Annotated in this window: 40 protein-coding genes, 1 tRNA gene and 1 pseudogene (1 of these 42 cut by a window edge); 20 read left to right on the top strand and 22 right to left on the bottom strand. The window is 50.7% G+C overall.

Annotation, left to right across the window (positions count from 1 at the left end; genetic code table 11):
* Both C2M36_RS12085 and C2M36_RS12080 read right to left on the bottom strand, forming a co-directional pair.
* Nucleotides 1–25 carry the 5' end (the start) of a hypothetical protein gene (locus C2M36_RS12085; protein ID WP_158678935.1) on the bottom strand. It extends 509 nt beyond the left edge of the window, so only the first 25 of its 534 coding nucleotides appear in the window; it begins with the start codon at nucleotides 23–25; its stop codon lies off the left edge, out of view.
* A 14-nt stretch (nucleotides 26–39) separates the two neighbouring features.
* On the bottom strand, nucleotides 40–834 hold the full coding sequence (locus tag C2M36_RS12080; RefSeq protein WP_105255101.1) for a M48 family metallopeptidase: 795 nt from the start codon (nucleotides 832–834) through the stop codon (nucleotides 40–42).
* Between the two features lie 214 nt (nucleotides 835–1,048).
* Between C2M36_RS12080 and C2M36_RS12075 the strand changes: the two genes are divergently transcribed.
* Nucleotides 1,049–2,242 carry a multidrug effflux MFS transporter gene (locus C2M36_RS12075; protein WP_105255100.1) on the top strand — a complete coding sequence of 398 codons (1,194 nt, stop codon included), beginning with the start codon at nucleotides 1,049–1,051 and terminating at the stop codon, nucleotides 2,240–2,242.
* Between the two features lie 30 nt (nucleotides 2,243–2,272).
* Here C2M36_RS12075 and grpE read toward each other — a convergent pair whose 3' ends face one another.
* Together grpE and C2M36_RS12065 are read right to left on the bottom strand one after the other, a co-directional pair.
* A complete protein-coding gene (grpE, locus tag C2M36_RS12070) occupies nucleotides 2,273–2,848 on the bottom strand; it encodes a nucleotide exchange factor GrpE (protein WP_105255099.1) in 576 nt (191 codons plus the stop codon).
* A 59-nt stretch (nucleotides 2,849–2,907) separates the two neighbouring features.
* Entirely contained in the window at nucleotides 2,908–3,852 is a 945-nt protein-coding gene (locus C2M36_RS12065; RefSeq protein ID WP_199883042.1) for an HrcA family transcriptional regulator, read from the bottom strand.
* 88 nt (nucleotides 3,853–3,940) lie between these two features.
* Between C2M36_RS12065 and nadK the strand changes: the two genes are divergently transcribed.
* The 3 genes from nadK to recN all read left to right on the top strand — a co-directional run bounded on the left by nadK (nucleotide 3,941) and on the right by recN (nucleotide 7,228).
* Entirely contained in the window at nucleotides 3,941–4,825 is an 885-nt protein-coding gene (gene nadK, locus C2M36_RS12060; RefSeq protein WP_105255097.1) for an NAD(+) kinase, read from the top strand.
* Between the two features lie 95 nt (nucleotides 4,826–4,920).
* Nucleotides 4,921–5,475 carry a hypothetical protein gene (locus tag C2M36_RS12055; RefSeq protein WP_105255096.1) on the top strand — a complete coding sequence of 185 codons (555 nt, stop codon included), beginning with the start codon at nucleotides 4,921–4,923 and terminating at the stop codon, nucleotides 5,473–5,475.
* Between the two features lie 79 nt (nucleotides 5,476–5,554).
* The gene (gene recN / locus C2M36_RS12050; RefSeq protein WP_105255095.1) at nucleotides 5,555–7,228 is read left to right on the top strand and encodes a DNA repair protein RecN; all 1,674 of its coding nucleotides are present in this window, start codon (nucleotides 5,555–5,557) and stop codon (nucleotides 7,226–7,228) included.
* Between the two features lie 47 nt (nucleotides 7,229–7,275).
* Here the strand turns inward: recN and C2M36_RS12045 are convergent, their stop codons facing one another.
* The 4 genes from C2M36_RS12045 to C2M36_RS12030 form a co-directional block, all read right to left on the bottom strand.
* A complete protein-coding gene (locus C2M36_RS12045) occupies nucleotides 7,276–8,691 on the bottom strand; it encodes an FAD-dependent oxidoreductase (protein ID WP_105255094.1) in 1,416 nt (471 codons plus the stop codon).
* An 8-nt stretch (nucleotides 8,692–8,699) separates the two neighbouring features.
* Nucleotides 8,700–13,157, bottom strand: coding sequence for a glutamate synthase large subunit (gene gltB, locus C2M36_RS12040; protein WP_105255093.1), 4,458 nt, complete (start codon nucleotides 13,155–13,157; stop codon nucleotides 8,700–8,702).
* 334 nt (nucleotides 13,158–13,491) lie between these two features.
* Nucleotides 13,492–14,427: a substrate-binding periplasmic protein gene (locus C2M36_RS12035; protein WP_105255092.1), complete on the bottom strand. Its 936-nt coding sequence runs from the start codon at nucleotides 14,425–14,427 to the stop codon at nucleotides 13,492–13,494.
* 180 nt (nucleotides 14,428–14,607) lie between these two features.
* On the bottom strand, nucleotides 14,608–14,949 hold the full coding sequence (locus C2M36_RS12030) for a Grx4 family monothiol glutaredoxin (RefSeq protein ID WP_105190364.1): 342 nt from the start codon (nucleotides 14,947–14,949) through the stop codon (nucleotides 14,608–14,610).
* Between the two features lie 338 nt (nucleotides 14,950–15,287).
* Here C2M36_RS12030 and C2M36_RS12025 point away from each other — a divergent pair, with 338 nt between their 5' ends.
* The 4 genes from C2M36_RS12025 to C2M36_RS12010 all read left to right on the top strand — a co-directional run bounded on the left by C2M36_RS12025 (nucleotide 15,288) and on the right by C2M36_RS12010 (nucleotide 20,861).
* On the top strand, nucleotides 15,288–15,872 hold the full coding sequence (locus C2M36_RS12025; RefSeq protein WP_105255091.1) for a superoxide dismutase: 585 nt from the start codon (nucleotides 15,288–15,290) through the stop codon (nucleotides 15,870–15,872).
* A 227-nt stretch (nucleotides 15,873–16,099) separates the two neighbouring features.
* On the top strand, nucleotides 16,100–18,022 hold the full coding sequence (locus tag C2M36_RS12020; RefSeq protein ID WP_105190366.1) for a PrkA family serine protein kinase: 1,923 nt from the start codon (nucleotides 16,100–16,102) through the stop codon (nucleotides 18,020–18,022).
* 29 nt (nucleotides 18,023–18,051) lie between these two features.
* Nucleotides 18,052–19,338 carry a YeaH/YhbH family protein gene (locus C2M36_RS12015; protein ID WP_105255090.1) on the top strand — a complete coding sequence of 429 codons (1,287 nt, stop codon included), beginning with the start codon at nucleotides 18,052–18,054 and terminating at the stop codon, nucleotides 19,336–19,338.
* Nucleotides 19,339–19,352: 14 nt separating this feature from the next.
* Nucleotides 19,353–20,861 (top strand): SpoVR family protein, encoded by a 1,509-nt coding sequence (locus C2M36_RS12010; RefSeq protein WP_105255089.1) that lies wholly within the window; start codon nucleotides 19,353–19,355, stop codon nucleotides 20,859–20,861.
* Between the two features lie 21 nt (nucleotides 20,862–20,882).
* Here C2M36_RS12010 and C2M36_RS12005 read toward each other — a convergent pair whose 3' ends face one another.
* Nucleotides 20,883–21,842, bottom strand: a complete 960-nt coding sequence (locus C2M36_RS12005) for a sensor domain-containing diguanylate cyclase (RefSeq protein WP_105255088.1) — start codon at nucleotides 21,840–21,842, stop codon at nucleotides 20,883–20,885.
* 2 nt (nucleotides 21,843–21,844) lie between these two features.
* Nucleotides 21,845–22,849, bottom strand: a complete 1,005-nt coding sequence (locus tag C2M36_RS12000) for a response regulator (RefSeq protein WP_105255087.1) — start codon at nucleotides 22,847–22,849, stop codon at nucleotides 21,845–21,847.
* Between the two features lie 179 nt (nucleotides 22,850–23,028).
* Between C2M36_RS12000 and tpx the strand changes: the two genes are divergently transcribed.
* Nucleotides 23,029–23,625: a thiol peroxidase gene (gene tpx / locus C2M36_RS11995; RefSeq protein WP_105255086.1), complete on the top strand. Its 597-nt coding sequence runs from the start codon at nucleotides 23,029–23,031 to the stop codon at nucleotides 23,623–23,625.
* A gap of 53 nt (nucleotides 23,626–23,678) precedes the next feature.
* Here the strand turns inward: tpx and hemH are convergent, their stop codons facing one another.
* From hemH to C2M36_RS11980, 3 genes are all read right to left on the bottom strand, one after another.
* Nucleotides 23,679–24,683, bottom strand: a complete 1,005-nt coding sequence (hemH, locus tag C2M36_RS11990; RefSeq protein ID WP_105255085.1) for a ferrochelatase — start codon at nucleotides 24,681–24,683, stop codon at nucleotides 23,679–23,681.
* 99 nt (nucleotides 24,684–24,782) lie between these two features.
* Entirely contained in the window at nucleotides 24,783–25,427 is a 645-nt protein-coding gene (gene adk, locus C2M36_RS11985; RefSeq protein WP_105255084.1) for an adenylate kinase, read from the bottom strand.
* 192 nt (nucleotides 25,428–25,619) lie between these two features.
* Entirely contained in the window at nucleotides 25,620–26,327 is a 708-nt protein-coding gene (locus tag C2M36_RS11980) for a SapC family protein (RefSeq protein WP_105255083.1), read from the bottom strand.
* A 480-nt stretch (nucleotides 26,328–26,807) separates the two neighbouring features.
* On the opposite strand from C2M36_RS11980, the gene C2M36_RS11975 reads away from it, so the two are divergent.
* Nucleotides 26,808–28,349: a tryptophan halogenase family protein gene (locus tag C2M36_RS11975; protein WP_105255082.1), complete on the top strand. Its 1,542-nt coding sequence runs from the start codon at nucleotides 26,808–26,810 to the stop codon at nucleotides 28,347–28,349.
* 72 nt (nucleotides 28,350–28,421) lie between these two features.
* On the opposite strand, the gene C2M36_RS11970 is transcribed toward C2M36_RS11975, so the two are convergent.
* From C2M36_RS11970 to pgi, 4 genes are all read right to left on the bottom strand, one after another.
* Nucleotides 28,422–31,022, bottom strand: coding sequence for a TonB-dependent receptor (locus C2M36_RS11970; RefSeq protein WP_105255081.1), 2,601 nt, complete (start codon nucleotides 31,020–31,022; stop codon nucleotides 28,422–28,424).
* A 437-nt stretch (nucleotides 31,023–31,459) separates the two neighbouring features.
* Nucleotides 31,460–32,170 carry a 6-phosphogluconolactonase gene (gene pgl / locus C2M36_RS11965; RefSeq protein WP_105255080.1) on the bottom strand — a complete coding sequence of 237 codons (711 nt, stop codon included), beginning with the start codon at nucleotides 32,168–32,170 and terminating at the stop codon, nucleotides 31,460–31,462.
* Entirely contained in the window at nucleotides 32,170–33,642 is a 1,473-nt protein-coding gene (gene zwf / locus C2M36_RS11960) for a glucose-6-phosphate dehydrogenase (protein WP_105255079.1), read from the bottom strand. Before zwf ends, pgl begins: the two co-directional genes overlap by 1 nt.
* Before the next feature lie 374 nt (nucleotides 33,643–34,016).
* Nucleotides 34,017–35,660 carry a glucose-6-phosphate isomerase gene (gene pgi, locus C2M36_RS11955; RefSeq protein WP_105255078.1) on the bottom strand — a complete coding sequence of 548 codons (1,644 nt, stop codon included), beginning with the start codon at nucleotides 35,658–35,660 and terminating at the stop codon, nucleotides 34,017–34,019.
* A gap of 528 nt (nucleotides 35,661–36,188) precedes the next feature.
* On the opposite strand from pgi, the gene C2M36_RS11950 reads away from it, so the two are divergent.
* The 8 genes and pseudogenes from C2M36_RS11950 to nth all read left to right on the top strand — a co-directional run bounded on the left by C2M36_RS11950 (nucleotide 36,189) and on the right by nth (nucleotide 43,945).
* Entirely contained in the window at nucleotides 36,189–37,220 is a 1,032-nt protein-coding gene (locus C2M36_RS11950; RefSeq protein WP_105255077.1) for a LacI family DNA-binding transcriptional regulator, read from the top strand.
* 116 nt (nucleotides 37,221–37,336) lie between these two features.
* Nucleotides 37,337–37,918 (top strand): electron transport complex subunit RsxA, encoded by a 582-nt coding sequence (rsxA, locus tag C2M36_RS11945; RefSeq protein WP_105190380.1) that lies wholly within the window; start codon nucleotides 37,337–37,339, stop codon nucleotides 37,916–37,918.
* Between the two features lie 2 nt (nucleotides 37,919–37,920).
* Nucleotides 37,921–38,475 carry an electron transport complex subunit RsxB gene (rsxB, locus tag C2M36_RS11940; protein WP_105190674.1) on the top strand — a complete coding sequence of 185 codons (555 nt, stop codon included), beginning with the start codon at nucleotides 37,921–37,923 and terminating at the stop codon, nucleotides 38,473–38,475.
* An 11-nt stretch (nucleotides 38,476–38,486) separates the two neighbouring features.
* A pseudogene (rsxC, locus tag C2M36_RS11935) lies at nucleotides 38,487–40,882 on the top strand (electron transport complex subunit RsxC).
* Entirely contained in the window at nucleotides 40,879–41,937 is a 1,059-nt protein-coding gene (gene rsxD, locus C2M36_RS11930) for an electron transport complex subunit RsxD (protein WP_105255076.1), read from the top strand. Before rsxC ends, rsxD begins: the two are co-directional and overlap by 4 nt.
* Nucleotides 41,934–42,575 carry an electron transport complex subunit RsxG gene (gene rsxG / locus C2M36_RS11925; protein WP_105255075.1) on the top strand — a complete coding sequence of 214 codons (642 nt, stop codon included), beginning with the start codon at nucleotides 41,934–41,936 and terminating at the stop codon, nucleotides 42,573–42,575. The genes rsxD and rsxG overlap by 4 nt, the downstream gene beginning before the upstream one ends.
* Nucleotides 42,572–43,273, top strand: a complete 702-nt coding sequence (locus C2M36_RS11920) for an electron transport complex subunit E (RefSeq protein WP_105255074.1) — start codon at nucleotides 42,572–42,574, stop codon at nucleotides 43,271–43,273. Before rsxG ends, C2M36_RS11920 begins: the two co-directional genes overlap by 4 nt.
* Before the next feature lie 39 nt (nucleotides 43,274–43,312).
* Nucleotides 43,313–43,945: an endonuclease III gene (nth, locus tag C2M36_RS11915; protein WP_105200619.1), complete on the top strand. Its 633-nt coding sequence runs from the start codon at nucleotides 43,313–43,315 to the stop codon at nucleotides 43,943–43,945.
* Nucleotides 43,946–43,988: 43 nt separating this feature from the next.
* On the opposite strand, the gene C2M36_RS11910 is transcribed toward nth, so the two are convergent.
* Together C2M36_RS11910 and C2M36_RS11905 are read right to left on the bottom strand one after the other, a co-directional pair.
* Nucleotides 43,989–44,636, bottom strand: coding sequence for a response regulator (locus C2M36_RS11910; protein ID WP_105255073.1), 648 nt, complete (start codon nucleotides 44,634–44,636; stop codon nucleotides 43,989–43,991).
* Nucleotides 44,633–47,710, bottom strand: a complete 3,078-nt coding sequence (locus C2M36_RS11905; RefSeq protein ID WP_158678934.1) for a sensor histidine kinase — start codon at nucleotides 47,708–47,710, stop codon at nucleotides 44,633–44,635. Before C2M36_RS11905 ends, C2M36_RS11910 begins: the two co-directional genes overlap by 4 nt.
* A gap of 193 nt (nucleotides 47,711–47,903) precedes the next feature.
* Between C2M36_RS11905 and C2M36_RS17140 the strand changes: the two genes are divergently transcribed.
* Both C2M36_RS17140 and gloA read left to right on the top strand, forming a co-directional pair.
* Nucleotides 47,904–53,231, top strand: a complete 5,328-nt coding sequence (locus C2M36_RS17140) for a S8 family serine peptidase (protein ID WP_105255071.1) — start codon at nucleotides 47,904–47,906, stop codon at nucleotides 53,229–53,231.
* A 215-nt stretch (nucleotides 53,232–53,446) separates the two neighbouring features.
* Nucleotides 53,447–53,845, top strand: a complete 399-nt coding sequence (gloA, locus tag C2M36_RS11895; RefSeq protein WP_105255070.1) for a lactoylglutathione lyase — start codon at nucleotides 53,447–53,449, stop codon at nucleotides 53,843–53,845.
* 18 nt (nucleotides 53,846–53,863) lie between these two features.
* On the opposite strand, the gene C2M36_RS11890 is transcribed toward gloA, so the two are convergent.
* The 3 genes from C2M36_RS11890 to C2M36_RS11880 form a co-directional block, all read right to left on the bottom strand.
* Nucleotides 53,864–56,080, bottom strand: coding sequence for an ATP-binding protein (locus C2M36_RS11890; RefSeq protein ID WP_105255069.1), 2,217 nt, complete (start codon nucleotides 56,078–56,080; stop codon nucleotides 53,864–53,866).
* Nucleotides 56,081–57,247 carry a sugar ABC transporter substrate-binding protein gene (locus C2M36_RS11885; RefSeq protein WP_105255068.1) on the bottom strand — a complete coding sequence of 389 codons (1,167 nt, stop codon included), beginning with the start codon at nucleotides 57,245–57,247 and terminating at the stop codon, nucleotides 56,081–56,083.
* A gap of 259 nt (nucleotides 57,248–57,506) precedes the next feature.
* A tRNA-Glu gene (locus tag C2M36_RS11880) sits at nucleotides 57,507–57,582 on the bottom strand.
* Nucleotides 57,583–57,671 lie beyond the last annotated feature (89 nt).

Below are 57,671 nucleotides of genomic sequence, written 5' to 3'. Positions count from 1 at the left end.
CTAATACCATAGGTGGTTTCGACACGTTTTAACCCGGGGTTAGCGACACTGTGGACGCTTACCTTGACTTCGGGCCTGCTGATACAAGGCATTGGCACCTTGCATACGCTTTTGCAAGTCGTTGATGCGACTGGTTGGCGCCGGGTGCGTCGATAGAAACTCAGGCGGTGTGGCGCCACCGCTTTGCGCCATGTTCTGCCACAGCGCAACCGATTGTTGTGGTTCGAAACCGGCCTTCGCCATCAGCTCCAGACCCACCTCATCGGCTTCGCTCTCGTGAGTGCGGCTAAATGGCAAGACCACACCATATTGCGCACCTAAACCAAGCGCGGCCATAATTTCGTTGCGATAACCTATCTCACCCATGTCCAGGGCCACGGCACCGAGTTGCATGCCGGTTTGCAGCATCTGGCTTTGTGAAGCACGCTCATTGGAGTGCTCGGCAATGACATGACCCACTTCATGGCCTATAACGGTAGCCAGTTGCTCCTGATTTTGCGCCACCTTAAGTAAGCCGGTATGGACACCGATATAACCGCCTGGCAGGGCAAAGGCGTTGGCCGAGTCTTCTTCAAATACCACCACTTCCCACTGTTGCCGCGCGTATTTCGACGGTAACACCTGGATCACCGCATCGGCCACACATTGCACATAGGCATTGGTGCGCGCATCCTGGTTGACCTTTTGTTCTTTTTTCATCTGCTCAAAGCTGGCGCCGCCCAATTGACTCATTTGCGCATCGGAATACAAGGTCACCTGAGTGCGTCCGGTCGGTGAGGTTTTACAACCGGCAATCACTGCCGCCACACTAAGGGCCAAAATTAGTTTTTTCATTATTAATGTTTCCCAATTATCTCCTGCGCCAAGCATAGCAAACCACAAACGCAACGCCTAGCATCGAATAAAGTGCCTAATTAACATACTGTTAATAACGTTTCCCTATTATGGGCCTAGCCTTGGTGCTATAGTGAACAAACTAGGCACTGTGCTCTGCCTGCGCACTTTCCCCTAGCGTCTCCTCATTACCAACTTAGAAGAAACTATATCTATGTCCTTAGACGACAGAAGAACGCCTAGTCGGCGTTTATTACTGCCTTTGTTGGCCAGTATCGTTGCTATTACACCGCTGGCCGTTGATATGTATTTGCCGGCCATGGTGCAAATTGCCAGCGATCTGGGTGCCACCATGCCACAGGTGCAGATTTCCCTGAGCGTGTATCTTGCGGGCTACGCACTGGGCATGCTGTTTTTTGGCCCCATCGCCGATCAGATGGGTCGTCGCCGTTTAGCCCGTATCGGCCTTGCCTTGTTTGGACTCAGCTCGGTGGCCCTGGCCTTTTGTGAGGATATCTATTTATTTTGGTTGCTGCGCAGTGTACAGGCCTTTACCGGTGCCGCTGCAACCGTGGTGGTGCCCGGCATTATTCGTCATATATACCAACAAAATACCGCCAAAGGCATGAGCTATGTGTCGATGATCATGATGGTTGCGCCGCTGGCCGCGCCTAGCGTTGGCTCGGCGATTCTGACCCTGACGCAGTGGCAGGTCATTTTCCTGGTACTGGGCGGCTACGCCTTCATGTGTCTGGCCTGGGTGCAGATGCACCTGATCGATATTCCCATTTACCGCAGTGAGCATCGCGGTCTGAAGCTGTTCTTTGCCAGCTATGGCGTGGTCCTGGGCGAGCCAAAGGCTAGAGCCGATATTCTCAGTTCCATGCTGGCCTCCTTTGCCTTTTTCTGCTTTTTAACCTCGGTGCCCTTTATCTACCTGGATTATTTTGCGGTTTCGGAGCAGCTCTTCGGCGTGCTGTTTGCGTTTAATGTGATTGCCCTGATGCTGGGTAACTTTATTAATACCCGGGTGGTGCCCAAGGTGGGCTCGAGAAAGATGCTGTATTTCGGTCTGGCTCTGGCGCTAGTCAGCGGCAGCGCCTTGTTGAGCTTTAGCCTGATGCAGCAATCGCTGTATTACATAGTATGGAGCATAGCGCCGCTGATGATGAGTTTAGGCATTATCGCCTCCAATGCCGATGCCCTTATTCTGATGGAGTTCGAGCGTAACTCGGGTACCGCCACGGCGGTCATAGGTACGCTACGCTTTGGCAGCGGTGCGCTAGTTGGGCCTTTCTTAGCCCTGATCCACCCGGTTAATGCGGTGCCCTTTTCCACCATGATGTTTGTGGCCATTATCCTCATTGCCATAACCCAGATTTGGCAGCGCAAAAAAAATGCCCACTAAAAAGTGGGCATTTTTCTATCATTCAAAAACTTAAGGCGCTTTCGATACCATTACCATGGCCGGACGTAACAAACGACCGTTCAGGGTGTAACCCTTTTGCATTACCGCCAATACGGTGTTAGGCGCCACATCGGCACTTGGCTGTATGCTCATCGCCTGGTGTAGCTCCGGGTTAAAGGCCTCGCCTTGCGGGTTCACCACTTCCACGTTGAATTTGGCCACCGCGTCGACAAAGCTTTTCGCCGTCATTTCGATGCCTTCGAGCACAGGAACCAGGGCTTCATTTTCCTTGTCGGCGAACTCAATAGCACGCTCAAGGTTATCGATCACCGGAAGCAATTCGTTTGCAAACTTCTCTAAGGCGAACTTATGTGCCTTTTCAACGTCTTGGGCTGCACGACGACGAATATTTTCGACTTCGGCAGCGGCGCGAATAACGCTGTCCTTTTGCTCTTCAACGGTTTGTTTTGCAGCTTCTAATTCCGCGTATAGAGCCGCTAACTCAGCTTCAATGCTTTGCTCTTGTGAACCCTGCTCTTGTTCTTGCTCTTCTTGAGCCTCGACGTTTTCCTGTTCGTGTTCGTTAGCCTGTGGTTGCTCAGACATGTGTATATTCTCCAAAAACTGCGTAACTGCGATTCATTATGGGGATAGATTCAGCGGATTCAAGAGTCAACATGCTCGATTTGCGCAAATTCTTGAATGATCGCCTCAATCGGTGCCGACTTGGGCAAGATCACGCAAAATCGACTTTGATATTCGTGATTCGCAAAGTAAGCCAGGCTAAAGACTAAAAAGGGTTCAAAGCCAGGCAATGATAACTGCTCGCCAAACAACACGGACACGCCATTGCGAAACGCCAATTTATCTTCGATGCTATGCAAAAAGCGCGCACCTATATTAAATTCCTGGTCGCTATTAGTGTAAGCGTAGAGGTTATTCTCTCCGACGACTATGCTGTTGTCACTGCCCAGCTTATTGGCCAATTCACGAGTCCACTGCGCTAAAGAGCCATGGCAATAATGGGGCGCGGTGCGGCTCATGGCCTTCATGCGGTGCAGGCCTTCAAGCAGGTTTTGCTGCGCAAAAACCGAATTCAGCCAGGTCGCGAATTGATAGCGAATATCATCATTGGCTTCCAGCGGTTTAGTGATCAGTATATTGTGGCCCTGACCTTGTCGATCCAGCAAGAGCACCAGCCAGTGGGTGCGATCAAAGTCCAACACTTCCACACGAAACACCACCTGAGTGGTGACCTGCGGCAGGCCGACACAACAACACACCTTGTAGCGCCGTGCCAGATGATGGGCAAATTCCACCAGTTTATCCTGCGGCGGCTGCCAATATTGACCAAGCTGCTCAAGATGAAAATAGGAGTCAAACCAAAAATCAAAGCCCTGTTGGGTAGGAATGCGCCCCGCCGACGTATGGGGGGAATATAGTAGTCCCAGCTTTTCTAGGCGCGCCATGGCATTGCGCACCGTGGCGCTACATACCGCCATGCCTTTTTGTTTAGCAATACGAGAAGAGGCGACTGGCAGGCCCTGACCGTCGCAGTATAAACTCATTACCGCAGAGAATATCTGCTCATCACGTGGAGATAATTTCATATTGTTATAATTTAGGCTCATTGCCTCAGTTTCAACCCCACCACTTTTGCGTTACTCTATAAAGAGTTACTTCATTTATGGCACAGATATGGGCGCTTCTTTTAAAACTATTGGCTTAATCGGTAAAGCACATCATGAAGGCGCGGCGCTGACCTTACAACGCCTCTATGCCTTTTTGCAAGCTTTAGGTTACCGGGTCCTGGTGGAGCGTCATTATGGCGGCCAACTGGCCAATCCGGAAGAAGCCAATCTGGTTGATTTGGTCGAGCTCGGTGAACAAGCGGATCTGGCCATCGTGGTCGGCGGTGATGGCAATATGCTTGGTGCCGCGCGGGTACTGGCCCGCTTTAATGTCGGCGTCATTGGCGTTAACCGCGGCAACCTGGGGTTTTTAACCGACCTCAACCCGGATGGCTTTGAAGCGGCGCTGGAGCAGGTGCTCAGTGGTCACTACATAGAAGAAAAACGCTTCCTGCTGGAAGTGGAAGTGTTTCGCCACGCCGAATTAAAAAGTGCCAACTCGGCGATGAATGAAGCCGTGCTGCACGCCGACAAGGTGGCGCACATGATCGAATTCGAGTGTTTTATTAACGATGACTTTGTGTTTTCACAAAAGTCCGATGGCCTCATCGTGTCGACACCAACCGGCTCCACCGCCTATTCACTGTCCGGCGGCGGCCCCATTCTCACTCCTGGACTTGATGCCATGGCACTGGTGCCCATGTTTCCGCATACCCTGTCAAGCCGCCCCCTGGTGGTCGATGGCGATAGTGTTATTCACCTCAAACTGAGTTTGGATAACACCGACAGTCTCCAGGTTAGTTGCGACAGCCATGTGGTGCTAGCCACCCTGCCCGGTGACGAAGTGGTGATCAAGAAGGCTGAAAAACCGCTGCGTTTAATTCACCCGACCGACTACTCTTACTACAACGTGCTACGACAGAAGCTAAATTGGGGCTCTCGCCTGTATTAGAATTGTAAAGGTGATGTTCATTTAATATTGCAATAACCCCAGTTCTGGGATAAAAATAGCGACATTATTCATCATCTTTAACGTGCTGTTTTGCCATGGCTTTGGTTGTATTTCTTGCCTTTGTATTACTGATTGCCCTGCTGGCGGTGTACATAGTTATTGAACGCAATAGAGAAAAATCACGGGAATTAGGACGCCGACGCTTTAACGCCCGAGTCAAACAAATACAACAAAGCTTCCAAAGTGCTCTGACCGAATACCTTGAAACCCGTATTATTCGCCCGAAAAATATGGCCCCACTCAACGGCATCTGTAGCCACTTCTTTGTGGTCCAAAGTCACAGCCAAGAAAACCTAGCCTATTTGGAATACATCAGCGATCGGGTATTACAAAGCTTTCAACGCGAGTTAACCAAGGCCGATGCCCGTCACGATATGGAAGGTCTGGACGAGCGTGTGCAAACCTTGGCCGGCGCATTACCGAGTCGTGGCATCGAATACAATCGCTTCTTCTACCATGACCTATTACCTGACTTACTGACCCAATTTAGCACACCGGAGCTGAGCGCCGCGGAGCTCGAGGAGTTGGCTCAAGAAGATACCCTCTACCCCGCTAATGTAAGCAAGGTTAACCAAGCAGATCCGGCGTAAATTGTTTAAAATTTAATTTGCAAAAACTCAGACTACTGTATAGATTAACAGTTAACATTTAACTGGATGGATAAACAGTATGCTTTCGGGATTAACCATTTCTAATTTTGCTATCGTTAGCGAGCTTGAAACCCAATGGCATGCCGGCATGACCGCGATAACAGGGGAAACCGGTGCGGGTAAATCGATCGCCATTGATGCCCTCTCACTGTGTTTAGGTGAGCGTGCCGATGCTGCGGCGGTGCGTCCCGGCGCCAAACAAGCGGATATCAGCGCCCGCTTCGATATTAGTCGCCTACCCAAGGCGCAACAATTTTTGCAAGAGCATATGCTCGAAGGCGACGAGCAGGAGTGCCTGCTGCGACGCGTGGTCGCTAAAAATGGCCGTAGTAAAAGCTATATCAATGGTGTCAGTGTCACCGCCGCCCAGTTAAAGGAACTAGGCCAGCATCTTTTATCCATCCATGGTCAGCATGCCCACCAGCTATTGCTTAAAAACGACCATCAACTGCAATTACTCGATGGCTACGCCGGCCATAAAAAATTACTTGAAGATACGGCGCAAAGCTTCAGCCAATACCAAAAGTTGCAGCTTGAGTTACGCGACTTAGAAGCCAAGCACGCCCAACAACAGGCGCAGAAGCAATTGCTTGAATACCAAGTTGCCGAGCTCGACGAGTTTGCCCTAGAGGAAGGCGAGTACGAGCAAATCGAAGTGGAGCATAATCGCCTTAGCCACGCCCAGCACTTACTCGAAGGCTCACAACAGCAACTTTACGCCCTCTACGAAGGCGACGAGCAAACCATTAACGGCGCCCTACAACACAGCGCCTTAGCCATTAGCGAGCTGGCCGCCATTGACCCAAGCTTAGAGGGCATCGCCGCTATGCTTAACGACGCCTGCGTGCAGGTTGAAGAAGCAAGCCGCGAGTTACGCGGGTATTGCGATGGCGCCGAGCTTGACCCGGAGCGCTTAGCCCAGCTTGACGAACGCCTAGGCACCGCCATCACCTTGGCACGCAAACACATGGTTAAACCTCAGGCCCTGGTGGCTCACCATCAACAGATTAAGGCGAGCCTAGAGGCCATTTGTGTCGATGACCAACGCCTGGCTCAGCTCGACGATGAAATAGCGAGCGCACTAAGCGAATATCAGCAATGCTGCGAGCTGTTATCCGCCAGTCGTAACCAAGCGGCGCAAGAATTAAGCGAGTTGATAGGCGCCAGTATGCACGAGCTGTCGATGGAAAACGGCCGCTTTGCCATTGATCTCGATTTCGATCTAGCGCGCACGCCCAGTCGCCTTGGTTTAGACCGCATTGAATTTTTAGTCAGCACCAACCCGGGTCAGCCAATGCAGGCACTATCCAAGGTTGCTTCTGGCGGTGAACTATCGCGAATTAGTTTGGCAATCCAGGTGATCATCGCCCAGCGCGTTACCACACCCACACTTATCTTCGATGAAGTGGATGTGGGGATCTCCGGCCCCACCGCGGCGGCGGTAGGTAAGTTGCTGCGTCGCCTTGGCCAATCTACTCAGGTTATTTGTGTGACCCACCTGCCTCAGGTGGCCTCCAGCGCCATGAACCAGTTCTTCGTGGCCAAGCAGGTGGCCAATGATGAAACCTACACGCAAATGCAGGCACTTAATAAACAAGGTCGCGTCGATGAAATCGCCCGCCTGCTGGCCGGTGACAATATCAGTAAAACCACGCTGGCCAACGCCAGAGAGCTGATCGCGGCTCACGCATAAAAAAAGCGGGCTGATGCCCGCTTTGCTGCTTCCAAGGTTTTCCAAAATTACAGGTCCAGGTAATCCATAATTCCCTCTGCGGCGTTACGACCCTCGAAGATGGCGGTGACCACTAGATCCGAGCCCCGTACCACATCGCCCCCGGCGAATATTTTCGGGTTGGTGGTTTGATGCGTAAACGCGCCCTGCTCAGGGGCATTAATGCCACCCCAGTGGTTTATTTCCACACCAAAGGGTTCCAACCAATCCATCTTATGGGGCTTAAAGCCAAAGGCCATCAATACCGCATCCGCTGCCACAACATGCTCCGAGCCCGGCACCTCTTCAGCGCGACGACGACCATTTTCATCGGGCTCGCCGAGCTGTGTCTGCACCATGCGTACACCGCTCACCCGCCCTTGTTCGTCAACCACTATGCCCTTGGGCTGAACGTTAAACATAAACTCGACGCCCTCTTCCTTGGCATTTTTTACCTCGCGTTTGGAACCGGGCATGTTCTCTTCATCACGACGATAGGCACAGATCACTTGCTGTGCCTGCTGGCGCACCGAGGTGCGCACACAGTCCATGGCGGTATCACCACCACCGAGTACTACCACGCGCTTACCCTGCATATCGATATAGGGGGCAGCACCTTCGTCATAACCCATCACCCGGTTGGTGTTGCCAATTAAAAATGGTAACGCATCGTGAACGCCCTGAGCGTCCTCGTTTTCCAAGTTGGCACGCATACTTTGATAGGTTCCGACACCGAGGAAGACCGCATCATACTGGTCGATGATCTGTTGTAGCTCGATATCCTGACCGACCTCGGTGTTAAGACGAAACTCTACGCCCATCTCGGTAAAGATTTCCCGACGCCGTTGCATCACTTCTTTTTCTAACTTAAACGAGGGGATACCAAAGGTCAGCAAGCCACCAATCTCTGGATGGCGATCAAACACCACAGGCTTCACGCCGTTGCGTACCAGTACATCGGCACAGCCAAGTCCCGCCGGACCGGCACCGATAATGGCCACTTTTTTATCGCTCCAGACCACGTGTTTCATATCCGGCTTCCAACCCATGGCGAAGGCAGTATCTGTGATGTATTTTTCGATATTACCTATGGTAACGGAGCCAAATTCTTCATTCAGGGTGCAAGCGCCTTCACAAAGACGGTCTTGCGGGCACACGCGGCCACAGACCTCGGGCAGGCTATTGGTACGGTGAGAAAGTTCCGCCGCCTCAATAATGCGGCCGGTGCGAATGAGCTTTAACCACTGTGGAATATAGTTGTGCACCGGGCATTGCCATTCACAATAGGGGTTACCACAGTCAAGACAGCGATCCGCCTGAGAGTCGACCTGGTTTTGTGAAAACGGTTCATAGATCTCAACAAACTGCTGCTTGCGTGTAGAAATCGGTTTTTTGCGCGGGTCCACCCGCTGTACATCGATGAACTGATAAACATTCTGGCTCATACTTCCTCCTATTGCGCCTGCACACGTAGTTCGGCACTACTGCGGGCGCGGTGCCCCAGTAAGCTATGGACATCACTGGAGATGGGTTTGACCAACTTAAACAGCGGCAGGTAAAGATCAAAGCTGCCGAGGATAGCCTCGGCGCGCTGGGAACCGGTAAGCTCAAGATGCTCGGCTACCAGGCCGCGCAGGTGTTCCTGATGGGTTGGCAAATGCTCCAGGCTTACTATCTCCACCAGCTCTGGGTTCATGCGCTTGGTAAAGTCACTGGCCTCATCTAGCACATAGGCAAAGCCGCCGGTCATACCGGCACCGAAATTAATGCCCACCTTACCCAGTACGCACACCACTCCGCCGGTCATATATTCGCAGCCGTTATCGCCCAGGCCCTCGACCACGGCGGTTACGCCCGAATTTCGCACGCCAAAGCGCTCTCCGGCACAGCCAGCGGCATACAACTTGCCGCCGGTTGCGCCGTATAAACAGGTATTACCGACGATCGCCGCTTGATGCGACAAGAAACAAGAACCTATCGGTGGGCGCACTACCAGACGTCCTCCGGCCATGCCTTTGCCCACGTAGTCATTGGCATCGCCGATCAGTGTCATTTCTAAACCACCAGCATTAAACACGCCGAACGACTGACCGGCGGTGCCATGTAGTTCTATGCGCACCGGCTCGGCGGCCATCCCTTGATTTCCATGCTGGGCAGCGATATAACCGGAAAGCATGGCTCCCACCGAACGGTCGGTGTTACAGATACGCGTCACCAAGTTGGCACCGGTGCGATTGTCTATGGCCTGCTTGGCCTTGGATAACAGCTCTTCGTTAAGGTCACCACGATAATGTGAGGTGTTAGGCATGGAGCAATACAAAGACTGACCACTGACATTCCTTGGCTGTGCCAACAGGTGCGATAAATCAAGCTTTTGCTGCTTTGCCGTTTTCCCTTCGATCACCTCAAGCAACTCGGTGCGACCAATTAGGTCGACCAGGCGTGTCACCCCCAGGGCCGCCATTAATTCACGGGCTTCCTGGGCGATAAACTTGAAGTAATTCATCGCCATTTCCGGCAGGCCGTGATAGTGCTTGGCACGCAGGGTTTCATCCTGAGTCGCCACACCGGTGGCACAGTTATTCAAGTGACAAATACGCAGGTATTTACAACCCAGCGCCACCATGGGTCCGGTGCCAAAACCAAAGCTTTCGGCGCCCAAAATAGCCGCTTTGATGATGTCGAGGCCGGTTTTTAAACCGCCATCGGTTTGCAGGCGGATACGATGACGTAGGCCATTTTCAACCAGGGCCTGCTGGGTTTCCGCCAGACCAAGCTCCCATGGGCTACCGGCGTATTTCACCGAGGTCAGCGGGCTGGCACCGGTGCCACCATCGTAACCGGCTATGGTGATTAAATCGGCATAGGCCTTGGCCACTCCTGTGGCTATGGTGCCCACACCGGGCTCGGATACCAGCTTGACGGAGATCATGGCATCTGGGTTCACCTGTTTCAGGTCGAAAATAAGCTGAGCCAGGTCTTCAATGGAGTAAATATCATGGTGCGGCGGCGGTGAAATCAAGGTCACGCCGGGCACCGAGTAACGCAGCTTGGCAATATAGGGGGTCACCTTTTCCCCTGGCAACTGTCCACCCTCGCCCGGTTTAGCACCTTGCGCTACCTTGATTTGGATTACATCGGCGCTGCGCAAATAATGCGGAGTCACACCAAAGCGTCCCGATGCCACCTGTTTAATACGCGAGTTTTTCTCTGTGCCGTAGCGCAGCTTATCCTCTCCGCCCTCACCGGAGTTAGAGCAACCCCCGAGGCGGTTCATGGCGATGGCCAGGGCCTCGTGCGCTTCCGGTGACAGGGCGCCAATACTCATGGCCGCCGAGTCAAAACGCTTGTACAGCTCCTCGGGCGCTTCAACCTCGTCGATGGCAACGGCCTTGTTGCCGTCTTTGAGCGCCAACATATCGCGAATGTTGGTGATCGGCCGGTTATTAACCAGCTCCGCATAACGCAAATAATCCTGATAATCGCCGGAGCGCACCGCTTTTTGTAGTGATTGGATCACATCCGGGTTGTAGGCGTGATACTCACCGCCATGGACAAACTTTAACAAGCCGCCGTGACTCAACAGCTTACGAGCACTAAAGGCGAGCTTACGCAGCTTTAACTGATCCTGCTCAAAGTCCTCAAAACAGGCGCCGCTAATACGGTTGGCAACGCCGTTAAAGCACAAGGCCACGACATCATTTGACAAGCCCACGGCCTCGAACAACATGGAGCAGCGATAGGAGGCCACGGTACTAATGCCCATCTTCGACATGATTTTATACAGGCCTTTATTGATAGCATTACGATACGAAAGCGTCACTTCACGGTAGCTCTTGTTGATGATCTTGGCATCGCTCATTGCCACCAGAGATTCATAGGCCAAATAGGGATAAATGGCGGTGGCACCAAAGCCTAGCAGCACGGCAAACTGATGTGGGTCACGCGCACTACCGGTTTCAATAATGATATTGGTATCGCAGCGTAGGCTGTTGTTAACCAGACGCTGGTGCACCGCTCCTACGGCCATGGCCGCAGGAATGGGCAGGCTATCCTGGCTGATTTGTCTGTCGCTTAGCAGCAGCATAACCACCCCAGACTCGGCCTTACGCTGGGCCTCATCACAAATGCGGATCAACGCCTGCTCCAAGGTTTCATCGGCGGTGTAGTTTAAATCGATCTGGCTGTGGCTGTAGTGCTCGTCATTGGCACTGCGCAGCTGCACCATATCGGAATACATGAGTATGGGCGAGTCAAACTGCAAGCGCTTGGCATGCCCGGTGGTCTCGTTAAAAACGTTTTGTTCGCGGCCAATACAGGTCGCCAAAGACATCACGTGATTTTCCCGCAGCGGATCGATGGGCGGGTTGGTCACCTGGGCAAACTTCTGGCGGAAATAATCAAATAAAGAGCGGTGCCCTTCGGAGAGCACAGCGAACGGGGTGTCATCGCCCATGGAACCGGTCGCTTCCTGGCCGTTTTCACCCATTACCCGGATCACCTGATCCAGCTCTTCATTGGTGTAGGCAAACATCTTCTGATAGATCAGCAAGGTTTCTTCGTCAAACGAGCGGTTCCCCGCCTCTTTATCGCTGAGTTGCTCAAAGGGTGTCAGACGCTTAACATTTTGCTCCAACCATTGTTTATAGGGATGACGGGCTTTGAGGTCTTGGTCGATTTCATCTGAGTGCCAGACCTTACCATGCAGGGTATCGACTACCATGAGCTCACCCGGACCAACTCGGCCCTTTTCCACCACCTCATCGGCGGCATAATCCCAGATCCCTACTTCCGATGCCAGGGTAATAAAGCCATCTTGGGTCAATACATAACGCGCCGGTCGCAAGCCATTTCTGTCCAGGTTACAGGCGGCAAAGCGACCATCGGACATAACGATGCCGGCAGGGCCATCCCAGGGCTCCATATGCATGGAGTTAAAATCATAAAAAGCGCGTAAGTCCTCATCCATGGCACGGTTTTTCTGCCATGCGGGGGGCACCAGCATGCGCATGGCACGGAACAAGTCCATGCCTCCGGCCAAAAACAGCTCAAGCATATTATCCAGGCTCGATGAATCCGAGCCGCTTTCGTTTACAAAAGGCGCCGCGGTTTGCAGGTCAGGCAACAAGGGCGAGGCAAATTTATAAGCGCGGGCTCGGGCCCATTGGCGATTACCCGTGATGGTGTTGATCTCGCCGTTGTGCGCTAAATATCTGAATGGCTGTGCCAATGGCCAGCGCGGCTGGGTATTGGTGGAAAAGCGTTGGTGAAACACGCAGATGGCCGTGGTCATACGCATATCGGCCAAGTCGAGATAAAAATTCGGCAGGTCTTCGGGCATCATTAGGCCCTTGTAGACGGTCACCAAACCAGACAAGCTGGCGATGTAAAAGTCCTTGTCCTGCTGTAATTGCTTTTCGATACGGCGTCTGGCTATATACAAACGACGCTCTAAATCCTTGGGTCGCCAGCCCTCCGGAGCACTGACAAACACCTGTACAAACTGCGGCAATTGCGCCAGGGCAATATCCCCCAGATAACTGGTATCAACCGGCACCTCTCGCCAGCCAACCAGAGTTAGGGTCTCCTGCTCTAATTCTTTTGCCACCAGCAGCTTGGCTGCCTGGGCCTGGACCGGATCCTGGCTTAAAAAGATCATGCCAACGGCATAGTTTTTACCCAGTATCCAATCATTTTCTTTGGCAATGGCACGAAAGAAACTATCGGGCTTTTGCATCAATAAGCCACAACCATCGCCGGTTTTACCATCGGCAGAAATACCACCGCGATGCTCCATACGTGCCAAGCCGGTAATGGCGGTGCGAATAAGCTTGTGACTGGCCTGGCCATTGACCTGGGCTATTAAGCCAAAACCGCAATTATCTTTTTCTAACCTTGAGTCATATAACATTTTGGACCCCTCTCCCCATTGCTACTGCGTGCTAGCGTGGCAATTGTTGACCCTTGCTATGGTGCTAGCGGACCGTCAACGCTAACCCTTTGCCTCTGGAGTGTCAACGAAATAATGAATACATATTCACAATCTTGAATATTTTTCATTATTTGCAAGCACTCAAAAAAGTAAACACTTTGTACCATTTATCCGCTTTATATTCGTTATTTTTAACATGACACCAGTGTCAAAAATAAAAAACCGCCAAGCAACGTCAAGGTTAAGATGCTGTTTACGTTAACGTAAACAAATCAAAAAACGCATAATTATTCAAAATAAGAATAAGTATTCATCACTCATTTAACATAGAAGCAGGACACCTTTGGGCAAGCCGGTGCATGATTTGTGTACGCAGTGCGTGAGTATGCACCTGCCTAATAGCCTGGTTGATATCCGCCATGAGTTGCTGCCACTGAGGCCGCGCCGTTGACAACGCAAAGTACAAGGGCTGCTCGGTGATAGCCGGTTGCAAGACTCGGTAGCCGTCGCTGGCGACATTCTGACGCTCAGCCAGGGTGTTTATCACCAGGGGATCGGCCACGATCAGGTTGACTCGCCCCGAAAGTAACAATTGCAGGTTCTGGCTGTCGTCTATGGCTTGTTGCACAATCACGCGGCCACTGTCGAGCACTTTGTCCACCTCGGGAGCATTTTGGTAGCCGCGCACAACGCCCACGGCATAATTGGACAAGGACTGAGGAGCCGGCGCCTGGGTGAGCTCGCTGTCGGCGGCACTAATATAATGCACGGGAGTGTGGGCGTAGGGAGCAGACAAGGCCAGATGCTGCAAGCGGGTATTACCCAAAACCACATCGGACGGTGCCGAAGCTTCTATCTCATATTCGGGAGCGAGAATATCGACATGTCCCAACTCAGCCATGCGCACCGCGCGTGCCCAGGGTAAGAAGCGAAATTCGGGATTGTAGCCGGCCTCTATCATCACCGCCGCCATATATTGCAGCAGCCAGCCGCCTTGGCATTCTTGCCGGCCTATGTAGGGAGGCCAGTCCAAAGTCGCGATCACCACCTTAGATTCCCGCCGACCATCAAAGGTCAAGATGGCGCCCTGCCAGGTGCCAAGATAGCGATAATCTTGATTATCGAGCTGGTATTCCAAAGTCGCTTGCTTCGCCGTTTCTGCAGCTTTGCTGTTAGTTGGCCAACCTGCCGCGAAGCCAATCACTGTGCACAGTAGCAGCACAATGCCCTTACCTGGTACTGAGAACATCACCTGTTTCCATTTTCGCCAAAGAATGCCTAGGTGAAAGTGTAATAGATGCTGGCGAGATAGAAAGGAGAGCAAAAGAAAAGCCGGCGGATGCCGGCTTAATTATTCTTTTTCGCGTTTATCAACGGGATACCCTGCTGGGGTACCCGGCTGGGATACCCAGAAGGGATATCCGTTTGTTTATTCAGCGCTGTCCGCTTCTTTATACTTAGCGGCAGTTTCTTGGATTAGTGGCTGTAATTCACCGCGTTGGAACATCTCGATAATAATGTCACAACCGCCGATCAACTCGCCTTCAACCCATAACTGTGGGAAGGTTGGCCAGTTGGCATATTTAGGTAGCTCGGCGCGGATATCCGGGTTCTGCAAGATATCAACATAAGCAAACTGCTCACCACACGACATCATCGCTTGCGCTGCCTGAGACGAAAAGCCACAACTTGGTAGCTTAGGCGAGCCCTTCATATAAAGCAGAATCGGGTTTTCGGCAATTTGCTGTTTAATTTTATCAATGGTTTCCATTAACAACCTCAATTTCTATTTTCGGTGCTGGTCTGTATTGAAAACCACCACCGCGACCACAATGTTTAGGGTATGTTAAAGCAAACGGCCAACGCTTGATAGTTTCCTTGGGCAAACACGCGGGCTATTTTTCCCGCAAAGTTAACGAAAAATCGTGCCATGCTTGCTAACATTGGTAAAAGCGAGAATAGCTTACACTTCTTAAAGCGTTGCTGTTTGTTTAAACTTGAGTAAAATACTCGGGAATTATAGTACCACTATAATGGCTTTCAGTATACCGAGCGCAAACATGCGCCCGCCTAAAGCCCTTTTTCAAATAAAGACAGATGGAGAAAAACATGGCATTTGAACTACCGTCACTACCGTATGAAATCAACGCACTTGAGCCGCATATTTCTCAAGAAACTCTTGAGTACCACCACGGTAAGCACCACAACACTTACGTAGTAAAGTTAAACGGCTTAATCGAAGGTACTGATTTCGAAGGTAAATCACTAGAAGAGATCGTATGTTCATCAGAAGGCGGTGTTTTCAACAATGCTGCGCAAATCTGGAACCACACTTTCTACTGGCACAGCCTATCTCCAAATGGCGGTGGTGTAGCAACAGGCGCTGTTGCCGACGCTATCAACGCTAAATGGGGTTCATTCGAAGCGTTCCAAGAAGCTTTCAACGATAAAGCAGTAAACAACTTCGGTTCAAGCTGGACTTGGTTAGTTAAGACTGCCGATGGCTCACTAGACATCGTTAACACTTCAAATGCAGCAACTCCGCTAACTGAAGCTGGCCTAACACCTATCCTAACTGTGGATCTGTGGGAACACGCTTACTACATCGATTACCGTAACGTGCGTCCTGATTACCTTAAAGGTTTCTGGGCACTAGTTAACTGGGATTTCGCGAACCAAAACTTCGCAGCTTAATCGCCAGACATTAATCTTAAGGTGAATTAATTTCACCTTGACTTAATGGCCAAAAAAGCCTTGTTGTCGGTGTACAACGAGGCTTTTTTTATGTCCGCGGCCAACGCCAAATCAGGGGACTAAATTCCTAATATATTTCGCAAATTTCTATAACACTGTCTACGCTTTAAGTAACCGAGTTGCATCTTTGCCTTTTCATCTTAGCTTCGGGTTACTTGGAGGTCGCTATGACAATATTTGAGCATTACCAATCTCGCTTTGAGGCATCCCAAGAAGAAGAATACAGCGTTAGCGAGTTTTTAGAGCTGTGCAAACAAGATAAAACAGCCTACGCCACGGCTGCCGAAAGGCTGCTGACGGCCATCGGCGAGCCACAGATGATTGACACCTCGCAAGACTCGGTACTCAGTCGCTTATTCTCTAACAGGGTGATCGCTCGCTACCCCGCTTTCAGCGAGTTTTATGGCATGGAGGATGCCATAGAGCAAATCGTGTCTTATCTCAAACATGCGGCCCAAGGCCTTGAAGAATATAAACAAGTGCTCTATTTACTTGGTCCGGTTGGGGGTGGTAAGTCATCCATAGCCGAAAAATTGAAATACCTGATGCAACAGGTCCCTATTTATTGTTTAAAAGGCTCGCCGGTTAATGATCATCCACTGAGCCTTTTTAATGCCATGGAAGATGGTGACTTATTAGAGAGCGAATATGGCATCAAAAAGCGCTATTTACGCACCATAATGTCACCCTGGGCGGCGAAACGCTTAAAAGAATACAACGGCGACATCAGTCAGTTTCGGGTGGTCAAACGCTACCCCTCTATTTTAAATCAAATCGCCATCGCCAAAACCGAGCCTGGCGATGAGAATAACCAGGATATCTCTGCCCTGGTGGGTAAGGTTGATATTCGTAAGCTGGAACATTTTGCCCAGAACGACCCCGATGCCTATGCCTACTCCGGCGCGCTGTGCCTTGCCAACCAAGGCTTAATGGAATTTGTGGAGATGTTTAAGGCGCCCATCAAGGTGTTGCACCCGCTGCTGACGGCGACTCAGGAAGGCAACTATAACGGCACCGAAGGCATTTCCGCCCTGCCCTTTAGCGGCATCATTCTCGCCCACTCCAATGAGTCGGAATGGCAAACCTTTAAAAACAACAAAAATAATGAGGCTTTCCTCGACAGGGTTTATATCGTCAAAGTGCCTTATTGTTTACGCGTCACCGAAGAGGTAAAAATTTACGATAAACTGCTTAAAAACAGTGAACTAAGTGATGCGCCTTGTGCTCCCGGCACACTTGAGACGCTGGCCAAATTCTCGGTGTTATCGCGCCTTAAAGAGCCGGAAAACTCCAGTATTTACTCAAAAATGCGGGTTTATGACGGCGAAAGCCTCAAAGACACAGATCCTAAGGCTAAGTCCTATCAGGAATACCGCGACTATGCCGGTGTCGATGAGGGCATGACCGGGCTGTCCACTCGTTTCGCCTTTAAGATTTTGTCGCGAGTCTTTAACTTTGATCACAGCGAAGTGGCGGCCAACCCGGTGCATCTGTTTTATGTCCTTGAGCAACAAATAGAGCGAGAACAATACAGCGCCGAGGTTCAAGAGCGTTATTTATCGCACCTTAAGGGTTACCTGATCCCCCAATACGTCGAATTCATCGGTAAAGAGCTGCAAACTGCTTACCTGGAGTCCTACTCCGAATATGGTCAAAATATTTTCGACCGCTATGTCACCTATGCGGACTTTTGGATTCAAGATCAGGAATACCGCGACCCGGATACGGGGCAGCTATTTGACCGTGCCGCCCTTAATGCAGAGCTGGAAAAAATTGAAAAACCCGCGGGTATTTCCAATCCCAAGGACTTCCGCAATGAAATCGTCAACTTTGTATTGCGGGCTCGGGCTCACAACAATGGTAAAAACCCCTTGTGGACCAGCTACGAGAAGCTTCGTACCGTAATAGAGAAGAAAATGTTCTCCAATACCGAGGATTTGCTACCGGTTATTTCATTCAATGCCAAAACTTCGGCGGAAGATCAGAAGAAACACGAAGACTTTGTTAATCGCATGGTAGCCAAGGGCTACACCCAGAAACAAGTAAGGTTGTTATCCGAGTGGTACTTGCGTGTACGCAAATCTCAGTAGCACCTTTGAAGTAAGTTGAGGGGAATTTTATGGCGCACTTTATCGATAGGCGCCTGAACGGCAAGAATAAAAGCACGCTTAATCGTCAACGTTTTATTCGACGCTATAAAAAGCAAATTAAGGAAGCCGTTTCAGACGCCATAAACAAACGCAGTGTCACCGACGTGTCCAGCGGCGAGAGCATCTCCATTCCCGCCAAGGACATAAAGGAGCCGGTGTTTCATCAGGGCAAGGGCGGCTTTCGCGAGCAGGTGCACCCGGGCAATGATCAGTTTAATGCCGGCGATAGGATCAAGCGTCCTCCCGCGGGCCAAAGCGGTGGCGCCGGTGAAGGCGAAGCCAGCGACCAAGGGGAAGGCACGGATGACTTTGTGTTCTCCATCTCCAAGGACGAGTACCTCGATCTCCTGTTTGAAGACTTGGAGCTACCCAACTTACAGGAAAACAGCCTGGACAAACTGGTGCAGATGCGTACCCACAGAGCCGGCTTTTGTAGTGAAGGGGTGCCCAGCAACATAGATATAATCCGCTCACTGCAGGGCTCACTGGCACGCCGAGTGGCTATGACCGCGGGTAAAAAGCGCGAGCTGGCGGAGCTTAAACAAGAACTTATCCACCTTGAGCAGCAACCCGTGCCGGAGCAAACCCGCATCAATCAGTTGCTTGCCGAGATAGAGGAGCTGGAGCGCCAGATTTCGGCGGTGCCCTTTATCGATAACTATGATCTGCGTTTTCGTAACTATGAAAAGCGCCCTCACCCCACCTCCAAGGCAGTGATGTTTTGTCTGATGGATGTCTCGGGCTCCATGGATCAGGCCACCAAGGACATGGCCAAACGCTTCTATATCCTGCTCTACTTATTCCTGACCCGTACCTATAAGGATATCGAGGTGGTGTATATACGTCACCATACCCAGGCCAAGGAGGTCGACGAACAGGAATTCTTCTACTCTCAGGAGACCGGCGGCACCATAGTCTCCAGTGCCCTGAAGCTGATGCATCAGATCATTGCCGCCCGCTACTCCTCCAGCGAGTGGAATATTTACGCCGCCCAGGCGTCCGATGGCGATAACTGGGCCGATGATTCGCCCCAATGCGCCGAGGTGCTAAGTAACAAGATCTTACCCATGGTGCGCTACTACGCCTATGTGGAGATCACCAATCGCGCCCATCAAAGCCTGTGGCGCGAGTATGAACAATTGGCGGCCCAATTCGGTAACTTTGCCATTAAGCACATCACCTCGGTGGAAGACATTTATCCTATCTTCCGCGAACTCTTTAAAAAAAGTGCAAACACCACGGCGCAAAGCGCTTAGCATGAGGGGCGACTATGACCAAGCCTTTAAGTGACGGCCCAGATTGGACTTTTGATTTACTGGAACAATACCGAGAAGAGATCAAGCGGGTGGCCGAGCATTATAAACTCGACACCTACCCCAATCAGATTGAAGTGATCACCGCCGAACAAATGATGGACGCCTACTCCAGCGTCGGTATGCCCATAGGCTACAACCACTGGTCTTTTGGGAAGAAGTTTATTCAAACGGAACAAAACTATCGCCGTGGCCAAATGGGCCTGGCTTATGAAATAGTCATTAATTCCAACCCCTGCATCGCTTACCTTATGGAAGAAAACACCATGGCTATGCAGGCGTTGGTGATGGCCCATGCCTGTTACGGCCACAACTCCTTTTTTAAAGGTAATTATCTGTTTAAAACCTGGACCGACGCCGGCTCTATTATCGATTACCTGCTGTTTGCCAAGAACTACATCGCCGAGTGTGAGCAAAAATACGGCATCGATGAGGTGGAAGACATTCTCGACTCCTGTCATGCACTGATGAACTATGGTGTCGACCGCTATAAGCGACCGCAGCAAATCTCGCTCTATGAAGAGCAAAAGCGCCAGCAAGAGCGGGCCGACTACCTGCAGTCTCAGGTCAATGAACTGTGGCGCACCATTCCTACCAGCGAGCAACAAAAGCGCAAAAAGCGCCCCCGTTTTCCTTCGGAGCCCCAGGAAAACATTCTCTATTTTGTCGAGAAAAATGCGCCCTTGTTAGAGCCCTGGCAGCGCGAGATAGTGCGTATAGTACGCAAAATCTCTCAATACTTTTATCCGCAAAAGCAAACCCAGGTCATGAATGAGGGCTGGGCCACCTTCTGGCACTATACCCTGCTTAATCATCTGTATGACGAGGGCAAGTTAACCGACGGTTTTATGCTCGAGGTACTGCAAAGCCACACCAATGTTATTTATCAGCCCCCCTATAACAGTAATTATTACTCAGGTATCAATCCCTACGCTTTGGGTTTTAACATGATGGTGGATATTCGTCGCATCTGTGAAAATCCGGATGATGAGGACCGTAAATGGTTTCCTGAATACGCGGGGAGCGACTGGTTGGAAACCCTGCACTTTGCGATGCAGAACTTTAAAGATGAAAGCTTTATTAGCCAGTTTTTATCGCCACGGCTGATCCGTGAATTTAAGTTGTTTTCCATTGTCGATGACAGCCAACAGCCGCATTTGGAAGTCTCAGCGATCCATGATGAGAGCGGTTATCAAAAAATTCGCCAATCGCTCTCGGCCCAGTACAACCTCAGTAATCATGAGCCCAATATTCAAGTCTATGACATAGATATTCGCGGCGACAGGTCGCTGACGCTGCGCTACATTCCTCATCTTGGTATTCCATTGGCCGACTCCAAGGATGAGGTGCTAAAACATCTGCACAGATTGTGGGGATTCCCCGTGCGACTGGAGCAAGAAAATGCCGATGGCAGCATAGTAAAGTTAAGCAGCTGCCCCGCCGCAGAGCTGGATCTCGAAAACTAAGCGCCTCAGTTATAGAGGAGCTTAGTCTGCGGCCACTGTGGTTTGATTACGACCAGCTTGCTTGGAGCGATAGAGCGCCTTGTCGGCGGCCGCTATCCATTGCGGGTACTGTAAAAAACCACTGCGATATTGAGCGATACCGGCACTGATGGTCATACTCAATTGCACCTCCTCCAAGACCACCTTGGTACTGGCTATCAGTTGTCTAAGTCGCTCGGCAAACACCAGGGCACCTTGAGCGTCGGTATCGTATAAGATCACCACAAACTCTTCCCCACCATAGCGGGCCGCCATATCACTTTCGCGCAGCGTCCCCTTTAGCAATGCAGCCAGGTGCTGCAGTGCCTTATCACCACTGGCGTGGCCGTAGGTATCGTTAATGGCTTTAAAATGATCGATGTCGAACATCAGCAGGGAATCACAACCACCGTTACGCTTTAAGCGCTTAAACTCCTTATCCAGGGTTTCTTCCCAAAAGCCTCGATTTGGTAACTGGGTCAGGCTGTCGGTGCGACTGATCTGCTCCAGTAACCTGTTGGCCTCTTCAAGCTCTAACTTATTGACCGCTTCGTCGGTGACATCATAAATAATCACACAAATATGGGTCACCTCGCCACGGGTGTTGGTCAGTGGAATAAAGGTGGCGTTCTGATACATATAATCCGCTTTACCGGTGATCGGCCGATAGTTCTTAAAGCGGAAAATATAAGGCTTTTGCTCCCAAATGGTAAAAGAGCGGTTTTTTAATACAAACACTGACTCGGTTTTGGTGCGAAACCAGTGCTCATCAATGCTGGGAAAGACCTCAAATAATTCCTTGCCTTGCACCGCGCTTGGCAACAAGCCGGAATGATTTTCCATAAAGCCATTCCAGCTACAAACCCGATATTGTCTATCGAGCACCACCAGGCCAACGTCTACGGTGTTGAACATATCCAACAACCAGTGAACCTCGTGCATCTTGTAATCGGCTGCAGGCATAATCAGTCTTCCAGTAAATATTCGACTTTGTATTTCAGTGTCTTAAGCGAGTCTTCGGTGAACAGCAGCATAAGGTCGCAACTAATGTCATGACCTTCTATGCCATAGCTAATTTCGATCGCTAAGGTGCGTTGCCAGCGGCTGCGATTCGCTCTTACCAGTTCGGCTACCTGGCTATGCTGCCCCAGGACCACGGGATGTCCTTGGGAGAAATGCACATCCAACTGCTTTGCCAACCCGGTTAGCATGGCACCGATAAGTATGTTGCCGACGTCCATCAGCAGCTCCAACTCCACCGCGTCGTTAAGCTCACCACCATAATTCATCAGCGCAGCGATTTCTTTAAAGCTGGAGTCATTGAGCAACAGCAGCGCCTCACCGGAAATACCGCCACCAATAAAGCCCTGGCAAATCCCCGAGGTGGCCGCATTATGATCGATTGAATGCAATGCCATGGCCAACTCATTGACTTCCAAGATGTTGACATTGGGGATCGGCAAGGTGACAAAGACATTGAGCAAACGGGCCAGTAAATCACCGGCCTGGCCCATGGCGACATTGGTCAGTTCTTGATAGACATCGCGTACCTGCGGGTCGAGCCATTCGCCCAACTGCAACGCCAGGCGTCGACGCCGGGCACTGTCTTTTATGCCATGGCGATCGATGATCTGGGCCAACTTGGTGCTGTCGCAGGGCTTAGCAACAAAGTCGACGGCCCCGAGCTCACGTACCCGAGCTAAAGCGCTGGGTTGAATATCACCGGATACGATGATCACTATGACCTGGAGGTGGCGTTCCCGTATGGCCTGCAGCACCTGATAGCCGTCCATGCCCGGCATATTTAAATCGAGAAATAAAACCTCGGGATTGGCGGTCTCTAATAGAGCAAGGCATTCTTGGCCATTGGTTGCGTACATAAGTTGCACGTCCCAGTCTACGGGAAAGGAACGAGCGAGCTGTCGCCGGGCCACGCCGGAGTCATCACAGATCAATACTGGCGTTTTCATGACTTAGAATACCTGATACCAAGGTCTGAGAGGGGAAATGAAAAAATAATGTTTTTTGCTTATATTACAAAAGCTAACCGTTGATAATGGTATTAAAATTAACTAGTAAACTCAATTTAATTATAGACTGACGCTATCGACAAAGATAACGGCATACATTTTTAAACTAAGGCAAGAGTATGATAAATAAAGTATTGTTTAGCGCTATTCTACTGGCATCCAGTGTCAGCTACGGCGCCTTCGCAGAGCAAAGCAGCACCATCAACACCCTGGATGCCAATAAGGTCACCGCCAAAGGCAAGCCCGTCGTGCTGCTTGGTAACGGTGTTAGCGTAGGCCAAAAAGCCCCGGATTTTCGTGTCGTTGACGATACGTTTCAGGCCAAGGGCCTGGGCGATTATCAACAGCAAGCGGTGCTGCTAAGCGTGGTGCCAAGCTTGGACACGGGTGTGTGCAGCATACAAACCAAGCATTTTAACGAGCAAGTGGCGGCCAATTATCCGCAGGTTGCCATGCTGACCATCAGTACCGATCTGCCTTTTGCCCAAAAACGCTATTGTGCCGCCGAAGGCATAGACAAGCTGGAAACCCTGTCGGATGCGGTGTGGCGTGATTTCGCCGAGAACTATGGCTTACTCATTAAAGACATGGGTATTTTAAGCCGTGCCGTGTTTGTCCTCGATAAAGAGCACAAAATTATTTACAAGGAGCTGGTCAGTGAACTCTCAAAAGAGCCGGACTACAAAAAAGCCATCGCCGCGCTAGATTCGCTGTAAAACATCAGGCAATAAAAAAGCGCCTTCGGGCGCTTTTTTATTGCCTGAGTAACTCACCAGTTTTGCAACTGTGAATAGGCGAGCTCGACCAACAGTTCGATATGCTCGGCATCATCATTCAGAGCTGGGATATAACCTAAATGCTCACCGCCGGCCTCGGTGAAAATCTCGGCATTTTCCACCGATATTTCCTCCAGGGTTTCCAAACAATCGGCGGCAAACGCCGGGCACACCACCTGCAGCTTCTTCACTCCGGCCTGGCCTAACTCGGTCAAGGTTTTATCCGTATAGGGTTGCAACCACTCCTCTTTACCAAAGCGCGACTGAAAGGTCATAAGCCATTGCTCATCACTCAGTCCCAACTTTTGTGCGCAGCGCTCGGCGGTGAACTTGCAATGCTCATAATAGGGGTCGCCCTTACTAACACAGCGTTTAGGAATACCGTGGAAAGAGAAGATCAGCTTGTCCGCCTCGCCATGAGTTTGGCGGTATTTAGCAATGGACCCGGCCAAGGCATTAATATAGCTGTCGCGCTCATAATAATGCTTCAGGAAGCGGATCTCGGGAATATTGCGCACCTTGGCAAGATGCCGGTTCAGCTTATCAAACACCGCGGCGGTGGTGGTTGCCGAATACTGGGGATACAAGGGCAAGACCGCAATCTTGTCGATGCCACGAGCCTGCATATCATCAATTCTGCTTTGAATACTGGGCTGGCCATAGGTCATGGCATAATCCACATGAATTGACTGGCCGCTGTGGCTCTCAATGGCTTGCTTTAGCGCCTTTGCCTGACGCTCGGTAATGACGCGCAGCGGCGAACCTTCGCTTTGCCAGATAGACTCATAGGCCTTGGCTACCTTGCCCGAGCGGATGGGCAAAATGATACCATTGAGGATGACGGACCACACCAGCGGCGGGATCTCCACCACTCGGGTATCGGAGAGAAACTCTTTAAGGTAGGCGCGCACCGCAGAGGCCGTTGGCGCGTCCGGGGTACCTAAATTGACCAACAACACACCATAACGACTGGCTGGCTGCGTCAAAGCTAAAGACATAAACTCACTTTCCTTTCGTTGTTAGGATGTTGATTATACCCATAAAAGCATCGCTAGGATCAAAAAACCGCCTGACGGCGGTTTTTGTTGTTTAGGCGTTTAACCTAGTAGCTCAGCGAGTTGCTGGCTTACGGCTTCAACAGCCTGGGTACCATTTAACTTGTGGTACTGAGTGTTACCCGCTTGCGCTTCACCTTGATAGTAATCAACCAGTGGCTTGGTTTGCTCATGGTAAATGGCCAGGCGCTTACGTACCGTCTCTTCGGTGTCGTCATCACGGATAATTAGGTCTTCGCCGGTCACGTCGTCCTTACCTTCCACTTTAGGTGGATTGTAAACCACGTGGTAAACACGGCCTGAGCCTGGGTGTACACGACGACCGCCCATGCGCTCAACGATCACTTCGTCGGCAACATCAAACTCGATAACATGATCAACGGCAATGCCATTTTCTTTCATGGCATCGGCCTGTGGGATGGTGCGCGGGAAACCGTCTAGTAGGAAGCCATTTTCACAGTCGGCTTTAGCAACACGCTCTTTTACTAGACCGATGATAATATCGTCAGACACAAGTTGGCCCGCATCCATCACTTTCTTCGCTTCTAAACCAAGCGGCGTGCCTTCTTTAATAGCAGCACGTAGCATGTCACCGGTAGAAATCTGTGGAATGCCGTACTTGTCCATTAAAAACTGAGCTTGCGTGCCTTTACCAGCACCGGGTGCGCCTAATAAGATAATGCGCATAATCGTATCCTCGTGTCTGCGTTATTGGGGGTCATAAAATAAACTCAAATTTTTTCACAAGGACGGGTGTTACTCAAGGATAAAAAGGTAAAACTTTCGTCCAACATGGTTAACAGCCGAATTAGTAACCAGCCAGGCACAAAAAAGCCCGGTTATGACCGGGCTTTTTCAGTTCGTCTTTAAACGATTCTCTTATGCATCACGCTCTGCTTTTAAACGTGCTAGGCGTGCAACCTGATGAGTCGAGGTTAAGAAAGAGTAGATAGGCGCAAGGTAACCGCGCTTACGTAGCTCAAGGAAGTCTTCGTCGCTTAACTCGTTCAGTTTCTTCTCATCCACCAAGTAGATACCCGTGATGTCTTTTTTCTCACCCTTGATATCAACCGTTAGCGTTTGCGCTACCAATAGTTCTTTATCGGCAAGGTACTGAGTGAAGGCATCGGTTACGCCGCTGAACTCGATGAAAGAAACCAGAGCTTCTTTACGACGCTTAAGGTAATCCGTCTCTTCACCATTTTCGAACAAGGCATTGCCTTCTTCTTCGCCTACTAGCGGGCTGGCTTCGTCGATAACAACACCATATTGCTCTTGCTCAGGGTGCTTAACCAAACCTAGTGGGTAGCGAGTAACCGCTAGCGGGGCAAAACCTGCCTGCCATTGGTCGTCTTTGATAAATAGGTTTTCACCTGGCTCAAGACCGAATAAGGCAACCGCTTGGAATTTACCAGATTCATTGTTCTTTACGAATGCCATTGGGAATTCATTGGCGATACGGCCAAACTCGTGCGCCACAACTGGCACTAAATGCTGAGTTTTTAAAAATTCGATGTTCAGGCCATGTTTTACTTTGGTGTTGGCATGCTTTTCGTTATGCAAAGGCTGTACTTGTTGCTCCGCCATAATACTGCTCCATACTATTTACGTATTTATTACTTGTTGTGGCCTAAGGCTATCGGTTTTACTGGCAAAAAGAAAGCGAAAATACATTAAAGTTTCATGTCCCTTTTTCGCTTCAACTTTTTAAGATATGACGGTGTTCTCATTGTTGTCTTTAAGTGACATCCTCAGCCCTTTTACTAGCAAATTTTTTGCCCTTAACACAAGGCCAGATAAGGCTTTCAGGAAAGCCAAAGGTAATCAAACCTAGCCAGCCAAGGCGACAAAAAAGCCGCAATGATGCTGATATTTTGCCCTTAAAATACCCACATTGAGCACGCGTAATGTTGTGATTTCATTTTAGATAAGTGAAAAACCACCGTAAATTTTCCCTCACTTTCTGTTTTTGCCACCGGGTTAGACGAGGGTCAAAGTTGTTAATAAGGTGTATTAAAAAGCCAACAAGGCTATAATGACAGCGCTATCATAAAGAGGTGAATTCGAATGCAAGATACCCAAATTCGTTCTGTGCTTATTCTCGGTGGCGGCACCGCCGCCTGGTTAAGCGCCAATCACTTGGCCACTCAACTTAAAGGCGTCGACCAAGGTGGCGTTAAAATCACCCTGCTAGAGTCGCCTGATACCCCAACCATAGGCGTGGGCGAAGGCACGGTTCCCTTGATGGTGCACACCCTAAAAGAATTTGGCATCTGCGAGTCGGAGTTTATCAACGCCTGTGATGTATCCTTTAAACAAGGAATACGCTTTAACAACTGGATGCAGCCGCAGAACGAGCAACCGCATTATTATTACCACCCCTTTGATTATCCCTTGCTAAACAAGGATAACCTCGCCGCCTGGTGTCTCGACCCAACACGCAAGTTTGCTCATCAGGTCGGCACTCAGGCGCAGATATGCGATCAGGGTTTGGCGCCGAAAACCATCTGTTGCCCTCAATATCAGGGCCAGATGGCCTACGGCTACCATCTGGATGCGGCTAAATTCGCCGCCTTATTGGCGAAACAGGGTCGTGAGCAACTAGGTGTAAATCACCAATCAGTGCATATTGAGCAGGTGCAGTTGGATGATACGGGCGCCATCAAGGCACTGATCGATAATCAGGGCCGGGCCCACAGCGCCGACCTTTATATTGATTGCTCCGGTTTTAGCAGCCGCCTCCTTGGTCAGGCCATGCAGGTGCCCTTTGTCGACAAAAGCGACATCTTGTTCGTGAACAAGGCCCTAGCCATTCAGGTGCCTCATCAAGACCCTCAAGCCGAGCTGCCTTCATGCACCCTGGCGACTGCACAAAGTGCCGGTTGGATCTGGGATATCGCCCTGCCCACCCGCCGTGGCGTTGGTCATGTGTTTAGCGACCGTTATATCAGCACCGAGCAGGCGCACAAACAGCTAGCGGACTATTTAGGCATGGATGAAGATAAGGTCGAGGCCAGAGAAATAGCCATGCCGGTGGGGTACAGGCAAAAGTTCTGGCATAAAAACTGTGTTGCCATTGGCCTGGCGCAGGGCTTTGTCGAGCCCCTAGAGGCCACCGGCCTGTTAGTCTTCGATGCCACCGCCAAATTGCTGGCCAGTCAATTTCCAACAAATCAACATGACATGGCTGCGCTTAGTGAGCGCTTTAATGAGCGGGTCGGAGCCATGTGGGACAGCGTGATCCAGTTTATAAAGCTGCACTACGCCATTTCCAACCGTGACGACAACGCATTTTGGCGTGATAATCGCGACCCCAACGGTTGGCCGCAGGGACTGGAACAAAAGCTAAGCCATTGGCGTCATCACCTGCCCAGCCATTATGACTTTAACCAAGGCTTTGATGCCTTTCGCTTAGAGAACTATCTTTATGTGTTGTACGGCATGGACTTTAAAACCGATTTAAGCCACAGCCCGATGCGCATTGATTGCAGCCAAAGCGCCCAGTTACAAGAGGCCCTGGTCGCTAAGGGCAAACAACTCGCTACCCAGTTGCCCAGTAACCGGGCGCTGCTTAACAGCATTCGTACCCACGGGCTCAATAAGCGCTGAGCACGCAATTTAAACGCATAAAAAAAGCCAGTGAAGACTCACTGGCTTTTTTGCTGTAGCGCACAGCTTAAATTAGAAGCGGAACTGTAAGCCAAGCTTATAGCGTGCTTCGCCTTCGAAGAACCACGCCGGATAGCCGTCTTTAAGCTCAGGCACTACCTGGGCATCGCCTTCAGCCACACCGATTTGTACACTGTCTTCTTCGGTCAGGTTTACGGCTTCAAAGGTTACATCCAGGCTATCTGTCACCGAGTACTTGGCGCTCAAGTCCAAAGTGCCGTAGTCCTGGTGCTCACGGTTGCCATAGAAACCAGGTAACTCACGGATCATGTACTCAGAACGCCAGTTATAGGCAAGGCGCACGTTAAAGTCGTCGGTTTCATAGTAACCAACCAGGTTAACCGTATGATCCGATGAATCGGTAAACAGGGATACACGATCCGGGAAGTTTTCCGCCGGTGCAGATGAGTCCACCAAGGTGTAGTTCACCTGATAGCCGAAGCCATTATCGAATCCATCTTGCAATTGCAGCTCAAGACCTTGAATTTCACCGCCGCTACCGGTGCCCATGGTGGCTATGGTCCAGCTATCTACGCCTGAGTCATTATCAACAATGCCTATGCTTTGGTTAAGCACTTGATCGGTTTTGGTAAAGCTAGAAATGTCCTTGATAAAGTAAGTGGCGCTGAACATGGCGTCGCTATCGAAGTAGTACTCGATACCGAAGTCCGCCTGGGTCGCTTTGAATGGCTCTAGACCGATATTACCTTTTTTCAGTACCTCATTGCCCGAGGTACCATCGTTGTAACCGGCCAAAGTGGAAGCTGAGAACATATCCGCGTAGTTAGCGCGTGACATAACCTGGGCCGCCGACACGCGTAAGATCACGTCTTCGCTTAGGTCAAAGGCAATGTTCACACTGGGCAAGACTTCATCATAGTCCGCCTTGTCGGTGCTCAGGGTATCCGCGTAGTTGCCCATGGCATCAAGATCATAGTAGTCAGACTCGGCATCGGTAGAAACATAACGGACACCGATATTACCGCGCATCCCTTCTGCTTCGAAGTCGGCCATCAGATAAATAGCCAGGTTTTCTTCCTCTATGGTGCCGTAACCAGAGCGGTACACGTCCGAGGTATTATCAAAGCTAGCAATAGCGGCGTAGCCGTCGGCTATCATGGCATCCAGGTTTGGCTCTGGCAAAGTAAAACCAGCGCCAGAAGATACGGTACCTGAGTAGTAATTATCGGCGCTCTTCGCAGCGATACTGTCGACTAGATTCGCCGAGTAGGTGAGCTGCTTAACCTCATGATCGGCCCAGCGCACGCCGGTTTTAATGGCGGTAATGGCGCCAAAGTCTACCGGGAAGGTGAAGTCCACTTGTGCGTAAGTTTCTTCGTCCGAGTTAGGTTGCTTCTTCAGTGACCAACCGGCCGGTGATAAATCACCGTTGAAGTCACTGGCATCAAACTCTTTATTGGCGATATCAATCTTGATCACCTCGCCGGTGGCGTCATAGGTACCGGCGAAATCGGCTGGCGTGCCCAACCAGAAGCCATAGTTTGAAGTCAGATCGGTGCCCCCGTCGGACTGGGTATTACCAATGCGACCGCTCACCTCAAAGTTATCGGCCACATATTTAAAATCAAAATCAACCGTATCCGAGGTCATAGAGCCCGCACGCGCCCAAGTTTGTGCCCAGCCCGGGTTGGTATCATCGGCGCCACGACGGTAATAGGTACAGGTGCCCGAAGCGTTGGTTTGCTCACAGGCCGCCGCCTTGTCGTCCGGGAATATGGCAAATAACGAGGTATTAGCGTTATTGGCTTCAAGCTCCAGGCTCATGACATTTAGACCCAGCTCCAGGGCGTCGGTTGGACGATACTGAAACGCTGCATTGATTGCGGTGCGTTCACGCTCTTGTTGAAAGGTGGTGGGTACAATATCACCCCAACCTATCAGAGATTCGATGCCGTTACGCTGGTAGCTGGTTTCCGAATAGGCTGCCGCCAACAAGAAGCCGAAGTCTTCGTTGTCGTTTTTCCACGAGTACAGGCCCGACACATCTGGATCCGTCTCTTCAGAGATGGTGCCGTAGTCGGCCTTAATGCCACCGAAAATGGTGTTTGCGTCCAGGTCCAACGGCTTGCGTGTTTTCACGTTAACGGTACCACCGATACCACCTTCAACGGTATTCGCTTGTGAGGACTTACTCACCTCGATACCGCCCACTAACTCAGGTGGCAACAGGGTGTAGTTAAAGCTGCGGTCAATAGACTGTTGGTCATACCAACCAGTTGAGGCAACCGAATGACCGTTTAGCAAGGTACGGGTAAGCTGTGCCGAGGCACCGCGAATAGACACCTGCTGGCCCTGACCAAACTGACGGTTTACCGAGATACCCGAAATACGACCTAGGGCTTCACCCACATCGCTGTCCGGGAATTTACCGATATCCTCGGCGGATACAGCGTCGACTACCGAATTGGCGAAACGTTTGGTGTTCATGGCCGCTGCGAGTGAGCGACGAATACCACGAACTTCAATTACCTCAACGTCTTCTTTTAATTGAGTTTGCGTATCGGCCGCCACGGCAACACCGGAAAAACCGGCACCTATAGCCAGGCTGACGTTCACTGCTAATAAGCTTTTCTTAAAATTTTTAGCTAACACAGGATTCCCCTTGAATTATTCTTGAATCATTTTGTTGATTATCAAATCACTTCTGCCCAGTGATGATGACAACGCTGTCATCTACTAACAAACCATACACTCAAAATTACAAATTCGCTACATCTTTTGTCTTTTTAGTTTAAAAAAAGCACTAATTTAATTGTAACAAATTGATTTTATTTGATTTAGCAATGAGCCATAGCGGGTTTGTGGATTGAATCGCGGCGAATATAGCACAAATTGTAGAGTAAGAGTAAAGTACGCGATAAGTGCGGGTTAATGTGCGGTTGTGATTGCAAGATGCGCAATTGCTAAATACGATTGCCATATAAAGCAGCCATGCCTGAGACACGGATGAAGCCCTCCCAAGGCCATAAAAAAACGCAGTCTAAGCTGCGTTTTCTGTATTTTAAAGGCCAAGCCTTACGGGTAATTATTTACGGAGCCCAGTATACTTCCAGTTCGATGTCTGGATGCTGTAACACAGCCCGTAAAGGCATCGCCTGCACGTCGCCACCGGCTTTTGCTTCTTTGTAGACAGCCAGTTTTTCCTCGCCGCTGATCAACAACTTAACCACTCGCGACTGAGCAATGGCATGCAAGGTGAGGGTCATACGTTCTGTAATAGCGCCGGTCACCTCGCTTTCGATGGCATTAATTGCACACACCAGTTGTGGCGACGACAAACCCGTTTCTAACCCCTGCGCATGAGGAAATAACGACGCGGTATGACCATCCGGGCCCATGCCCAAGATGGTGACATCGAACGGGCGCTGTATCTGTGCATACATTTGCTCACACTGCTCTACTCCGGCCTCGGCTGTGGCAGCACCGTTTTTCATGGTAATAAAGTTGGCGCTGGCGGCCTTATCTTGCAACAAGGTGCTGTTAATAAAGCTTTCGTTACTTTTGTCATGGTCGGCATCGACCCAGCGCTCGTCAACCATGGCTACGTCAACCTTATCCCAGGCGATGTCTAGGCCCGATAGATACTTATAGGCCGGCGCCGGTGACGAACCACCGGATACCAGTAACGACGCACGTTGACGTTCGTTTAGAGCAGAGGTTAAACGCTCTGCAAGCGATGCTGCCAGGGCTTGGGTCATCTGCTCTTTTGAGTCAAAAAAATGCTCTTTGATGGTCACCATTAAGCGCCCTCCCCGGTGTTGAACCAACGATGCTTTGTTTCCGCCAACAGTTCATCGGCATCGACTGGCCCCCAGGTACCGGCACGGTACAAGGCCGGAGCACCTTGCTCTTGCCAGCGTTCAATAATGGGATCAATCCACTGCCAGGCCTGACGTACCTCATCACGGTGAATAAAGAGCGCCGGGTTATTGGCCGCGGCATCAAGCATCAAGCGCTTATAGGCATCGGAATGAAAACCCGAACCATAGGACTCGGATAATTCAATGTTCAAGGTCACCGGCTCAAGCTGCATCTCGAGGTTGTCTAAACGCTTTGACATCAGCGTGAGTTGAATGCTTTCTTCCGGCTGCAAGCGGATCACCAAGCGGTTTGGTTGAATGGGGCCCACACTCTCATCATAGACATTATGAGAGACCGGTTTGTACTCCACCACGATTTCGGCACAACGTTTTTTCATGCGCTTGCCGGTACGCAGATAAAAGGGCACGCCCGCCCAGCGCCAGTTATCAATATGCGCCCGAATGGCAACAAAGGTTTCGGTATTACTAGGACCGTCTGCCAACTCTTCGAGGTATCCCGGGACGATTTTGCCATCGAGCTCGCCCGGTACATACTGACCACGCACGATATTGTCGTCAACCTGCTCGGCCACTAGCGGGCGCAGCGCCTCAAGCACTTTTAATTTTTCGGTGCGAATGGAGTTGGCATTGAGCTTATGCGGCGACTCCATGGCTACCAAACACAGTAACTGCAACAAGTGGTTTTGGATCATATCGCGCAGCGCCCCGGCCTTATCATAGAAGCCGGCGCGGCTCTCCAGGCCCACGGTCTCGGAAATACTGATTTGAATGTTGTCTATGGTTTTGGCATCCCACAGGTTTTCAAATACCGAATTGGAGAAACGCAGCGCCATCAGATTTTGCACCGTCTCTTTGCCCAGGTAGTGGTCGATACGGAAAATCTGCTCTTCGCTAAAATATTGAGCGATCTTGGCATTGATCTGCTCCGCGGATTTACCGCAGTAGCCGATGGGCTTTTCCACCACCACTCGCGAGGTGTCGGTGATCAATCCCTTGGTGGAGAGAATTTCACAGCAGGTGCCGTATACCGCCGGCGGCAAGGAAAGGTAAAAGACGCGTGATTTATCTTCATCATGCTCACCAAGTATCGCTTTCAACTCATCCCAGTGGGCGTCGGCCTCGGTTACATTAACCACCACGGGCACCAGATACTTGGCAAAGGCTTGCCAGTCTTTATTGTTGTATTCACCTTTACTCAGGTGCTCTTTAAGGGCGCTGTGTGCGGTGTCAATATACGCATCACGTTGCTCTGTGCCGCGTACGGTAGGTAAGATCCGCGTTCCTTGTGGCAAGTTCCCTTCCTGATAAGCGCGATACATGGCCGGTAGCAACTTGCGCAAAGCAAGGTCGCCGCCGCCACCAAAGATGATGATATCAAAAGGATTTAGCATGATTTACTCTCTACCTGTTTATTGTGTGTTCCGACAAGCCAGCGATGCCAAGCCTGCAAGTGGCACATTCGTTGTTCTTATTGGGAATTATAACAAGCGCTAGGCTAGTGACCCTGATGTTAGTGTGCACTCATGGGTGCCGATAGCCGTTAGCGCCAGCGTTTACTTATTGGTGCTGACGAAAAAGGCAAAGCTCCGACCCTAGATATCTAGCAATCGGAGCTTGGGAATAAATGAGCTTTAGGGTCACTGTAATTCCTCTCACAAAAATACAGGCCCCAAAGACTCCAGCGCTACCCGTTCAAAGGTATTCTGTAAGCCGTCCCCCTTCAGGAAGAAGGCATTAATGGCTTCGCTGCTAAGCAGCTAATTTGTTAGTGGCGTTTATTAAGATAATACGCCATCAGTCCCTGCGTTGAACTATCGTGCTCCCCAACACTGTGTGCACGCAGCTCTGACTCGATATTCTTTGCCAGTCCCTTGCCAAGCTCGACGCCCCATTGATCGAAGGAGCAAATCTCTAAAACGATCCCCTGCACGAATATCTTGTGTTCATACAAGGCAATTAAGCGCCCTAGCCCTCGAGCATCGACCTTATCGAGGATAAGCGAGCTTGTTGGCCGATTGCCCTGATGAATTTTATGGGCAATAAGCGTTTCTATTTGTTGCTCACTGACACCCTTTTGCAGCAAGTCGGCTCGGACCTGCTCGGCATCAACGCCATTCATCATGGCCTCGCTTTGGGCGAAGAAGTTCGACATAAGAACATCATGATGTCTCTCAACGTCCGTTTGCGGCTGTACCGAGGCGATAAAGTCCGCTGGAACTATGGTCGTGCCTTGGTGCAGATACTGGTAAAAAGCATGCTGGCCATTGATCCCCGTCATACCCCAGATCAAGGGCACCGTATTGTAGTTCACGGACTCGCCGGCAAAGTTTACCGCCTTACCATTACTTTCCATTTCACCTTGCTGCAGATAGGCCGGCAACATATGCAGGGCCTGATCATAGGGCAAAATGGCCTGGGCTCGATGATCTAAAAAGCTGGTATTCCAAACGCTCAATAACCCCATTAATACAGGGATATTGGCGGCCAAAGGTGCCTGGCAAAAGTGTTCATCAATCTCAAACGCCCCGGCCAATAATTCTGTAAAGGCCTCAAAGCCGAGGTACAAAGCGATAGGCAAACCTATCGCACTCCACATCGAAAATCGACCACCAACCCAATCCCACATGGTGAATACGTTTTCATCGGCAATGCCAAACTCGGCGGTTTTTTGTAAATTCGTACTCACCGCAACAAAATGCTTGGCCACGGCCTGATCATTTTTTGCTGCGTCTTTTAGCCAACGCACCGCAGTGGTGGCATTGGTCATGGTCTCTGACGTGGTAAAGGTTTTCGATGACACCACAAACAAGGTAGTTTCTGGGTCGAGCCGCTTTAATACCTGTGCAATCTGCACGCCATCAACGTTAGAGATATAATGCACCCCAAGGGTTTCATCGGCATAACTTGCCAGAGCTTCGGTGGCCATTTGCGGGCCTAAATTCGAGCCACCAACACCAATACTGACGACGTCACGAATGGCTTTATTGCTATAACCCAGCCATTGACCACTGCGTACCTTGTCGACAAAGGCGGCCATTTTTGCCAGCTCATTGTGTACCTGTTCAACAACATTTACGCCGTCAACCTTGATAGCCCGATTACCCGGATTACGCAGTGCGGTATGCAAAACCGCGCGTTGCTCGTTGAAATTAATCTTGTCACCGGCAAACATTTTGTCGCGCCATTTGGGCAAGTCACATTGTTCTGCCAGCTCGACTAATGTGTCGCGCACCTGCACATCTATCAATTGCTTGGAGTAGTCAAATAACACCCCGGGAATGGTCAATGACAGCGTATCAAAACGGTTCTGGTCGGCTGCAAACAAGTCTTTAAGGTGCGTGTTTTTCAACCCCTTTGCCTGCTCTTTAAGCGCCAGCCAACTAGTTAATTGTGAACGACTTGCTACCATTGTTAATTCCTTATATTTCTAACTAGATTAATAGGCCTTCGCGGTCCCTGACCACGAATCGACTCACTCTCACCACATTTTTCTCTATTTTTGTGAAAGTTCGAGGACAAACCCACCAATCTTGCATTTTAAATTGCCGTTAAAAGTGAACGTTAAGTTAAAATGACAACGCTGTCAAATGGCTAATTTTAAATTTTATGAGCGGATCATAGCGCATATTTTCGTCCTTGACACCGGTATCATTAGGAAAATTTAAAATTTTCTCTGCTAATTATTCATAACTTTAGATACACTCAATGAAAAATTGACCTAGAGTCATTTTTCTTTGAAAACAGCTGCTGGAACCTAGTTTGCCGAACTGGCTCGCCAACTTGGCTTATCTGGGCTAAGCGGTAAGAAATTGTCGCAACCATACGCTGCATGGCGAGAAAAAGCCGGGAGCTACGCCACTAGGTCACTAATTAGACACACTAATTAGGTAACAAATACGGGCATCGCCTTGCGCTGCCGAGATAATAAGAAACGCTCATGAAAGTAACCATCAATGACGTTGCGAAACTGGCCGGGGTGTCAATGAAAACGGTTTCGCGGGTAATTAACAACGAACCTTCGGTACGCAAAAAGACCCATGATTTGGTGATGGCCGCGGTCAAAGAGCTAAATTACCAACCCAACCTCGCTGCCCGTAACCTAGCCGGTACCTCTTCCTACGCCATAGGTTTAGTCTATGACAACCCCAATGCCTATTATGTAATAGACATGCAAAACGGTGTGCTCTCTCGTTGCCGTCAAGAAGGCTATGAGCTGGTTATCCACCCCTGCAGCTATGCCGATGACAACATGAAAACCGAGCTAAAAACCATGATCCGTCGCTCCCGTATCGCCGGTCTGGTGCTCACCCCTCCCTTGTCGGAGCAACAGGAGCTGATCGACGAACTGGATGAGATGAACATGCACTATGTGCGCATTCTTTCTGGTCGCGGCGATGACAACGACAACAATTCCTGTATTTATGTGAATGACTATGCGGCGGCCTACGAGATCACCTCTCACCTGTTGCAGCATGGTCATAAAAACATTGCCTTTATTTGTGGTGATCAGGGACACAAATCCACCGCAGAACGCTTGGCTGGCTATCAACAAGCACTGGCCGATCATAAAATTGAAGCCCGAGAATCCCTGCTCTACCGCGGCGAATATTCCTTTGAATCTGGCGTCGAGGGCGCCAAAGAGCTACTAAAAGATAACAATCGCCAGGGCATCACCGCGGTGATGGGCGGTAACGATGAAATCGCCGCCGGTGCCTTGTTTGCCGCGCGTCTAATGAATATTGCCATTCCCGGTGAGTTGGCCATTACCGGCTTTGAGGACTCCCCCTTCTCCAAGCAGACCTGGCCCAAGCTGACCACCGCCCATCAGGATAATGATGAGATCTCCCAGCATGCGGCACGACTTTTGTTCAGCAAAACCCGGGGCGCACGCAATCAAGATAAAGACATCACTCGTATCTTCACTCCAAGCCTGGTGATCCGCGGCAGCTCCGACGCCAAAACCGCCTAAGCACAAACATGGCGGTCTCAGCACCGCCACAATCTCGCAAATGACCATCGCAACTGTTGTGAAATGACCGAGAAATAAGGATAATAGTTCGGTTCTTTTCAGCTTCTTGGGTGCCTATGACGGAATATCTCTTACTGCTTGTCAGTACCGTATTGGTCAACAATTTCGTATTAGTACAGTTTTTGGGTCTGTGCCCCTTTATGGGCGTATCTAGCAAACTGGATACCGCCGTTGGCATGTCACTGGCCACCACCTTTGTACTGACCTTGGCTTCCGTCACTAGTTACCTGGTGAATCAATATATCCTGCTGCCTTTAGAGCTGACCTTTTTACGCACCATGAGCTTTATCTTGGTGATCGCCGTGGTCGTGCAATTTACCGAAATGGTAGTACAAAAAACCTCACCCACACTCTACCGCTTACTCGGTATCTTCTTACCCCTGATCACCACCAACTGTGCCGTGCTTGGGGTGGCCTTGTTAAATATTAAAGAGCAGCATAGTTTTGTCGAGTCGGCCGTCTACGGCTTCGGCGCCGCCGTGGGCTTTTCGCTGGTGCTGGTGCTGTTCGCCGCGATGCGGGAGCGTCTGGCCGGGGCCGATGTGCCGGTGCCTTTTAAGGGGGCGGCCATCGCCATGGTCACCGCCGGATTAATGTCTATGGCCTTTATGGGCTTTAGCGGATTAGTTAAGTTTTAATGATGATTTTATTTTACGCCCTCTGTGCAGTGGGCATATTAGCGTTAGTGTTCGGCGTAATCCTCGGCTTTGCCGCGGTGCGCTTTCGCGTTGAAAGCGACCCCATTGTCGAGCAAATCGATGCCATTTTGCCGCAAACCCAATGTGGTCAGTGCGGCTATCCGGGCTGTCGCCCCTATGCCGAAGCCATCGCCAATGGTGATGAGGTCAACAAGTGCCCACCAGGCGGTGATGCCACGGTCAAAAAATTAGCGGATCTTATGGGCGTGGAAGCAACTCCCTTGGCCGGGGGCGAGCAAGCCGAGCCGGAAAAAAAAGTGGCCTATATTCGCGAAGACGAATGTATCGGCTGTACCAAATGTATTCAGGCCTGTCCGGTCGATGCCATCGTTGGCGCCACGCGACAGATGCACACGGTACTGATTGACGAATGCACTGGCTGCGACTTATGTGTCGACCCCTGCCCGGTGGATTGCATCGACATGGTGCCGGTCGCGCAAACCAAACAAACGTGGAAATGGCAGTTGCAAGCCATCCCCGTGACACAAATTGATTAAGAGGTGCAGTGTTGGACTCTTTATTAGCTCGAATTAGTCGCGGACAACTTTGGCCAAGCCCTGGTGGTGTGCACCCGCCAGTAAACAAAAGCCAGTCAAACTCGCTGCCCATCCATATCCTGCCGTTGCCGCCGCGCCTGGTGCTGCCGGTAAAACAGCATATCGGTGCTCAGGGACACCTGCTGGTCAATGTGCATGAGCAGGTGCTTAAAGGTCAGGCATTAACCAAACCCCATGCCAACTGGTCGGTTCCAGTACATGCACCTACGTCCGGTCGCATCATCGATATTACCCCAATGCCGTCAGCACACCCTTCGGCACTGCCTGAACTCAGCATTATTATCGAACCCGATGGCGAAGACCGTTGGTGTGAGTTAGTGCCCCACCCTAACTACCGCGAGCTGACTGCAGAGCGCTTGGTAGACATACTGCATTTTGCCGGTATTTCAGGCATGGGCGGCGCTGGCTTCCCGACCTATATTAAGGCCTCAACCAAGCAACAAATCGATGTGCTGATCATTAATGGCGCCGAATGCGAGCCCTATATCAGCGCCGACGATGTGCTGATGCAAGCGCACAGTGAGGAAATCGTGCGCGGTATCGAGGTATTGCGCCATCTGTTGCAACCCAAGCTCACTCTTATCGCCATTGAAGACGATAAGCCCAAGGCGATAGCAGCCATGGAGCAGGCCTCTGCCAATATTGACGATATGCAGGTACGCGCCATCCCCACCAAGTACCCATCCGGGGGGGAAAAACAGCTGATTCAAATTTTAACGTCCAAAGAAGTGCCTGCCGGCGGTATCCCCGCCGATATCGGCGTGCTGGTGCAAAACGTTGGCACCATGTACGCAGTGCAACAAGCCGTTGAGCTTGGTAAGCCACTGATTGAACGTGTGGTCACGGTCACCGGTGACACCCTGGCAGAGCAACGTAACGTTTGGGCCTTGCTGGGTACCGAGGTAAAACACCTATTGGCACAGCAAGGCTTTACACCTGAGCCGATGCAAAGGGTGATCATGGGCGGTCCCATGATGGGCTTTACCCTGCCAACGGTACGCATTCCCGTAGTGAAAACCACTAACTGTATTTTGGCGCCAAGCGCAGCGGAAATGCCGATGCCTGGCGAAGAGCGCGCCTGTATTCGCTGCAGCGCCTGTGCCGATGCCTGCCCAGCCTCGCTATTGCCACAGCAGTTGCAATGGTTTGCCAAGACCAAGGAATATAAAAAGCTCGAAGAGCACCAGTTATTTGATTGTATCGAGTGCGGTGCCTGCGCCTATGTTTGCCCCAGTGAAATACCTTTGGTTCAGTATTATCGTGTGGCCAAGGCGGAAATTCGCGAGCAGCAGATCGAGCAAATTAAATCGGACCGCGCCAAGGAGCGCTTTGAAGCCCGTAAGGAACGCTTGGAGCGCGAACAAGAAGAGCGTCGCAACCGCCATAAACGCCCTCGTCGCAGCACAGAGCAAGACTCACAAAGCAAAGAGAAAGTGGCCGAGGCGCTGGCGCGAGTAAAACGCAAGCAAGCAGACAAGGGCGATGACAAAACAAGGTTGCCGCCGCCATTGCCCGTGCGAAAGCGAAAAAGGCGGGCGAACAACTTGAGCCGGATAACAGTGACGTAGCGCAGGAGCGCGCTGCGCGTAAAGAACAGGCGCGCTTGTATAAAGAGCAAAAGCAGCAATCGGACACTCCTGAGCCCGTAGCAAAAGACGATAAAAAAGCGGCTGTAGCCGCCGCCATTGCCCGCGCCAAAGCGAAAAAAGCCGCCCAGGACGAAGACGCCGATGCACCGGCGCAGGACGATAAAAAGGCAGCGGTAGCCGCCGCCATAGCCCGTGCCAAAGCGAAAAAAGCCGCCCAGGCCGAAGACGCCGATGCACCGGCGCTGGACGATAAAAAAGCGGCCGTAGCCGCCGCCATAGCCCGTGCCAAAGCGAAAAAAGCCGCTCAGGCAGCCGAAGCCGATGAGGCACAGGTAGAGACAAGCGGTGATGTAACCACACCTGCGCCAGAGCAATCTCCTGAGGATAAAAAGAAAGCCGCCGTCGCAGCGGCGATCGCACGGGCTAAAGCGAAGAAGGCAGCGCAAGCCGCGGACGAGCCTTCGACTGAGCAATATGCAGACGCTGACACGGCATCGTCAGAGGCACAATCGGCCGAAGACAAGAAAAAAGCAGCGGTTGCCGCGGCAATTGCTCGCGCCAAGGCGAAGAAAGCGGCCAAGGCAGCGCAAAGCGATGAGGCTCAGGACGACACTAGCGATAACGCCAACACGCCGGCAGCTGAACAATCGCCAGAAGATAAAAAGAAAGCGGCCGTCGCCGCCGCCATCGCCCGTGCCAAGGCCAAAAAAGCCGCACGAGACGCGGATAACAACTCAGATGATGAGGATCCATCATGAAGCTCAATATGATGAGTTCACCATATAAACACAGCCATAAGTCGCTCACCGGTGTGATGCTGATGGTAGCACTGGCTGCGGTGCCGGGAATATTGGCGCAGTGCTATTTTTTCGGCACCGGTGTCTTGATCCAGCTGGTGTTAGCCCTGGTGTGCGTCACCCTGTTTGAAGCCGCGGTGCTCTATATGCGCGGCCGTAAAATGTGGCACACCCTGCAAGACGGCAGCGCCTGGTTGACCGGACTATTATTGGCGGTGAGTATTCCCCCCTTGACGCCTTGGTGGGTGATAGTGATCGGCTGCTTCTTCGCCATCGTCTTTGTTAAGCAGCTTTATGGTGGCTTAGGCGGCAACCTCTTTAACCCAGCCATGGCGGGCTATGTGTTGCTGCTGGTGTCTTTCCCTGTGCAAATGACCTCTTGGTTACCCCCGGCAGAATTGATGCATCATCAGGTCGGTTTGCTTGATGAGCTAAGTATGATTTTCAGCAACTATAGTCAATCTGGATACAGCTTGGAGCAACTGCGCTCCAACGTCGATGGCATTACCATGGCCACCCCCTTGGATACCCTGCGCACCGATGTCAGCCATGGTTTAACCGTGGCCGAGAGCATGGTAAAACCGGTTTTTGGTGAAACCGCGGGCATAGGTTGGCTGTGGGTTAACACCGCCTATCTGCTTGGTGGCTTATTGCTACTGCAACAGCGAGTGATCAATTGGCATATTCCCGTAGCCATGCTCGCAGCCCTGTCGCTGTGTGCCAGCATCGGCTATATCTTTGATTCGGGCAATCAACCCGGCTTAGCCTTCCACTTACTCAGTGGCGCCACCATGCTGGGTGCCTTCTTCATCGCCACGGATCCGGTGTCGGCATCCACGACCAATCGTGGCCGCCTGATTTATGGCGCCGCCATTGGCGTGATCGTCTATTTGATCCGCACCTTCGGAGGCTACCCGGATGCGGTGGCCTTTGCCGTGTTACTGATGAACATGGCGGTGCCGTTAATTGATCACTATACCCAACCGCGCACCTATGGGCATGGAGCAAAATCATGATCCTCTCATCTATGGTTAAAAATGGCGCTATCTTGAGTGCCTTCGCACTGGTGACCACAGGTGCGGTGACCCTGGTCCAGCAATTCACCGCGCCTAAGATTGCCATTCAAGAGAAAAAACAGCTCCAGGGGCTGCTGCACCAAGTGCTTCCGGAGTCAGCCTATGACAATGAGCTGTACCTTGACTGCACTCAGATACGCAGCCAGGAACTGGGGCCACAACCTAGCTACACAATATACCGGGCCCGCAAGCAAGGTAAGGTGGTGGCCTTGGTGATGCAAAGCACGGCGCCTAATGGTTACAGTGGCAATATCGAGCTGCTCAGCGCTATCTATCCAGATGGCACGGTTGCGGGCGTGCGTGTAACCAAACATAATGAAACGCCTGGCCTTGGCGATAAGATAGAAGCCAAGCGCAGTGACTGGATCAACAGCTTCAGTTCCCAACAGGTGCGCAGCCAGGATGACCCCCGTTGGGCGGTGAAAAAAGACGGCGGTACCTTTGATCAGTTTACCGGCGCCACCATAACCCCGCGCGCCGTGGTCGGTGCGGTAAAAAACACCGTCATTTATGCACAGCATAATTTCAACACCCTGGCCCAAGCGGACAATAGCTGCAACCCGGGAGAGTCATCATGAGTGATTACAAAACCCTTTTTAAAGACGGTGTCTGGGCTAATAACCCGGCCCTAGTGCAACTGCTTGGCCTGTGTCCGTTGCTGGCGGTGAGCAGCACCATCACCAATGCTCTCGGGCTTGGCATAGCTACCCTGTTGGTATTAGTGGGTTCAAATGTCACCGTGTCTCTGGTGCGTAACTGGGTGCCAAAAGACATTCGTATTCCTGTGTTTGTGATGATCATTGCCGCCTTCGTAACCATCATTCAATTGCTGATGAATGCCTTTACCTTCGGCCTGTATCAATCACTGGGAATTTTCATTCCCCTGATCGTGACCAACTGCGCCATTATCGGCCGCGCCGAGGCATTTGCGTCAAAGAATAACGCCCTGCTCAGCGCCTGGGATGGCTTAATGATGGGCTTTGGTTTTGCAATCATTTTATGTATTCTCGGCGCCATGCGTGAATTGATTGGCCAAGGCACCTTATTCGATGGTGCCGACCTGCTACTGGGACCCTGGGCACAGAGCCTGCGCCTGGACATCATTCATTTTGATCATCAATTTTTGCTGGCCATCTTACCCCCAGGTGCCTTTATCGGTTTGGGCTTGCTGATTGCCGCTAAAAACCTGATTGATGCCCAGTTAAAGGCGAAACAACTGGCTCCGAATGCCGAGCAGTTGAAAGGGCCTCGCGCTCGGGTCACCAGCTTAGACTAGCGTCCACGCGAAACTGTATAAAAATAACAAGGGCAGAACATGAATAAAGAAAAACGACGCCTGATTTTAGAGCGTTTACGCGAAGCCAATCCTCATCCAGAAACAGAGCTGGAATACAGCTCGCCGTTTGAGCTGCTGGTTGCCGTTACCTTGTCTGCGCAGGCTACGGATGTGGGCGTTAACAAAGCCACCCGCAAGCTTTTTCCACGCGCCAATACGCCACAAGCGATTCTTGATTTAGGCCTAGAAGAGTTGCGCGAAGCCATTAAAACCATCGGCCTGTTTAACTCCAAAGCCAATAACGTCTACAAGATGTGCCAAATTCTGGTAGAGCAGCATGGCGGCGAAGTACCGGAAAATCGCGAGGCCTTAGAAGCCCTTCCAGGCGTAGGCAGAAAAACCGCTAACGTGGTCCTTAATACAGCTTTCGGCTGGCCCACCATAGCCGTCGATACCCATATTTTCCGCGTCTCTAACCGCACCAAGTTTGCCATGGGCAAAGACGTGGTGGCGGTTGAGCAAAAGCTAGAAAAAGTGGTGCCCAAAGAGTTTAAGGTCGATGTGCACCACTGGCTTATTCTCCATGGCCGTTACACCTGTGTGGCGCGTAAACCGCGCTGTGGCAGCTGTATTATCGAAGACCTATGTGAATTTAAGGATAAGACGGAATAGCTGAAGAAAGAGCGCAGCAGCGGCAATCGCCAGGCCCTTTTCACTAATCCAGCTCCGTGAGTCCCAAACTGATCGCCGCTTTAATCAAGCCGGCAAGATCATGAATGCCTAGCCTGTTCATAATTGAGCTGCGGTGAGCCTCAACGGTTTTTAAACTGACATTGAGTTCACTGGCGATGTACTTAGACGAGTGCCCTTCCGCCACCAGCTGCAATACCTGCCTTTGCCGCGGTGTAAGCAGCTCTTCTTGCTCCGCATCCATGTACTCTAAAACATCGTCTACGGCCTGGGCACAAATGCCTTTTGATAAATAGCGCTCATGCTTCATCACCGAATTAATGGCCACCAGCAACTCTTCAAAGGCAGAGTCTTTCAACACATAGCCGTTGGCGCCGTTGAGCCAGGCTCGGGCAACATACTTTGGCCAGTGATGCATGGAGAGCATGATTATTTTGCCCTTGAATCCCGCCTTTCGTGCACTGGCAACCACATCCAAACCATTCATCGTTGGCAGCGTTACATCCAGCAGGGCCAATGCAGGCTGCTGTTCGAGGATCAACGCCAGCGCGCCATCGCCGGACCCAGTTTCCAGCACGGGGATCTCAGGAAATTGTTGTTGAATCAAGCTCTTTAAACCCGAGCGCACCAATTCATGATCATCCGCCATGACCAGGCTTTCTATCGCTGTCATTTTAATGGGATCCTTGCTTTGATTTTGCAGCCTTTGTGACGCCCTGCGTTAATAATTAAATCGCCCTTAACCTGGTATAAGCGCTCGCGCATCCCCAGTAAGCCAAGATGCTTGCCGCTGCGAATGCATTGCTCAATGTCTTTTAGCTCAATGCCGACGCCATTATCGGCCACCGTCAGTACCAGGTGCTCTCGCACCCGCGTCACACTCACCTCTATGGTACTGGCGTTGGCGTGCTTCAAGGCATTATTCACCGCCTCTTGAATCACCCTGAAGGCCAGTTCACCGTGACGGCTAATGCTTGACTCCAGATCTGGCTTTAAATACACACAGAGCCGTGTGTTAGTTCGCTTTTGTAGCTCTATAAAATATCTGTCCAAGGCCGCAAACAGCCCTAATTCATCGAGCATGGGTGGTCGCAGAGACTGGGTTAAATCACGTGTTTGACTGATAATTTTATCAAGCAAGGACACGCTCCCCGCGACTTGATCACACACGGCGGGGCTTTGCTGTTGCAAGTTAAGCATTTGCAGACCGAGTTTGCACGCCGTCAGGTTTTGCCCTATTTCATCGTGCAACTCCCGAGAGATGTGCCGCCTTTCTTGCTCCTTTGCCTGCTGCTTTAACGCTTGCAAACGCAATAAATCCTGATTGCGCTGATGCAGCCTTTGGGTGCGCATTTTGTGCCACCACCACATGGCCACAAGCGCTCCACAGACTAGGAATAAAACAAACCAGGGTGTTTGCCACCAGTGTGGGTTTACCTTCACAAGCAGGGGCTTGCTGTATTGCCAGCGGCCGGTGAAATCTCGACTACGAACCTGGATTTGGTAACTCCCCGCAGACAAATGGTGCAGCAAGAATTGTTGGGTCGCTCCGATGGCTTGCCAGGCCTCATGGGCACTGAGTCGATACTCATATTCTTTGGTACCTACGCCATAATCCAACAAGGCAAAATCGAGTTCGATTATGCTTCTTGGGCCCACCGACAAGGAACTATTGGTGGTGATCTTCAACGTCTTGTCTTCTTGCTTCACCTTCGCATTTAAAATCAGCGCATGTTCAACGTCTGCAGGCATTTTTGTATGCTTGTTAATTCGTATCACGCCCTCGAGTCCACCGAAAAAAAGCGCATCCTCGTTTTGAGCGCTGGCATGGGCATTGAACTGGGGGGTGCCTACCAACTCATCGATTGGATAATTGACAACATCATCACGGCTTTGGCTTAGCCGTGAAAGCCCCTTGGCCGTTGCCAGCCAAACGCTGCCATCACTGTCTTCCTCAACGGCTAAAATAATGTTTGAGTTTAAGCCCTGCTCCTCGGTGACATTGTGTAGGCTGGTGCCTGTGCTCGTATTCGTTAGCTCAAAGACCCCACCACCTCGTGTTGCAAACATGACGTTGCCATTACTCAACTTGCCGATTGCTGTCACATTAAAATGTGATGCACTGCCAGTGAGCGAGTCTAGGTGGTCACATTTTAAGGGTTTGATCTCACAGCGACTGAGGCCGTTGGAGCGGGTTCCCACCCAGAGATAGCGTCCATCCCTTTTTAGCGTCGTGACATAGTCGCCGCTGAGCCCCGAGTTAGGCACTTCATGCTTGTTAAAGCCTATCAGGAGCTGAGATTTTCCCGACCAAAGCATCAAGCCTAAGCCGCCACTGCCAAACCAGACATCGCCATTGTCGTCTATGTGTAAGGCGTTCACATAGCCAATCTCTGTATGGCGATAGCGAGCAATTTTCAGCAACTGCTCGGTATTCAAGTCGATAGCCCACAACCCGACCGTGGTGCCCAAATAAAGCCTATTTCGCTCGCTATCAAAATCGACGGCCAGGATCCCTACTTTAGTTATCTCTGGGTATTGCTCTCGTAAACGCCGGAACTGAGCGGCCGAGATCCCTTGAACACTTCCTTGATCAACTCTCACCAATGACTCATCGCCTTGGGTTACCATCAAGCCAGCACCAAAGCTACCGAATACAGGGTCTCCATTGTCAACAATATCCACGCTGGTGATATTGGTCAGGTCGCCCATCACATCCGTGCGCATTAGTCGCGCATCAAGGTCGTTATAGTTAATTCGTGAGCTATATAGGCCTTTACTTAAAGTGGCGATAAATAGCTGGGATTCGTATAGGGCCAAACTGTAAATGGGCACCGCTGGGGTCTGCAGACGGGAACCCAGCTCACTCGGATTTGCAGCGCTCAGTGAAGCCGTTTGAATATCATAGACGAAGACACCGTCATTGAGCGTGGAGACAAAGACTTTACTCTGATCTAACGCCAAGTCGGTCACGGTTCCAAGCTCTTGTCCTGGTTCAGACGAAAGGGTCACCGGCTCTAGTTGCTTGCTGGCGTAGTGATAGCGATACAAGCCGGTACGAGTAGCGAATAGGAACAGCTCTGACGACAATTGTCTGATAGCAAACACTCCATCGCTGTTTTTAAATGTGGTGTAACGACTCAACCAGATTTGTTCAAAATTATCCTGCTCGGGATTATAGACAGACACCCCTCCGCCTAAGGTCGCGACCCATAACCTTTGGCTATCATCAACAAATAATGAATAACCGTAGTTAGCAGAAACACTCTGAGGATCATTTGCTTTATGAAAATACCGCGTAAACGTGCCACTTTGAATATCAAAAAGATTTAGACCGTTTTGTGTGCTCACCCAGGCGCGATCCTTGCCGACAAAGGCGACATCATAGACGGAATCATTGGACAAAGAGTTCGGCGAAGAGGTTTGTCTAAAGCGCTGCACCGAGCCCGTTTCTGGGTCAAAGATATTGAGTCCACCCGAGTTCGTGGCTATCCATATATTGTCGTACATATCAATGGTTAACGAGCGTATATCATCATCGGACAAACCATCCTCAGAAGAAATATGCCGCAAGCGACTACCATCATAGCGATACAACCCCTCACGAGAGGCCAACCACATCACACCTTGGCTATCGAATTCAATATCGATAATCGAGCCCAGATCTATGCCGACATGATGAAAACTTAGACTTGCAAAAGCACTTTGAACACTCAGTGCAATGACAAAAAATGCAACAAACTTCAATATGTTTTCTACAAAAAAAACAATCGAGAAACAATACCGCGCCCATAGATCCAGGGTCAAGAGGCTAAATTCGGTACATTTCATACTAGGGTTTCCCCTAATACCCTCCCGAAAACCAAGTTGTTATAACCCTAAAACGTGAATGCTTATTCACCACTAACAATAACAATCATCTAATCAACAGGATGGAAACATGAAACGTCATAACAAGGTTTTTGCTAAAACTGCTTTAGCTACCTTAACGGCAATGTATGTAGCGAGCCTTGGTGCTACGACCTTGCCTTCTGCGCCTAATTCGGCACTAAAAGTAGATAAGATCGAATTTAACTCTCAAGCCATTGCAGCCCGTATGGAAGCGCAAAAGGCCAATATTGAAGAGCCCTCTCTGCTTCAGGGTAATGGCCGTAATGTGATGATTCGACCACCCCAAAAATTTGTTGCCGGGCCTGATGATGCTCCTTCGCATACCTATTTAATTCGCCTTCGCGATACGCCGGCTGCCCTGCATAAAGAGCTGCAACAAGACGGTTCACAAACCGCCTTATTTGCTGACAATACGCTCGGCGCCCGCCAGCAAAATCCACTGGCCAAGCCTGAGGTGGCGAACTACATTGACTCGTTGAAGCAGAAACAAACAAGTTTCGTTTCAAGCGTTAAGCGCCAAACCGGTATCAATATCGCGGTCGAGCATAGTTTTCAAATTGCTATCAATGGTATTGCCTCATATTTAAGCACCGCCGATGCCGAGCGCCTTTCGAAGCTGCCAGAAGTAGCCAGCGTGCGCGCGGTACAAACCTATGATTTACTGACGGATACCAGCCACGGACGCATTGGCACAAAAGAAGCATGGGCAAACACTCAGTATGGCTCCAGCACGGGCCTAAAGGGTGAAGGCATGCTCGTCGGTGTGGTTGATACGGGGATTAACCCAGAGCACCCTATGTTCCAAGCCACGGGCGATGACGGCTATACCGTAATGAACCCACTGGGCAGTGGCAACTACCTTCACGATTGTAAAATCGAAGGCTATGAAGACCTGTGTAATGATAAACTTATCGGTATTTGGTCACACCCAGATATTACCTCGGCCTACAGCGACCCTGAAGCGGGGCCTTACGGTGAAACTCGTCCTGAAGTGGGCTTGGACTTCAATGGCCATGGCTCCCACACCGCAAGTACCGCCGCGGGTAACATTGTCTATAACGTAAAGCATAAACTGCCTGCTCTGGCTGCCACCTCACAGGGCATTGAGACAGGCATTACGTTAGACCAAGTATCCGGTGTGGCTCCTCATGCCAACATTATTTCATACCAGGCCTGTTTACCCGGTCAGGTCGGTGCCTTGGATAAATACATCGGCTGCCCAACCGTCCCCCTGGTTGCCGCAATTGAACAAGCGATCATCGATGGCGTAGACGTTATTAACTACTCTATCTCCGGTGGTTGGGATCCCCACAACGATGACGTGGAGCTGGCCTTTTTAGCCGCTCATGAAGCAGGCATAAACGTTTCGGCCTCTGCCGGTAACGCTGGAACCTATGGCTCCGTGCAGCACGTCTCTCCTTGGGTACTATCCGTAGGCTCAACACAAACGGGCCGTTCGTTTTCCATCGCCCAATCATCTCGTGCCATCAATCTTGAAGGAGGCATTACCCCTCCTCGCAGCTGGCGCACAGATATCTACGGGACATTCTTAAGTGACATTACCGGCCCTGTGGTACTGGCCTCTGATTATGGCAACGAATTCTGTGAACAGCCCTTTGCCAACACCTTTACCAATGGTGAAATCGTGTTCTGCGCCCGCTCCGACAGCAATAGTGAAAATGGCGCCCTCGCCGACAAGGTAAAACATGCTAAAGACGCAGGTGCTGCGGCTGTAGTTGTTTACAATACTGAGTCATCGAACGCCAACATGCACTATACCTTGGAAACCGACATTCCACTTGGCATGACACCTCTAAGCAACGCTAACGAATTTGTCGCCTGGTTGAGTGAAGGTGCCGATCACCGCTTAACGATCCCTAAATCAAATAACACCATTAAGCATAACGAAAACATGGTCGATGCCATGTCTATGTTCAGCTCAATCGGTCATGCGGCTGTGCCCCAATACCGTGAAGCCACGGCACCTGGTATTGCCGCTCCGGGTTCGGATATCCTTGCCGCAGACACAACAGATCAACCTTTCACCTATGGTGCTCAGGTTGCGATTGGCTCAATTGGGCCGGCAGATTACGGTGTTAAAAGTGGTACTTCCATGGCCAGCCCGCATATTGCTGGGGCTATGACACTCGTGCGTCAAGCACATCCCGAGTGGTCCCCTTCCGAGGTGATGTCTGCCATTCAGCTTACTGCCAACGATGATGTAAAAAATGCGTTGGGCCGCTATGACAACATTCACCCTTGGTTCCATGGCTCGGGTATTGCCCAAGTTGATAAAGCAGTCAATGCCGGCCTCATCATGCACGTGCCGGTTAAACACTATCAGCTTACGAACCCATATGGCGGTGGTAACTTAGGTGCATTAAACACCCCTAATATGGTGGACGAACGCTGTTTCTATCGCTGTAACTGGATCCGAGAAGTTACGGCAACGGTCGATGGCACCTGGGATGTCAGCACGATTACCGATGAATACAGTGTCCATGTCGATGTTGAGCCAAAACAATTTACCCTGAAAAAAGGTGAGACGCAGCGCTTGTCGATCACGGGCAGCTGGCAAAATGCTCAAAGTATTACCGACAGTGCCCGCGGTGCCACGGTATTTGGCAAAGTACAGTTAATTGCTCAAGATCCTGCCGTGCCCGTGTCGCAAATGAATGTGGAAATGTCTCTGGACAGCGGCAAGCTGCCTGAGATTGTTGAATTTACCTCGCACACGGATGCGCCCACCTTCCGTTTGGATAACCAGCCACTTGGTAAAGCCGCAGCGCCACAGGTGACTGTGTATGAGCCGGTGCAAGCGAATATCGAAGAGCTATTGCTTAAAGAGCTACCAAATGGCAATGGCTCTGAAATGTTCCCGGCAAAACAAGATACGTCCAGTGAAACGCTGCACGTTTCTTGGGTAGATGTACCTGAAGATGCGGTGCGCTTTATCGCTGAACATGTCAGCTCTGGCCCGGCAACGGTGGAAGACGAGCTTAACGCAGACAAAGGTAATATCAGTATTTACGTGGGTATCGACGCTAACGGCGACAACCAGGTTCAATACGACGATGAAGTTATCTGTAGGTCTACGGTTAAAAACACCGAAGTGACCGAGTTCTGTAATATTCCTTATCCAGACGCCGGCAAATACTGGGTAGTTTGGGAAGAAAACAACCAGAACAAGTGGTATTGGCGCGGCAAAGAAGATGCCTGGTTCCCGCACAAGGTAGCGACGGCCGTGGTGCTTGGTAACAAGGCTGAGAATGCCGAGGGCTCGGTCAGTGCCGTGACTGATTCTGAAGTACTGTCTGATATCAGCGTTAAATTTAACGACTTTGAGCAGCAAACGGGTGAGCGCCATTACACTGCCATTGAGCTGGGCTCGGACAACCAAAACCCGGATAACCTTGGTTTAGTATCGATCAACGTTAATCGCGGTGATGATGTGGTCAGCTTCCATAGCGATAAAGCGCGGGCTATTGCCGGTGATAAAATCGCCTTCGAACTGGATGTGCTGCCGAATGTTTCTGGCGGTGACCGCACCTTCAACATCAGTGCTGAGTTACCAGAAGGCTTGACCTTGGATGATGTGTATCTATCAAACAATGGCTTCATCACAGGCGACGTAGCGATTGAGGGCAATAGCTTTGTGGTCTCTGGCGTGCAAAACAACAGCCAAGGCCGCAAGTCCATGTACCATATCACCGACTCCATTACCGATCAGTCATGTAAGACGCCGGTAGGAAACGGTGGCTATATCGACCTGCTCTCTTACGGTATTCAACCTGAGCCCAGCGCCCCGGTTATTCCATTGGACGGCGCATGGCAAATCCCCTTCTCGACACTCTTTACCGATAAAGAAAAAGATGAGCAATTTGCGCTGTTCCACAACTATGAGTTTGGTAATGCGTCAGATAGCCTCTACATTCACCCTACCGGTGCAATCGACTTCGATGGCGCAGTCACATTGAGCTACCGCTTTGCCGCTGACAACTTTAGCAGTCCGGCGCAACTGATGGGGGCATTCTGGTATAACCGCTTCCACCCTGTGATGGCTAAAGAAATGGCGTGGGGCGCACCGTACCAAGTGAACGATGCTGAGGGTAACGCGCTGCCCGAAAGTGAGGTCGCAGGTATTACGGTTACTCGACTTGTCGACCCAGGAACCGGCTCAGGTACGCACGTAGTCGTTGAGTGGGACAACCTGCAACATATGCAAGGTAAAAATGGCTGTGATTACTTCAGTTGCGGTCTTGATTTTGAATATGAACCACTCGAAGGCAATGATATGCGAGTGGATGCCCAGGCAATTATTGCCCGTGGCTACGACCACTCCCCAGGTGCCTATGAAGTTATTTACGCCTATGACAACCTGCACTTTGAAGATTGGAACGGTAACGGCACGGGTATCCAAGCCGGTCTAGGTGTGATGGAATTTGCTTCTGCCGGTATTCGTGGCTTCCGTGGCCCAATGGACCAACGCTCGCCATTCTACGGTTGGACAAACCAGAGTATCGTTCCTTGGGATGACAACTATGGCTTACTTGATGAGTATCTCAAGGATGACATGGTGGTGTGCCTTGATTACGATGGCCCGGAAGTGACCGCGTTCAAAGTACACATAGTTGCCAGCTCAAATGCTCATTCTATCGGTCAAGACTTTGATGTAACAGTGAATGCTGACATCGAAGGTGAACCTATGATGGCAATGAGCAAAACAATTAGTTTCCCATCGAATATCACTTTGTTCTCTATCGACGATGTAACGACGATGGAAGAGCAAACGGTGAGCGGTATTCGTGTCGACTATATGGATAACGACAATGTGTCTAACACCATCTCCGTTAGCGGTGAAGGCTTCACGGCCACAGTAAATGGCCACCAAAGCGGTTCAACCATAGATATTACGCCGGATCCGGACTTCAGTGGTGAAACGCAAGTAACGGTGAAAGTGAGCGATAACAACTACCCAACGGATGCTACGAGCACCACATTTATGCTCAATGTTGAGGCGGTCAATGACGCGCCGACGGCACAGGCAAGTGCAAACAGCACGCAAGTTGTTGAAGGCTCAAGCATCACCTTGTCCGCTGGTGCAGCCGATGTGGATGGTGATGAATTGTCTTACCTGTGGGAAGGTCCTGGTTCGATTGCAGATAGCGCTGCAGCCACTACCTCGGTAAGTGGTCTAAGCGTAGGCACTCATACCTTCACTGTTACCGTTTCCGATGGCACAGAAGAAGTAACCTCAAGCGTCACCGTGACGGTAACCGAGCAAAGTACGGTTGCAGATAAAAAGAGTTCAAGTGGTTCATTTGCCTGGCTCATGCTACTGCTTCCTTTTGCTTGGCTGCGCCGTCAAAAGGCCTAACATCATAAGCCCGACACTAAGTTGTTAGTGTTAACCCATGCCGCTCAATCCTGAGCGGCATTTTTGTATCTAAGGCACCACGTTGGTGTCCAATTGACGGTTGTAGCCCCTGGGGTTTAACGCTAAAGTAACCCGGTTATTATGCTGTGTGCTATCGGATGTTGTAGCCGACAAGCCCACAGCGTCTTTTCATATATGCAATGTAAGGTGGCATCATGCGCTTATTACACACCATGTTACGCGTGGGCAATTTAGAACGTTCAATTGAGTTTTACACGCAAGTTTTAGGGATGAAGGAGCTGCGTCGAGCAGACAATGAAGAATACCGCTATACCTTGGCCTTTGTTGGCTATGGTGAAGAGAAAGATCATACCGTGCTTGAGCTGACGTATAACTGGGATCAGGATAGCTATGAGCTGGGCACGGCCTATGGCCACATCGCTATAGAGTACGATGATATTTACAAGGCGTGCGACGAGATTCGCGCCGCTGGTGGGGTAATTAGCCGTGAGCCGGGTCCGGTAAAAGGCGGCACCACGGAAATCGCTTTTGTGAAAGACCCAGATGGCTATGCCATCGAACTGATTCAGAAAAAAGAATACACCACCTTCTAATGTTTAGATGGCGACCGACTAGCTAGGTTGAGTCGCCTTTTTTACCAGCCATTTATGCAATATGGCGAGCAAAGCCTGATACTCAATGGGTTTAGCCAGGTGATCTTGCATCCCCGCCGCCAGCGCAGCTTCGATATCCTGACTCATGGCATTGGCACTGACCGCAATGATGGGCGCATGCTCCGGGTTGTGGGCGCAAATAGCGCGACTAGCACTGAGGCCATCCATCACCGGCATCTGAATATCCATTAGAATAAGATCAAAAGCCTGCTTTGCTTCGGCGTCAATGGCCTGCTCACCATTTTCCACCAGGTGCACGGCAACCCCCTGCTTTTCCAGAAACTTGGTAATAACGCGCTGGTTAATGGGGTTATCCTCGGCCACCAGGACTCGAAAACCATCAAATCGGACCTGCTGCAGCGACGACATGGGCTCTGCATTTATCTGTGATAAGGGAGCTGAGCGCTCCAAGGTCAGACGAACAACAAAGGTGCTGCCCTCATCCGGCTCACTCGCAAGGCTAATGCTGCCGCCCATCAGTTCAAGCAAACGCTTACAGATACTGAGCCCTAAGCCGGTTCCGCCAAACTCACGAGTAGTGCTGGCCTGAGCCTGTATAAAGGGCTGAAATAATTGCCCACGTAGCTCTTTCGCTATGCCAACGCCCGTGTCTTTAACAGTAAACTCACACTCATAACTGAGGCCCTTTTCGCTCACCTGCAGGCCTATTTCTATGCCACCGCGGCTGGTAAATTTTACTGCATTGGACACCAGATTGCTCAGCACCTGGCGCAGGCGCATTTCATCACAGAGCGCATATACTTGCGGTTGCTCAGGGAGCGCCAAAGTGCAGCGAATACCCTTTTGTGCACAGCCAGGCGCAAAAAGCTCATTGATATCCTTTACGAGCTGGATCAAATCACAGGGTTGGCGCTCTAGAACCACCTTATTCGCTTCGATTTTGGAAAAGTCGAGAATGTCGTTTATGACCGTTAGCAGCATTTGCGTGGAGAGCTGGATTTGCCGCGTATACTGAGCTTGCTGTGACGCCAATGGCGTACTTTGTAGCAACTGCAAATAACCAAAAATACCATTCAAAGGGGTGCGCAGTTCATGACTCATGTTGGCCAAAAATAAGCTTTTTGCTCGCTCCGAAGCCTGCGCTCTGTGCTTTTGTTCTTTTAGCGAGGCGATTTGTGCTTCTATGGTCTTTGCCATACTTTGCAAATTGGCGCTGATCTTCTCAAACTCACGATAACTAAAAGGCTGTACCTGGGATTCGTATTGACCCTGAGCGTAGCGTTTACTCAACAAGGTGATACCTTTTAGCGGTTGGTTAAAGCGTCGCACCAACCAACGTGCCAACAGCAGCGCCAGAATGCCCAGGCTCAGTATCAAAATGGCGGCAAATGCCAAACTGCGGCGTAAAGCGCTTAAATGCGGTTCGTGAGGTTCGCTAAGGGTCAAGGTTAAGGGACTACTTGCCTCATTATGAAGTATGGCCACGATCTCGCTACGGGCCGTTAACTGCGCCTGAGAGCCCAATGTCCCCGCTTGCGCCAGCTCGTTATCCGCCAACATCACGCGGTAAGTATTGTTGTACGCAAATTGCTCAACCTGCTCTATTTGCGCCAATGAACTGATCAGTGACGAAATTGGCTGCAAGGTAAGTAGGATGCCGGTGGTTTGGTAGGGGGTGCTTAGCGACTCGCGTTCCAGGTTCAGAGGCGTGGCAATGGCCAGATACGCAATCGGCTGCGCCTCACTGCTTTGCAGACCTTCAAATTCAACAACAAAGTAACTAGACCCCGCTTGCTGCACGCTTTGCTGTAATAAGGGCACTGTGGTGGCGATATCCATATTCAGTGCCTTAAGAGGAAAGCCTTCGACAATAAAGCCAGCCTTATCTATGACCATGGCAGCGTGAATATTTGGGCTTTGGGTGACATATTCCTGAAGTTGGGTGAGCGCAAATTGCGAATAAAGAATGCGTATGGGTAATTCGGCAATGGCCTTGGAGTTAGCCAGGCGCTCGTTATCAATCACGGTCTTAAACAACTGCTGACGCAGTGCCAAAGCGTCATTATTGGCGCGCCAATTCAAGGTTTGCTGCGCCTGAGCCAAGGAGTTTTGATAAAACTGATAGCCAAAAAACAGTACGACCAGCAACATGGGAACCAGGCTGATCCACACTATGCTGACAAACAAGGCATGACTAAATTTGGCGGTGCGCATTTATTCGTTCCTTGCCGCTATGGAGCGCTCAGCAAGATGCTGCATAAATTCACTGGCCTGTTGGGCATTCATGGCCTTAGCGCCAAAGCGGGTGTAACCCTTTAACATCACCTCCCAGATAATCATCATATTGGGAGAATTCGGCATGGGCTCACTGTGCGCTAAGGTGTCGAAGAACACTTGGCTGTCGGCATCGGCGTTGGCCAATATATGTTGCTGCACCTGCTGATGGACAGGGATCCCGACATGGCGCTGCCAGAGTTGAGTTTGCACATCCGGGTGCTGTAAAAGCGCCGCTAACTGCTCTAGCTGCGCACGCTTCTCGCCGTACAAAGACTGCTCTGGGAATGCCAATACAAAGGCGGTTGAATATGGCTTCATGGTGTTTCCCGCCAGCCTTGGTAAGGCAGCAACACCTAATTGCTCCCCCAGGTGCTGCCGATAGTTATCATAGGCCCATATGCCATTAATACTGTAGGGTAACTTAGCGGCCATAAAACGCTGCTCGCTGCAGCTATAGTCACACCCAGGGTCAACAACCCCCTGCTCGGCCAAACGCCACACATAACTCAGTGCTTGACGCATGGCCTTAGTATTAAGGTTAGGTTGGTCGGCAACGACCGGAGGCTCACCGAAGGCGGTGACAAAGGGCACAAACCAGAACATCTCCATAAAGCTCCAGCCTATGGGTGCCGTACCTTGATGCTGATAATAGCGAAGCAATTGTTGCCAACTCGTTGCTGGCTCACTGACCAACGCCTTGTTGTAATACAGTACCAGATGGTTACCGGCAACAATGGGAATGCCTAGTTGACGCCCTTGCATCCGGCCGCTGGCCGCGAATAAGGGGGATTGCTCAGGGCTGAGCATGGATTGTGGAATTTCGCTGTAATTAACGAACTCATCCATGCCTAAATGATCGGCAGGCACTAAAATAGCGTCTGCTCGCGCACCGCTTTCCGCACTTTGAATTAACCTTACCTTTAACAGTTTTTGGTCAACCCATTGGGCATCAATAGCCAATCCTTTGGCCGCTGCAGACTCGCTTAAGAACGAGGCAAACTCACCATTTTCAATGGAAAAAGCCAAGGTCAGCGCGGCATGGCTGCCAGGACTGGAGCCAATACCCAAAAGCAAGATAACAAGTTGTAAAAACCGGGCTAACACAATTGCTCCCAAGGGTTTTCATACATGCGTAAACCAGCACCCAGGCATAGGAAAGAAGCCCAGATAAGGATTATTTGCGATAGTGATTTAGCGGCTAAGATCCTTGCCAAAACGCAGCAAAGTCGAGACGCAATAATGCCCGATAAGTTAACTGAAAGTTATTGAACTAGCAAAGGAATTTGTAGAATTTCTGCTATAGAAAAGTACAGAGATCTTGAAGCTTTTAGGAAAATATAACGAGAAAAGAATAAGAAGAAAGTGGCGTCCCCTAGGGGATTCGAACCCCTGTTACCGCCGTGAAAGGGCGGTGTCCTAGGCCTCTAGACGAAGGGGACAAAAATTTGCATATCGAAGCAGTGCTTCGATGAATTTTTGTAAGCGCGGCAGCTGAGCCAGCGAGGCTAAGCAACCTAATTACAAAAAC

The organism is Pseudoalteromonas sp. T1lg75, assembly GCF_002964705.1.
Classification (GTDB): Bacteria; Pseudomonadota; Gammaproteobacteria; order Enterobacterales; family Alteromonadaceae; genus Pseudoalteromonas.
This window is presented reverse-complemented; position numbering and strand designations above follow the sequence as displayed.

Coding starts and splice junctions, on each gene's coding strand:
- C2M36_RS12080 (WP_105255101.1), bottom strand. CDS start 834: ATGAAAAAACTAATTTTGGCCCTTAGTGTGGCGGCAGTGATTGCCGGT.
- C2M36_RS12075 (WP_105255100.1), top strand. CDS start 1,049: ATGTCCTTAGACGACAGAAGAACGCCTAGTCGGCGTTTATTACTGCCT.
- grpE (WP_105255099.1), bottom strand. CDS start 2,848: ATGTCTGAGCAACCACAGGCTAACGAACACGAACAGGAAAACGTCGAG.
- C2M36_RS12065 (WP_199883042.1), bottom strand. CDS start 3,852: ATGAAATTATCTCCACGTGATGAGCAGATATTCTCTGCGGTAATGAGT.
- nadK (WP_105255097.1), top strand. CDS start 3,941: ATGGGCGCTTCTTTTAAAACTATTGGCTTAATCGGTAAAGCACATCAT.
- C2M36_RS12055 (WP_105255096.1), top strand. CDS start 4,921: ATGGCTTTGGTTGTATTTCTTGCCTTTGTATTACTGATTGCCCTGCTG.
- recN (WP_105255095.1), top strand. CDS start 5,555: ATGCTTTCGGGATTAACCATTTCTAATTTTGCTATCGTTAGCGAGCTT.
- C2M36_RS12045 (WP_105255094.1), bottom strand. CDS start 8,691: ATGAGCCAGAATGTTTATCAGTTCATCGATGTACAGCGGGTGGACCCG.
- gltB (WP_105255093.1), bottom strand. CDS start 13,157: ATGTTATATGACTCAAGGTTAGAAAAAGATAATTGCGGTTTTGGCTTA.
- C2M36_RS12035 (WP_105255092.1), bottom strand. CDS start 14,427: ATGTTCTCAGTACCAGGTAAGGGCATTGTGCTGCTACTGTGCACAGTG.
- C2M36_RS12030 (WP_105190364.1), bottom strand. CDS start 14,949: ATGGAAACCATTGATAAAATTAAACAGCAAATTGCCGAAAACCCGATT.
- C2M36_RS12025 (WP_105255091.1), top strand. CDS start 15,288: ATGGCATTTGAACTACCGTCACTACCGTATGAAATCAACGCACTTGAG.
- C2M36_RS12020 (WP_105190366.1), top strand. CDS start 16,100: ATGACAATATTTGAGCATTACCAATCTCGCTTTGAGGCATCCCAAGAA.
- C2M36_RS12015 (WP_105255090.1), top strand. CDS start 18,052: ATGGCGCACTTTATCGATAGGCGCCTGAACGGCAAGAATAAAAGCACG.
- C2M36_RS12010 (WP_105255089.1), top strand. CDS start 19,353: ATGACCAAGCCTTTAAGTGACGGCCCAGATTGGACTTTTGATTTACTG.
- C2M36_RS12005 (WP_105255088.1), bottom strand. CDS start 21,842: ATGCCTGCAGCCGATTACAAGATGCACGAGGTTCACTGGTTGTTGGAT.
- C2M36_RS12000 (WP_105255087.1), bottom strand. CDS start 22,849: ATGAAAACGCCAGTATTGATCTGTGATGACTCCGGCGTGGCCCGGCGA.
- tpx (WP_105255086.1), top strand. CDS start 23,029: ATGATAAATAAAGTATTGTTTAGCGCTATTCTACTGGCATCCAGTGTC.
- hemH (WP_105255085.1), bottom strand. CDS start 24,683: ATGTCTTTAGCTTTGACGCAGCCAGCCAGTCGTTATGGTGTGTTGTTG.
- adk (WP_105255084.1), bottom strand. CDS start 25,427: ATGCGCATTATCTTATTAGGCGCACCCGGTGCTGGTAAAGGCACGCAA.
- C2M36_RS11980 (WP_105255083.1), bottom strand. CDS start 26,327: ATGGCGGAGCAACAAGTACAGCCTTTGCATAACGAAAAGCATGCCAAC.
- C2M36_RS11975 (WP_105255082.1), top strand. CDS start 26,808: ATGCAAGATACCCAAATTCGTTCTGTGCTTATTCTCGGTGGCGGCACC.
- pgl (WP_105255080.1), bottom strand. CDS start 32,170: ATGGTGACCATCAAAGAGCATTTTTTTGACTCAAAAGAGCAGATGACC.
- zwf (WP_105255079.1), bottom strand. CDS start 33,642: ATGCTAAATCCTTTTGATATCATCATCTTTGGTGGCGGCGGCGACCTT.
- pgi (WP_105255078.1), bottom strand. CDS start 35,660: ATGGTAGCAAGTCGTTCACAATTAACTAGTTGGCTGGCGCTTAAAGAG.
- C2M36_RS11950 (WP_105255077.1), top strand. CDS start 36,189: ATGAAAGTAACCATCAATGACGTTGCGAAACTGGCCGGGGTGTCAATG.
- rsxA (WP_105190380.1), top strand. CDS start 37,337: ATGACGGAATATCTCTTACTGCTTGTCAGTACCGTATTGGTCAACAAT.
- rsxB (WP_105190674.1), top strand. CDS start 37,921: ATGATTTTATTTTACGCCCTCTGTGCAGTGGGCATATTAGCGTTAGTG.
- rsxD (WP_105255076.1), top strand. CDS start 40,879: ATGAAGCTCAATATGATGAGTTCACCATATAAACACAGCCATAAGTCG.
- rsxG (WP_105255075.1), top strand. CDS start 41,934: ATGATCCTCTCATCTATGGTTAAAAATGGCGCTATCTTGAGTGCCTTC.
- C2M36_RS11920 (WP_105255074.1), top strand. CDS start 42,572: ATGAGTGATTACAAAACCCTTTTTAAAGACGGTGTCTGGGCTAATAAC.
- nth (WP_105200619.1), top strand. CDS start 43,313: ATGAATAAAGAAAAACGACGCCTGATTTTAGAGCGTTTACGCGAAGCC.
- C2M36_RS11910 (WP_105255073.1), bottom strand. CDS start 44,636: ATGACAGCGATAGAAAGCCTGGTCATGGCGGATGATCATGAATTGGTG.
- C2M36_RS17140 (WP_105255071.1), top strand. CDS start 47,904: ATGAAACGTCATAACAAGGTTTTTGCTAAAACTGCTTTAGCTACCTTA.
- gloA (WP_105255070.1), top strand. CDS start 53,447: ATGCGCTTATTACACACCATGTTACGCGTGGGCAATTTAGAACGTTCA.
- C2M36_RS11890 (WP_105255069.1), bottom strand. CDS start 56,080: ATGCGCACCGCCAAATTTAGTCATGCCTTGTTTGTCAGCATAGTGTGG.